Genomic DNA, 57,671 nt, shown 5'->3' on the forward strand with positions numbered 1-57,671 from the left:
CGTCGCGCTATACGGCAACGACCTGCCTGCGATGGGCTCGCTCGGCTGGGGCAGCGCCCTGGCCATGTCCGGAATCGTCTGGGGTTCGGTCGCCGCGGTCGCCGCCCAGGTGAGCTCCGGCGCGCGCATTGCCCGCGGGATCGCGTTCGGCGCGCTCGGCGCCGCGTTCGCGTTTCGTGCCGTCGGCGACGCCGGAAACGGGGTGCTCTCCTGGTTCTCGCCGGTTGGCTGGTGCCTGCAATTGCGCCCGTACGCGTCCGAACGCTGGTGGGTGCTGATCCCCCTGCTGGCGGTCGCGGTCGTCGGGACCGCGACGGCCTACGCGCTGCTGCGCACCCGCGATACCGGTTCCGGTCTGGTGGCCGAACGCCCCGGCCCACCGGCCGCTGACTCGGTCCTTGCCGGACCGCTCGGACTGGCCTGGCGGCTGCAACGCGGGACACTGCTGGCGTGGAGCATCGGCTTCACCCTGTACGGGCTGCTGATCGGCGGTGCCGTGAACAGCGTCGGCAACATGCTCGACGGCAGCCAGACCATCCGCGACCTCATCTCGCGGATGGGCGGTTCGGATATGCTGCAGAACTCCTTCGTCACCTACGCGATCACCATGCTCGCCGCCGCGGCCGCCGCGTACTCGATCTCGGCGACCTTGCGGCTGCACGAGGAGGAGACGAGTTCGCGCGCCGAGACCACGCTGTCCGGCTCGGTCGGCCGCACGCGATACGCGTTGAGCCACATCGGCTTCGCGCTGTTCGGCCCGGCGGCCGCGCTGCTCGTCGCGGGTGCGGCGATCGGCATCGTCTACGGTGCGGCGTCGGGCGATCTGGGTGAGAAGCTGCCGCAGGCGATCGGCGCCGCCGCCGTACAGGTGCCCGCGGTATGGGTCGTCACCGGAATCGCGGTGGCGCTCTACGGCCTCCTGCCGCGGTTCGCCCCGGTCGCCTGGGGCGTGCTCAGTGCCATGGTGGTGATCTTCTTCGTCGGCTCGCTCGACGGGCTGCCGCAAGGGATTGTCGACCTGGTGCCGTTCATCCATCCGCCCAAACTGCCCGGCTCGGAATTCCATGCCGCGCCGGTGCTCTGGCTGCTGGCGATCGCGGCAGCGCTGCTCGCGGTAGGCATCGCCGCCTTCCGCAGGCGCGACCTGCGCTGAACCGGCAAGGCGCGCGGCCCATGCCCAGTGTTGTGCGTGGGTCGCGCGCGGTATTCCGTGGGTGCCTTGGCCGCGGCGAATCAGCTGACGTCTGCGTCGAGGCCGAGCTTTTCGGCGAGCCGGGTGAGGTAGCCGTGTACTTCGTCTGCCGTGCGGTCGGGCGTGCCGAAAATGACCTCGGTGACCCCGTATTCGGCCCACTGCGCCAGCTGTTCGGCATTGTGGCGACCGGCCAGAGCGATGATCTCGGGTGCGCCCGCGCGGTCGTGCTCGCGCCAGACCCGGTGTAGCAGTTCGATCTTCGTGGGCAAACCGTCTTCGGTCGGGGTGGTGATCCAGCCGTCGGCATTTTTGGCCAGCCAAGTGAACGACTTTTCGGTGCCCGCGGCGCCGAGTAGCACCGGGATGTTCTTCTGCACCGGCTTCGGCCATGACCAACTGGCCCCGAAGTTCACGAACTCGCCGGTGAAACTGGCCTCCTCCTCGGTCCAAATGGCGCGGATCGCGTCCAAGTGCTCGCGCAGCACCGTCCTGCGCTTGCCCGCGGGCACGCCGTGGTGGGCGAGTTCATCGGTGTTCCAGCCGAATCCGACGCCGAGACTGACCCGGCCGCCGGACAGATGGTCCAGCGAGGCAATGGTCTTGGCCAGCGTGATCGGATGATGCTCGGCGGGCAACGCCACCGCTGTCGACAATCCGATTCGTTCCGTCACGGCGGCCGCGGTGGCCAGCGCCACCCACGGGTCGAGGGTGCGCAGATACCGGTCGTCCGGCAGGCTCGCGTCACCGGTCCGGGGATGCGCCGCCGCGCGGACCACCGGGATATGGGTGTGTTCCGGCACGTAGAACGTGTGGAAACCGGCATCCTCGGCGGCCTTCGCGGCCGCTGCGGGGGTAATGCCCCGATCGCTGGTGAACAAGACAATCCCGTACCGCACCGTACGCGCTCCCATCGCCGAAACTAGAACAAGTTCTACCATCTTTCCTTGGTCGGCACCAAGGTTTGGCGTGTACCGCCGGTCAGCGCCAACGCCACCCAGCACAGCGCGAGCACCATCGCGACGGCCGCGGCCGCGCCGCCGAGAATGTCGGTGGGCAGGTGGTAATCGAGGCCGATCATGCCGATCGCCGCCGCGCATTGCGCCAGCACAGCTACTACGAGCGCGATGATCCGAGCTCGCCGGGAATCGACCAGCACGATGAACGCGGTGGCGATCGCGATCAGATGCACGGTGTGACCGCTCGGATAGGCGAGGTAGTCGTGCAGCTGCCGGTTCCAGAGCGGTTTCCACAGCCAGGTATTGAGGCCGAGGGCGAGTTCGGGAACCACGAGCATGATCGCGGCGCGCCGCCACTCGCCCCGATAGCCGAACCATGCGCACGCGAACAGCAACAGCGGCAGCAGGATGTAGGCATTGCTGGGAATCACCAGCGCCTGATAGATGCCGGGGCTGGTGTCGAGGGTCGAGTGGATCGGTGCGGCAAGTGCGCGATCGAGCGCTGTCGGGCCGCCGTCGGCGGGAAAGGTCGCGGGCAGCAGGCCCGCGACAGCGCAGCCCAGCGCGATCCCGCCGAGCCGGAACGCGCTGCCGGGGATGACGTCTCGCCGTAGTCCGAACACCGGACGACGATAGTCACTGGCAGATTCTTGCTAGGCGACCACGGGTGTGTCGGACTAGGCTGTGGGAGAAGTCAATGGTCATTCCACCGCAATCTGCTCCGAAACCGCTCACCGTCGAAACCGCCGCTAGGCAGGTCAACTCGGAGATTTGCTGAACGCTCCGCGACGTCGTGCGGACTTGGTATGGTCGAGTCGATCGGTGAACATTTGGGTTCACCAATCGAAATCTCGGCTCGGTCGGCCTGAAAGCAATGTGGCTCGGGTGTATTTCTTGCGGTCGTCTGGGCCGAGGGAGTGACTGAGAGGTACCCCATGGTGGGCGATGATGCCCGGCCTACGCTGGCCGGAACCTATCGGCTTCCGACGATCGTCGGGCGGGCGGCAGAGCTCGCCGAGCTCGGCAGACTGCTCGTCGATCCTCGGGTCCGGCTGCTCACGCTCACCGGGACCGCAGGTGTCGGCAAGACCAGGCTAGCTCGAGAGGCGCTGTCGGACAGCGCATTCCACGGATGCCTCGATGCGATGATCGATCTCGGCGACTGCGCCGATCGGGCGGCCGCGTGGAACGCGGTGCTCGCCACCGCGAGTTACCGGCCGCTGGCCCCCGCGTACCCGCCGCTCGACCCCGCCGAGGCATTGGCGGTGCTGGCGTCCAGGATCGGCAGCTGCCGGGCAATCCTATTGCTGGACAACTGCGATCGCGTGGTCGCACAGATATCTACCGATGTGGCGTGGCTGTTGGAGCACTGTCCGCATCTGGTGGTCGTGGCGACCAGTCGGATCCCATTGAATCTGTACCGCGAATGTGTGCTGTGCGTGCGGCCGTTGCGCACCGACTGCGGCGGGGGAGACTATTACCCCGGCTCCTCACCCGCCGCACAGCTGTTGCTCGACAGCATCGACAGCCACTACCGAGGGTCGGCCGCGGTGGCCGACCGGCTGGTCCTCGACGAGATCGCCCGCGAACTCGGCGGCGTGCCACTGGCCATCGAGCTGGCGGCCGGTTCGATCACCAGGATCGGCCCCGCGCGCACCCTGCACCGCATCAAAGCAGGCGTCGATCTCGAGTCGCCGTGCTTCGTCGACGTGCCCGCCCGGCATCGGACGCTGCACGCTGCGGTCGAATGGGGCCTCGGCGACATCGACGCCGCCTTGCTCGACCTGCTGTTACGGCTTTCCTTGTGCGAGTCGGTGATCGATACCGACGTCGCCTGCCTGGTGACCGGGAGCACCGAGGAGGAGACCGCGACCGCCTTGGCCGAGCTGGTCCAGCGCAGCCTGCTCGACCACACGGCCAGCGGGACGCACGGGCACGGCTACCGGCTCTTCGCCACCGTGCGCGCCTACTGCCGCCAGGTGCTCGGTGCGGACCCGGTGCGCGCCAAAGCGATTCGCGCGGACCACGTGGACCGCCTCGCGCGGCTGGCCGAGCTCATCGGGCCCCGGTTCGACCAGCACGAGCATCGGGCGGCCGCGCTGGCCGCCGCGGGCAAGCGGATCGTGGACTTCCTTGCGGCAGTGCACTATTTGATCGACACAGGGCAGCCGGAACGGGCCGTCCGGCTGGCGGCCCATCTGGAATCGGCGTGGATCCAGCACGGCTACCAGTCCGAACTGGAGACGGTGCTGGCGAAGGCGCTGAAGATGAGCGACCGCGGCACACTGGCGCCCGGCGTGACGGCGCCGCTGTGTCTCGAGGTTCTCGGACTCTGGGCCGGACGGTCGGGGCGACTACGGCGAGCGGTCGACCTGTTGACGAGTTCGGCTGCCGCCTATCGCCGTTTCGACAAGCACGTCGACGCGGCCCGGGTCGCGGTGGTGCTCGCGGTGGCGCTGACCGCCGTCGGGGACCGTGCGGCCGCCAGAGCTGAGCTGCGCCTGGCCGCCCGTCATATCGACGAGCTCGGCGGGCCGTGGCCGGGCCGACTGCACGGCTCCGTCACGCTGCTCCAGATCCCGTATCCGCCGACGCGGGACGCCGACGTCTGGGCGCAGATGCGCGATCGGGTCCGGCAACTGGACAGCACGGCGCGGCTGATCGGTCTGAATACCTTGGCGCGCACGCAGATCGGGCCGCGGACCGCAGACCGCGCCCAGGCGCTCTACCGCGAGAATTTGGATGACGACGATCTGGGCACGCATGTGCTGCAGGCGATCATCGCGTTGGAGGGCTGCGCCATGGCCTACGATGCGGCCGGTGTCGAGTACGCCGAGCCGACGTTGACGCTGATGCTGGCGGCCCGGCAACTGCGGGCCGAGCACGGCATACCGCAACTGGGCCAAGGTGATCCGGCCGCCCGCGAAACAGAGCACAGAAACGCCCTCGGCGAAAACAAGTTTCGCGAAATCATGCGGGCGGCGGGGGAGATGACCCTGGCGGACGCGGTGGCCTACGCCTGCGCGGGCCCGATCTTGCCGAACCCCGACGACTCCCCGCTGGCCGCGCTGACCAACCGCCAGCGCGAGATCGCCAGATTGGTGGCCACCGGCATGACCAACCGGATGATCGCCACCCAGTTGGGAATCTCGGAGTGGACGGTCGTCAATCACGTCCGGCAGGTGATGCTCAAGCTGGACTGTCCATCCCGGTTGCATGTCGCGCTGCTGGTGGAACGCGACTCCCAACACGCCGGGGATGGTACGGGCAGGCCGGAACCCACGGTCGACGATCAGCCCGTGCTGCCGGGCGTCACGGTGGCACGCAAGGGGTAGCCGGATCAGGGGCCGTAGGTCAGGACGGCGCTGATGACGAACCACAGCACCCAGGCGAACGCGATGGTCATGCCGATCGCCAGTGTGATCCGCATGAACGCCCGGCCGAAATCCATGTCCCTGGTCTCCCGCGGATACAGCTTCCACGGGCTGTACCACGGTGCCTGGATCGCGTAGACCGGCTTTTGCGCCTCCCGCTCGGCCTGCGCCAACTCCTCCGCGTAGGCCTCGGCCTGCGCCTGGTTCGGGCCGCCGTGCCACAGCGTGATGTCGATCGGGCCGAGAAATCCCTCGTTGAGCAGTTCCTGCGGTGCGGGCAGGTAGGGCAGGATGCCGAGGCCGCGGAAGGCGATGGCGACGTCGTTAGCCGTCCACAGGTGCTTTTCCTGCTCGGCGAGCGCCTCGAAATAGTGCCGTAGCCGACCCGGGTCGTCGCCGAGGATGACATCGAAGCTGGGATCGGTCCACGCCTGCTGGATTTTCAGCTCGGCGCCGCGCAGCGGGACGACCAGCGCGAGCCCGTGCACCGCGCGCTGGCCGAGGCCGCGCGCGGCCAGCCAGTTCTGCAGCGCGAAGGTGTGCTCGCGGGACTTCTCCAGCGGGGTGCGCCGATCCCGGCCCTCCATCGCGGCGGGTTCGCCGTTGATGGTCCAGTGGCCGTTGAGCGGGATCTCCAGCAGCCCGTCCTGCCGGGCCACCAGCGCTTCGGCCTCGATCACCACGCAGCTGGTCGGCGTCCAGACCACCGCGTCGAACTGGTGCAGCCGATCCTTGTGGAACAGACTGCAGTTGATCGTGGCGACACCGTGCGGAGCGCCCGGATCCTTCCAGGTGCGCAACCAATCGATCAGCGCCCGCTCGGCATTGGTGCCTGCGGCGTTCTGCACTCGCACGAGCATTGGCGACCGCCCTTCACGTCGACACTCGACAGTGCACAGGATACGAGGTCGGCGGCCGGGTTCGCCGCGCTCATGGCAACGGTCGGCGTGTTGGTCGCCGGATCACTGCGGTTGTTCGGCGGCGATCTTGCCCGCCCGCACCGCCGCCACCAGTGCGGCATGGTCGGTTTCGGTGCGGTCGGCGTAGCGGACCGCGAAATTCGCGACCGCGTCGTCGAAACGCTCGTCGTCGTCGCCGAGATAGCCCGCGAGCAGTCGCGGATCGAGCGAGCGCGCGTGCGCGCGGGCCAGCAGCGCGCCGGCCAGTCTGCCGTAGTCGTCGAGGTCGGACGCGGACAGGGCCGCCGGATCGATGCTGCCCTTGAGATTGCGGAATTGGCGCACGATGAAAGGCAGTTCGGTGCCGTTGCCGGTCGGATCGACACTCGTCCAGCCGAGCAGGATGTCGGACTCCGACTGAACCAGCCTGGCGCCCTGCACGATTCGCTTGCCCTCGTGTTTGGGCGGCGGCACGGACAGGTACGGGGCGAGTGCGGACGGATTGGCCTGCTTGACCTGCAGCACCAGCGCTTCACCCGCGTTGCCGTGCAGCAGCGCGACATAGGTGTGCAGGCCGACGCTGCCGGTGCCGACGATGCGGAAGGCGATGTCGGACACCGCGAAACGGGCAATGAGGTTGCGCCGTGACTCGCGCAATGTGTCGGCGTAGCGCTCGAGACCATCGGTGATCGCCGTCGCGACCTGTTCGTCGACCGCGGTGAGAATCGGTGGGTCGCTGACGAATCGGTGCTTGCTGATACCGGTCTCGTGGTCGTCGAGATGCTCGGTCCACTTGGCCACCACCTTCGCGCTGGTGTTCTTGCGCGCCTTCTTCGCGGCCTTCTTGAAGTCGTCGATCAGGTCGTGTGCGGCGGCTTCGCTCAGCACCGATTCGTCGGGCAGCGCGCTCCACGATTCCAGGAAAGGACGCTCGGCCAGTTGGCGCACCGCGAGGCGATAGGCGCGGGCGGCGTCGTGGGCGGCCGTGCGGCAGTCATCCTCGCCCGCACCGCTTTCCCGGCCCGCGAGTACCAGGCTGGCCGCGAGCCGTTCCAGGTCCCATTCCCACGGCCCGAGGATGGTTTCATCGAAATCATTGATATCCATGATGATTTCGCCGCGCGGCGTGCCGTACAGACCGAAGTTCGCCGCGTGCGCGTCACCGCAGAGTTGTGCGACCAGCCCGGTGTCCGGTCCATCCGCCAGATCGGCGGCCATCAGTCCGGCCGCACCACGGTAGAAGGTGAACGGCGAGGTGATCATCCGCCCGATTCGCAGTGGCACCAGGTGGGGGAGTCTGCCCGCATTGCTCGCCGCGATGAATTCCAGTACGTCGGGCCGCCGCGAGCCCTCGGCGGCCCGATCACGGGCGTGGAGGGGGACCCGCTCCCGCAACGCCTGTCCACGCGCACGCACCTCCGCCGCGGGAACGTAGGAGCGGAGGTCGATACGACTGTCTGACACTGTGTCATTTTGCCGCGCCTCCGGCGCGGCGTGTTCGTGGCCCCTTGAAGGCGGTCTGCTCGGCATCTTTCCGTGATCGCGGCTCAGTTGGCGGGCACGGGCTTGTCGACGGGGGTGATCGGCAGACGCAGCGCGCCGGGTGCGGCGTCCGGCACCGCGGGCTGCTTCGGCGGTACCGGGGCGATGCGCCGGTACCCGGCCCCGAGCTCCGGACGCGGGTCCGGCTCGTTCTTGTTGGGCCAGAACGCCATCGCCCGCTCGGCCTGCGCGGTGATGGTGAGCGACGGGTTGACACCCAGATTCGCCGTCACCGCCGAGCCGTCCGCCACGTGCAGACCGGGATGGCCGTACACCCGCTGATACGGGTCCACTACACCGGTTTCCGGGCTGTCACCGATGACGCAGCCGCCGATGTAGTGCGCCGTCGCCGGGATGTTGAACACGTCCATCACCAGACCGTGCGTGTCCCCGTCGACCTTCTCGCCGAACCGGCGGCCGATGTCGTGCGCCATCGGGATCCAGGTCGGGTTCGGTTCGCCGGTGCCCTGCTTGGTCTTCAGCAGCCCGCGCCTGCGGAACGAGGTCAGCGAATTGTCCAGTGACTGCATGACCAGCAGGATCACCGACTTCTCCGAGGCGTGCCTGGCGTTGAGGCTGCGCAGGAAAACCAACGGATGCAGCAGGATCGCCAGCAGGAAGCGCAGGAACCGGAACGCGCCGCCGTCCACGATCGGCACCGACATCGGGAACAGCGCGTTCTGCCCCTTGCCGTAATGGCACACCTCGATGTGGGTGTCCTCGGCTGGATGGATCGAGGAGGTGATCGCGATGCCCTCGGCGAAATCGCGGCGCGAACGGCTCACCACATTGAGGATGGCCTCGGAGTTACTGCGGGTCAGCTCGCCGAGCCGCGGTGAGAGATGCGGAAGCACCGCGTCGTCGCGCATCTTGTGCAGCAGCTTCTGGGTGCCGAGCGCGGCGCCGGCGAACACCACCTGCTCGGCGGTGAAGGTCTTGCGCTCCTTGCGGATCCACCGGTCCGACCGTTCCGTCTCGACGGCATAACCGCCTTCGGGCAGCGGCCGCACCGCGGTGGCGGTGGTCAGCGGATGCACCTCGGCACCTGCCTGTTCGGCCAGGTAGAGATAGTTGGTGGGGGTGGAGTTCTTGGCGTTGTTCGGGCAGCCGGTAAAGCACCGCGCGCAGTGCACGCAGCCGCGCCTGCGCGGACCGACCCCGCCGAAGTAGGGGTCGTCGACCTCGGTGCCCGGATCGCTCTCGTTGAAGAACACCCCGACATCGGTCGGATGGAAGGTGTCGGCGACGCCGAGGTCCTCGGCGATCTCGCGGATCACCTCATCGGCGGGGGTCAGTCGCGGATTCGGCGCCACACCGAGCATCCGCTGTGCCTGGTCGTAGTACGGAGCCAGTTCGGCCCGCCAGTCGGTGATGTGCGCCCACTGCTTGTCGGTGTAGAAGTTCGACAGGGGCTCGTACAAAGTGTTCCCATAGATGAGCGACCCACCGCCGACGCCCGCGCCGGAGAACACCGCGCACTTGCCGAGCACGCTGATCCGCTGCGGTCCGGTCAAGCCCAGTCGCGGCGCCCAAATCGACTTGCGCACATTCCAATTGGTGCTGGGGATGTCCTCGGCATTCCACCGCCTGCCCGACTCGAGTACGCCGACCCGATACCCCTTCTCGGTCAACCGCAGGGCGCTCACGCTGCCCCCGAAACCGGAACCGATCACCACCACGTCGTAGTCGAAGCTGGGCATGACTTCCTCTCGTTCACCGGCCATCAGGCCCGCATCGCACCGATAGGTGAGATGATTTCATACTCATTCTGTCACTGCCGGGCTGTGGCGGAAACCATGCTTGCCCGCGGATATGGCCGAAACCGGCGTGCCCGGATGGCGTGGACCGGGGTCGGTGCGGTAAGCACGGGGCGTGACAACCGAATCGGGCACTACGGAACCGGAGGAGCGCGCCGCCACCGACGGCGCGACCGGCGGCGTCTTCGACGACCGCATCCTCACCGTCCCGAATGTCCTGAGTGTCGTGCGCCTGCTCGGTGTTCCACTGTTCCTGTGGCTGCTGCTGGTGGAGCACGCCGACGGCTGGGCCTTCGCACTGCTGGTCGCCAGCGGCGTGACCGATTTCCTCGACGGCAAGCTGGCGCGCCTGCTCGATCAGTCCTCCCGCCTCGGCGCCCTGCTCGATCCGTTCGTCGACCGGTTATACCTGGTGACGACCCTGGCGGCGTTCGTGATCCGCGGGCTAATCCCATGGTGGGTCGCGGTGATCCTGGTCGGCCGCGACCTGGTCCTCACCCTCACCCTCTCGGTCTACAAACGCCGCGATCTACCCCCGCCCGAGGTCATCTATCTGGGCAAAGCGGCCACCTTCGCGCTGATGTCCGCGCTGCCCTGGCTGCTGGCCGGAGAAATGAATTGGGCATTGGACGGTTTCGGACGAGCCTTCGGCGGGGCATTACTGGTCTGGGGCACCGCGGTGTATGTATGGACCGGCGTGCTCTACACCGGTAAAGCGATCGCCGTCGCACGTGCGATACCGGCTGTGCCACACCAGTCGACGTAGCCGAGGCGTCGGGTCGTACAACGGCTCGAGCCTCGCATAGAGTTGCGCTCACACGATCACGACGGAAAGGACGGACGGCCTGTGACCCAGACCCCCGAAGATCTGCGCTACACCGAAGAGCATGAGTGGGTGCGGCGGATCGGACCGACCCGGGTTCGGGTGGGCATCACCGATTATGCCCAGTCTCAACTCGGTGACGTTGTGTTCGTGCAGCTGCCCGAAACCGACAAGGACGTCGCCGTCGAGGACAGCATCGCCGAGGTCGAATCGACCAAGAGCGTGTCCGACATCTACGCGCCGATCAGCGCGAAAGTTGTTGCGGTGAACGAGGAATTGGTGCAGAAGCCGGAGACGCTGAACACCGATCCGTACGGCGAGGGATGGCTGTTCGAACTGGAGGTGGATGACGCCGCCGGCCTCGACGCCACACTGGGTGAACTGCTGGATGCGGCAGGTTATCAAGGAGTTATCGGGGGCTGACTCAGCCTTCCCGGTTCTACCTGCACGGGCACGCCCTGGCAGGGTACGGTCAATGCCAACAGATGCGCCGACAGTCATTGTCGGGAATCTAGGGACTCGACGGCAGGTCGTGGTGCCACAGGTATCACCTGCTTGCATGGATAATCAGGTTCGAGGAGGAGAGAAACGGTGAGCGAGAACAAAGACCCGGGTTACGGGGAGACCGCGGCCGAGACGACGTCGGTCTTCCGCGCGGATTTCCTGAACGAGGTCGACGCGTCGCGCTCCGGAGAGCCGACCGGCGAACAGCCGGTCCAAGGGGTCGAGGGTCTGCCCGTTGGTGCGGCCCTCCTGGTCGTCAAGCGCGGTCCGAATGCGGGCTCGCGGTTCCTGCTGGATCAGCCGACGACGTCGGCGGGCCGCCACCCCGACAGTGACATCTTTCTCGACGACGTCACCGTCAGCCGTCGGCATGCCGAGTTCCGTCAGGACGACGATTCGTTCCAGGTTGTCGATGTCGGCAGCCTGAACGGCACCTATGTGAATCGGGAGCCGGTGGACTCCTCGGAACTCCAGAACGGTGACGAGGTACAGATCGGTAAGTTCCGTCTCGTGTTCCTTACCGGACCGCGGGCCCAGGTGAACGAGCCGTCGGCTGGTGCAGGGAGCCTATGAGCACGCGGCGCTGGGTCTTTTCTCGACATGAGGGGCTCGGGGTCATGAAGGAGCTCAGTGTTTTGACGGACTCGGTGCGGTGACCGGCGCGGCGCAGTGGGCACGCGGAGGCATGTCGATCGGCTCCGTGCTCGACCTGCTGCGTCCAGACTTTCCGGACATCACCATCTCGAAGATCCGCTTCCTCGAAGCGGAGGGCCTGATCCGGCCGGAGCGCACGCCCTCGGGCTACCGCAGATTCTCCGTCGCCGACTGTGAACGGCTCCGGTTCGTACTGACCGCGCAACGCGATCAGTACCTGCCGCTGAAGGTGATCAAGGAACAACTCGAAGCGATCGACAGCGGTGCGGCGACGCTCGGCGTGCGGGAAGCCCGCGCCCGGGCGCACTCCGGCCGTGCCGGTGGCTCGGAGTCGGCGCCCGCGGCGTCCGACTCCGAGCACCACACCGCGGCTGGCGGGAACCGGAACGGTGCCGCGGCACCGAGGAGGCTCGGCGTGGTCCCCAGTGAGATTTCCCCGGACGATCTGCGATTCGATCACGAAATCCGGCTCACCCGCGCTGATCTGCTGGCCCAGGCCGACATCGACGAGGCGTTCCTCAACGACCTGATCCGGGCCAATCTGATCACCCCCGGTGCCGCCGGATTCTTCGACGGCGACGCGGTGACGCTGGCCAAGACCGCCAAGGCGATGGCCGAATTCGGTTTGGAGGCACGGCATCTGCGCGCGTTCAAGCTGGCCGCCGATCGAGAGGCCGCGCTGGTCGCGCAGATCGCCGCCCCCATCGCGAAGAGCCGCGACGCGGGCGCCCGCGCCAGGGCCGAAGAAACCGTGCGCGAACTCGCGGCGCTGTCGCTGACGTTGCACGCCTGCCTGGTGAAGTCGTCGGTACGGACGTCGCTGGGCGGCTGAACATCCCGCTGAACCGATGACACGGAATCGCTGTCATGTTTCGGTCGTCCAACACGCCGATTTCGGCTTGCACACCGATCGCTGCACCCGCGTGGGTTCGCCTAGACTCGTGGTACGGCGAGCTGGGCGGTGGTCGTGCCGGGCGGCCGGCGAGTATTTGGGAGGCAGTGCGATGAGTGAGCGAAGCGAGCGAATCATGTCACAGCGTGCATCGCGCGTGCCGGAGCCGAGCGGCAGCGAGGTGGAGGCATGAGGGAGCGAAGCGAGCGAATCATGTCACAGCGTGCATCGCGCATGACGGAGCCGAGCGTCAGCGAGGCGCAGTCATGAGTGAAATGCGTGTGATCGGCATTCGTGTCGAGCAGCCACAGAATCAGCCCGTGCTGTTGCTCCGCGAGGTGTCGGGGGATCGGTATCTGCCGATTTGGATCGGGCAGGCCGAGGCCACCGCGATCGTGCTGGAGCAGGAAGGGGTCACGCCGATCCGGCCGCTGACCCACGATCTGATCAAGATCCTGATCACCGAGCTCGGGCACACCCTCAAGGAAGTGCGCATCGTCGATCTGCAGGAGGGCACCTTCTACGCGGATCTGGTGTTCGAGAACGATCTGCACGTCTCGGCCCGGCCGTCCGATTCGGTAGCGATCGCATTGCGCGTCGGTTGCCCCATCTATGCCGAGGAACCGGTGCTCGAGGAAGCGGGGCTGGTCATGCCGGACGAGCGCGAGGACGAGGTGGAGAAGTTCAAGGAATTCTTGGAGTCGGTCTCGCCTGACGACTTCAAAGCCACCGACAGCTGATCCGGCCCATCCGCCGCCGCGTGGGCGGTAAACGAGGCTGAACTAGAGGTCGAGGGTTTAACCGCGCGTCGCGTTTGGCTCGATGATGGTGCTCCCTGGACAATCAAGGGGAGTAATCTCGATAGTTGGGCCACGTCCGTTTTGGCCAGGTCGTCAACACAGCAGTGGTCGAAACGGAGCCGGGTCATCGATGAGGCTAGCCGTCGGCGAAGCAAGGGAGTGGTCAGTGGCAGAGCAATCGCAGGATGTGGTACAGCCAGGCCTGTTCCCGGATGACTCGGTTCCCGACGATCTAGTCGGCTATCGGGTTCCCAGTGCATGTCAGGTAGCCGGGATCACCTACCGGCAGCTCGACTACTGGGCGCGCACCGGATTGGTGGTGCCCTCCATCCGTAGCGCCGCGGGCTCGGGGAGCCAGCGGCTGTACTCGTTCAAGGACATCTTGGTCCTGAAGATCGTCAAGCGGCTGCTCGACGCGGGCATCTCGCTACAGAACATTCGGATCGCGGTCGACCATCTACGCAGTCGCGGCGTGCAGGACCTCGCGGGCATCACGCTGTTCTCCGACGGCACCTCGGTGTACGAGTGCACCTCGGCCGAGGAGGTAGTCGATTTACTGCAGGGCGGGCAGGGCGTCTTCGGTATCGCGATCAGCGGCGCCATGCATGAACTCACCGGTGCGATCGCCAATTTCCCCGCGGAACGCGCGTCCGCGGTGACCGAACGGCCGGAGGACGAGCTGTCCTACCGGCGCAAGGCTCGGATGAGCCGCAAGACTGGTTAAACGTAGCCAACAGACTCAACACCCCACCTCCTCGGCAAAGCACAGGGTAGTGGGGTGTTGTGCTGTGTGGCAGCTGATTTTTCGCGAATAGGGAAGCCGCGCACGAGCTTCGGTTCAGCCTACTTGGAACGTGGGCTCGCCCTACCCGGAACGTCTCAAAAACATTGTATTAGGTAGATATGCGCATCTAACTATGTTCCCTGCTGAAACCCCCGCCGACCTCGCGTGACGAGGGCGACACAGCCGGGAGGGGACCAGTGGCGCGTTATGGCGTTCATCGGCTTAAACTGGGGGCGCGCCAACGCCGTGCGGGAGAGTCCCGGGTTCGACAGAGTCCGGGCGCCGAAGGAGCAGCACCTCCCCGTCAATCTCTCAGGCATCAGGGACCGTGCGGGCTTGGGCGCCTCTGGAAAGCGGTGGCTTCGAGCTGCCCGCCCATGGGGAAAGGGGCTCGGCCACGGTCGCGGCATCCGAATCTCTCAGGCGCCACGACAGAGGGGGAGGGCTGGTACCCGTCGACTGTAGGTCGACCCGCCCGACCCATGGGAGCTGCCGTGACTCGCTCATTTGCCGACCGCCACATCGGACCCGACCGGGGCGAACTCGCCCGGATCCTGGACGTCGTCGGCGTCGACTCGCTCGACGAGCTCGCCACGAAGGCGCTGCCGGCGAGCATCCTGGACGGCGGTGCCTACCCACCCCCGGGCGGCTCCGCCTCCCTTCCGTCCCCCGGTGGACTGTCCGGATTGCCGCCCGCGGCAACCGAACACGAGGTGCTGACCGAACTCGCCGGACTCGCCCACGCCAACACCGTGGCCACCTCGATGATCGGGCTCGGCTACTACGACACGTTGACCCCGCCGGTGCTGGTGCGCAACTTGCTGGAGAATCCGGCCTGGTACACCGCCTACACGCCGTACCAGCCGGAGATCAGCCAGGGCCGGCTGGAGGCGCTGCTCAACTTCCAGACCATGGTGTCGGAGTTGACCGGCATGGACGTGGCCAACGCGTCGATGCTCGACGAGGCCACCGCGGCCGCCGAGGCGATGACGCTGCTGCACCGGGCGAGCCGGTCGAAATCGGCCAGGCTGGTCATCGACATCGACCTGTTCCCGCAGACCAAAACCGTGCTGACCACCCGGGCCCAGCCGCTCGGGATCGAGCTCGTTCCCGCGGATCTGTCCGCAGGTGAGCTGCCCGAAGGTGAATTCTTCGGTGTGCTCGTGCAGACGCCGGGGGCGTCCGGCCGAGTAGTGGACTGGACATCGATGATCACCGCCGCGCACGACCGCGGCGCGTTGGTCGCGGTGGGCGCGGACCTGCTGGCGATGACGCTCATCGCCCCGCCGGGCGAGCAAGGCGCGGACGTGTGCTTCGGCACCACCCAGCGGTTCGGCGTGCCGCTCGGATTCGGCGGCCCGCACGCGGGGTATCTGGCAGTGCGCACCGCGTTCGCCAGGCAGCTGCCGGGCAGGCTGGTCGGGGTCTCGGTGGATGCCGACGGAGATATGGCCTACCGGCTCGCGCTGCAGACGCGTGAGCAGCACATCCGGCGGGAGAAGGCCACCTCCAATATTTGTACGGCGCAGGTGCTGCTGGCCATCGTCGCGGCGATGTACGCGAGCTACCACGGTGCGGATGGCCTGCGGGCGATCGCCCGTCGCGTGCACGGGCACGCGGCCGCCATTGCGGCCGGACTCGATGGTGCGGTCGTGCACGATGCCTTCTTCGACACCGTGCTCGCGCATGTGCCGGGTGGCGCGGAAGCCGTTGTCGCGAAGGCGAAAGCGCGCGGGATCAACCTGCGCCTGGTCGACGCCGACCATGTCGGCATCGCCTGCGACGAGGCGACCACCGAGGCGCATGTCGCCGCCGTGCTGGAATCCTTCGGTACCGCACTGTCTTCCGATAACGGTGAACCGGCGCCGGTCGCCGCGATCGAAACCCGGACCTCCGAGTTCCTCGACCATCCGGCATTCACCAAGTACCACACCGAGACCGCGATGCTGCGCTACCTGCGCGCGCTGTCCGACAAGGACATCGCCTTGGACCGCAGCATGATTCCGCTCGGTTCCTGCACCATGAAGCTCAACGCGACCGCGGAGATGGAGGCCATCACCTGGCCCGGCTTCGCTCGGGTGCACCCGTACGCACCGGTGGAGGACGCCCCCGGCCTGCTGCAGGTGATCACCGATCTGGAGCACTGGCTCTGCGACATCACCGGCTACGACTCGGTGAGCTTGCAGCCGAACGCGGGTAGTCAGGGCGAGTACGCGGGGCTCCTGGCGATTCGGCGCTACCACCTGGATCGTGGTGACACGCACCGCGATACCTGCCTGATCCCGTCGAGCGCGCACGGCACCAACGCGGCTTCCGCGGCGATGGTCGGGCTGCGCGTCGAGGTGGTCAAGTGCCGCGAGAACGGCGATATCGACTTGGACGATCTGCGCGCCAAGATCGCCGACCATGCCGACCGGCTGGCCTGCATCATGATCACCTACCCGTCCACGCACGGCGTCTTCGAGCACGAGGTCGCCGAACTGTGCGCACTGGTGCACGACGCGGGCGGGCAGGTGTACGTCGACGGCGCGAATCTGAATGCCCTTGTCGGGCTTGCTCGTCCGGGTCGGTTCGGTGGCGATGTCAGTCACCTGAACCTGCACAAGACCTTCTGCATCCCGCACGGCGGCGGCGGGCCGGGCGTCGGCCCGGTGGCGGTGCGGTCGCACCTGGCGCAGTACCTGCCCGGCGATCCGCTGGAGACCGACTCGCACGCGGTGTCGGCCGCCAAGTACGGCTCCGCTTCGATTCTGCCTATCACCTGGGCTTACATCCGGATGATGGGCGCGGACGGCCTGCGTAGCGCCACACTGACCGCCATCGCCTCGGCCAACTACATCGCGCGCAGGCTCGACGAGTACTTCCCGGTGCTCTACACCGGCGAGCACAGCATGGTCGCGCACGAGTGCATCCTGGATCTGCGGCAGATCACCAAGCAGACCGGCGTCACCGTCGATGATGTGGCAAAGCGGTTGGCGGACTATGGGTTCCACGCACCGACCATGAGCTTCCCGGTGGCAGGCACGTTGATGGTGGAGCCCACCGAGAGCGAAAACCTGGCCGAGCTGGACGATTTCATCGAGGCGATGATCGCCATCCGCAAGGAGATCGACCAGGTCGCCGCCGGTGTCTGGCCGGTCGAGGACAACCCGCTGCGCGGCGCACCGCACACCGCGGCCAGTCTGGTCGGCGAATGGGACCACCCGTACAGCCGCGAAACCGCCGTCTACCCACGGGGTCTCGGCCACGCGCGGGCCAAGGTGTGGCCGCCCGTTCGCCGCATCGACGGTGCCTACGGTGACCGGAACCTGGTGTGCTCGTGCCCGCCGCTGGAGGCCTACGCCGACTGACGGCGGTAGGGACTTGCCCGCACACCCACTGATGTGCCCAATACCGAAACGGTAGGCCGGGAAGTCAGTGGGTGTGCGGCTGTCAGGGTGTGGTCAGGGCCTGGACGACGGCGGAGCCGAATTTGATGTCGTCGGAGGTGGCGATACGGGTGTAGGTGCCGCCGGTCTGCTGGGAGATGCTCTGCAGGGTTTGGGTGCCGGTGCCGCCGATCACGATGATGTCCACCCGGACGGGGTGATCGCGGTCGATCGCGGCGGTCATCTCGCTGGCGAGTTTCGCGCCGGTGACCGTGGAATCGTCGTCGGGTCCGTCGGTGATGAGCAGGACCGAATTGGTGCGGCCCGGTTTGTATCCGGCGATCGCGTTCTTGTAGGCGGCGATCAGGGACGGGTAGGCCTGGTCGGGACGCAGGTCGCTGGCGCGGATGGCGTTGAGCGCGGTGCTGACCTTGGTCCGCTGCTCGTTCGTGAGCTGGGCGGTGGCGGCCTGCACCTGGTAAGGCGTTGTGCCATCCAGGTTTTTGCCGAACGTCCAGATGCCGAGGCCGAACTCCGGTGGCATCACGGTCATCGTCGAGTTCAGTGCGGCAAGGACATTCGCGAGCCGGGTCATCGAGCCGTCGGTGGTCGACATGGAGGCCGAGACGTCCACGAGGACGGTGGATTGCACGCCGAGCACCGGATCGGCGAGCGTGGCACGGACTTTGTCGAGCGCGGCCCGTGGCGGTGTGGGGGTGGTGGTAGCGGGCGGGGCGGTGAACCCGGCCGCGATGAACGCCTGTGCCTGTTCGGGGGCGCGCAGGAAGTCAGCGAAGAGTCCGCCGATCAGATTCTGCGTCTTGTCCACCCACGGTCCGGACATCAGCGCTGCCGGGTGGTCGGCGATCGGCGCGGTGCCGGCCGGGCGGAAGACGGTAAGTCCCGCTTGGGTTTTCACCTGCTGTTCGGTGGCGGCGACCGCGTGCACAGTGGCCGACTGCGGCGCTCCGGCGATGATGCCGAACGCCGCGGCGGTGTCCGGTGCGTCGGGTGCGTCGGCGGCGAGCCCCGAGATCGCCGAGATGGCCTGTCCGGATTGCGCGGCCTGCTCGCTGAGTGGTTCGGCACCCGACACGGCGGAGCCGACCGCGGCGGCCGCGGCCAGGGTGGCATCACCCGGTGGCAACGCCATCCGCAAGCCGCCCCAGCCGGACAGGCCGACATCGTCGAGCGAACCTTGTTGCAGGCGTGCCAGATCGGCCCAGCCGACTTTGGCTTGTTCGAGCGCGACGCGCAATTCGTCCGGCACCGCGAGCACGATCGGGCTGGCCGCGATCGGCGCGGGCGTGCCCTCGATCATCCCGGGCACCCGCATCGATTCGATCGAGCGGCTCGAATCGGGGATCCACAACACCGGCTGCGGGCCGAGGGTCTGGTCCCACGGCTTGTTGTTGGTGAAGGCCGCGACGATCGCGGCGGACGGTTGCGCGGTCACCACCACTTGGGCGCAGTGATCGCGCACCCGGGGTTTGGTCGCGTTGTACCGGTCGGCGGCGGCGCGGACCTGCGTGGCGATGTCCGGATCGGCGGTCACGTAGAGGGTCGCGGGGCCGGAGACGCACTCCGCCGCCGCCGCGCTGTCCTCGTCGGCCGCCCTGTCCCGTAGCTGAAACCACGCGACGACCCCCGCGACCAGCAGCAGGACGGCCACCACTGCGATAACCGGACCTTTGCTGACGCCCCGGGATCTGGTTCCGCTGCGATGTGTGCCCACGGTGCACAGTGTATGTACAGCGACGGGCAGGCGTACTTCCGCATCCACTCCGGGCCGTGCGCGGGTGTGCCGTGCGCGGCCCGCTCAGCCGGGCGCGCGGAAACGTCCGCCGTCGCGCCGAACGGGCACGACGGCGGTACTCACGGGCGGATCAGCTGCCCACGGTCGAACTCGTGGCCGCCCCAGACCCCGGACTGGCCGGTGCGGGCCGCGAAGTCGCCACAGGCCGCGCGGATCGGGCAGTCCGCGCAGACTTCGCGGGCGTAGGCGAAGTCCTGCGACGGGTACGGGAACCACGCCTCATGGTGCGGGTCACCACGGCAGGCGGCCCGATGCCACTCTCGGGAGTCCGAGAGCGGGAGCAGCTCGGCCAGGGTCAGCTCCACAACCGCGGTGGTCTCGGTGCGAACAGTCATCGCGATCCTCTCCTTTCTCGGATGATCAGGTAGTGGCGAGTGCTTCCAGCGCTTGGTCGGTGATCGACTCGGCGGCCTCGACCGTCAGCAGCACGACGGCCCGGTCGGCGGTTAGTGCAGCAGGTGCGGCGGCATGACGGAAGGGCATGGGAATCACCATGTTTCGAGAGAGTCGAGCGATGTTGCGGGGATACGGCGGTCAGTTACCGGCCGGGAGGTGGCCGACTTCGCGTGGGCCGCACAGCTGCCGATCGAACCCAGGGTTCTTGCTCGACAATCGTTGGGCCGCATGAATATTTGCCCGAATCGACCGCATCGAAATCATCGCCACCTCCTCCTCTCCGCAAGCTCGTGGGATCACCGCTACTCGGTGATCATCGTTGAAACCCATGGTGACATAACGGACCTACCGCTGTCGGGTCATTTATCCGGCAGCGGGCGATGACGAGCGTCAGGCGGTTTGCAGCTGGGCGGCGCCGAAGGACACGCGGAATCGTTCGCACCAGATCGAGACACTGGTCAGGGTGGTCAGGTCGGTGTCGGCGGCGATGGGGTAGTTCTGGCTGCCCTTGTTGCCTTTGAGGCTGCCGAGGTCGGTGTGCTTGCCGTCGTCGAAGACGAACCAGCCGTCCTTGCCTTCGATCACCGCGGCGTCGGTGAGCCAGACGTGGAGGTCGGGGCCGTCCGAGGTGTCGAGATTTTCCAGTCGGAGCACCCGGCTGCCGTCGGGCAGTTCGAGGATCAGCGCGGTGCCAGAGGTCGCGTGCTCGTGCGAGATGAGGGTGCCGCGGGCGATGGTGCGCGGCTGCGGTGCGGGATTACCGGGTGCCGCCGGGGCGGAGACCGACGGCGCGGCTTCGTTGACCGTGGTGTTCGTGAACAGCCGCCACGGCTGGAACAGCGCCAACCCCACCCCGAGCCCGATCACCAGCAGGACGGCCAGCGTCCAGGTGATGGGGGAACGCGCGATCTTGCGTGCGGACACCATGGCTTCTCCTCCCGGACCATCGCGCGACGACCGTTGAGTCCATTATGCGCAGCCAGGCGGGTCCGCCTGTAGTCCGCGCACGGCCGGAGCGCCGCGGTTTCGGCGATGCCGAGGCAACAGGGCGGCGAGATCCCCGAGACGACGCGATCGAGCTGCTCACCGCGGCTCTTCCCCGCTGCCTTGGACTGTCTGACCAGGTCCGAGAACAGCCAGGACCCCGAGGCGCCCATCGAGGTCCTGGCGCGCGTGCTACAGGTTGCCGACGATGTGTTCGAGGCGTTCGGCCACCAGCTCGCGTGCCTTTGCGCGAAGGGCTGGGCGATAACCGCTGGGGTACACGGGGTCGCCCGGCGTGTAGTCCTTCAGGACCTCCTTGGCGAGGGTGATCTTGTGGACCTCGGTGGGGCCGTCGGCGATCGCCATCACCTCGGCGTAGTTCATCATGTCCACGAAGGGCAGATCGGTGCTGACACCGATCGCGCCGTGCAGATGCAATGCGCGCTGGGCGATGTCGTGCATCACCTTCGGCATGGCCACCTTGATGGCGGCAATGTCCTTGCGCACCTTCAGATAGTCCTGTTCCTTGTCGATGCGCCACGCGGTGCGCAGCACCAGCAGGCGGAACTGCTCCATCTCGATCCAGCTGTCCGCGATGCGTTCCTGGGTCATCTGCAGCCCGGCCAGCGGGCCCTTGCGCATCGGCCGGGAGACGGCGCGTTCGGCCATCATGTCGAAGGCCTTGCGCACCAACGCGACCGTGCGCATGGCGTGGTGCACCCGGCCGCCGCCGAGGCGGGTCTGCGCCACGATGAAGCCCTGGCCCTCGGCGCCGAGCAGGTGGTCGGCGGGGACGCGGACATCGGTGAACCGCAGGTGGCCTTCGTGCTCGCTGAATCCGTGCACGTGGAAGTTCTTGACGATCTCCAGGCCGGGCGTCTCGGCGGGCACGATGAACATGGACATGCCTTGGTACGGGCTGACATCCGGGTCGGTGACCACCATGACGATGTGGAAGCTGGCGAACTGCGCGTTGGAGTTGAACCACTTCTCGCCATTGATCACCCAGTGGTCGCCGTCGCGCACGGCGCGCGTCTTGAACAGCGTCGGGTCCGAACCGCCGGTGGGCTCGGTCATCACATAGCAGGAGCCGATCTCGCCGGCCAGCAGCGGCTCCAGGTACTTCGCCTTCTGCTCGGCGGTGCCGTAGTGCGCCAGGATCTCGGCGTTGCCGGAATCCGGTGCCTGGCAGCCGAATACCGACGGCGCCCAGACCGAGGTGCCCAGCACCTCGTTGAGCAGCGCCAGCTTCATCTGCCCGTAGCCCTGGCCGCCGAGCTCGGGACCGAGGTGGCAGGCCCACAGCCCCTGTTCTTTGACCTGCTCCTTGAGCGGGCGCATGAGCGCCATCGCCTCTTTGTTGGTGCGGTCGTACGGGTTCGGGTACAGCAGGTCCAGCGGCTCCACCTCGGTGCGGACGAATTCCGCCGCCCAGTCCAGCTTCTTCTGGAAGTCCGGGTCGGTCTCGAAATCCCAAGCCATGATCAGCCTTTCGTGTGGTTGTCGGGGGTGGTTACCACGCCGTCGAGGAACGTGGTCGCGAGTATGTCGGCGATCTCGGCGGGGGAGTGCCCGCCGTGCGGTCGGTACCAGAAGGTCACCATGTTCAGCATGCCGAGCACGCTGTTGGTGACCACGTGGTCGTCGGTGCGCAGCAGTCCAGCGGCGTAACCCGCGTCGATCACCCGCTGCCAGCAGTGCTGCACCCGATCGCGCAGCTCCTGCAACTCCGCGCCGCGTTCACCGCTCAGCGCGGTGACGTCACGCAGCTGGATCGCGACCTCGCGGCGGTGGTCGATGATCAGGCCGACGTGGCTGTGGATCAGCTTGCGCAGCTTGGTGATCGGGTCATCGGCGCTGGCCGCGATGCGTTCGGCGTCGATGAGCATCAACTGGATGTAGTCGTGCAGGATCTGCCACAGCAGTTCCTCTTTGGAGCGGATGTGGTAGTACAGCGCGCCGCGCTGCACGTCGGCGCGGTCACCGATCTCGGCCACACCGGTGCCGTGGAATCCCTTTTCCGCGAACAGTTCCACCGCGGCACGCACGATCCGCTCCCGGGTATCGCCTGCCGTGGATTCGGCGGCGGGTGGGCGGCCGCGCCTGCGCGCGGGAGCGATGTCGGGCCCGACCGGCACCCGGCCACCACCGCTCATCGACCCGCCGCGCGATGTCATCGGGCCGGGTCCAGCACGACCTTGCTCACACCGTCCGCGCGTTCGGCGAACAGCCGGTAGGCGTTGGCGCCGTCGGACATCGGGAGCGGATGGGTGACAACGGCTTCCGGACGGAGCCGACCGGCCGCGGTCAGCTTCAGCAAGGTGGGCAGCTCGTATTGGATCGAGCACAGCCCGATATGGAATTCGAGCTCCTTGACCTGTGCCAGCGGCATGTGGAACGGATATGCCCGATTCTGGCTGACGCCGATGACGCTGACCCGACCGCGGTGCCCGACCGCGCTGATAGCCAACTTGATGGTGGCGTCGGCGCCGACCGCCTCGATCGCGACATCGGCACCGCCGCCGAGCATTTCGCGGATCGCGAGTTTCGGGTCGTCCGCTTCGACCGGTTCGGCGCCGAGTTCGGCGGCCTGCTTGCGCCGTTCGGGGATCAGGTCGACGCCGAGCACGCGCGCCGCACCCATCGCGAAGGCCGACTGGATCGCCATCAGCCCGACCGGTCCGAGCCCGATCACCACCACGGTCTCACCGGGGGCGATGCGCGCGCGGCGCGCGCCGTACCAGGCGGTCGGCGCGTTGTCGGTGAGCACGACGGCGGCCTCGTCGCTGACGCCCGCGGGCAGTCGCACCAGGTTTCCCTGGGCGTGCGGCACGGCCAGCAGTTGAGCTTGCCCGCCGGGCAGCGAGCCACCGAGCCCGTAGCAGGCATCGATGGCCAGCGGAGTGCGCTCGCACGCCGCGACGATGCCCACCCGGCACTTGGCGCAGCGGTCGCAGCCCGCCGACGCGGCGACCAGCACCCGGTCGCCGACCGCGAGGCCACGTACCTCGGAACCGAGCTCGACGATCGCACCGACAGCTTCGTGCCCGACGCTGTAGCCGATGTTGTCGGTGAAGCCGTGCCCACTGTAGATGTGCAGGTCGCTGCCGCAGATGCCGGTCGCGGTGACCTGGATGATCGCGCTGTCCGGTGCGGTCAGCGTCGGATCGGGCAGCTCGGAGTACGAGATCTGTCGCGGGCCTTGGTAAGTCAGTGCTTTCATCGCCAACCGCCGTCCAGTGCGAGGGTGGCGCCGGTACAGAAGGCAGCGGCGTCCGTAGCGAAGAATATTGCGGCGCCGACGATCTCGTTCGGTTCACCGACCCGGCCCTGGGCGTTGTGGGTGCTGATCTGCGCGCGCATCTCGTCGGTCCAGGCCTTGGAGATGTCGGTGGCGAATGCTCCGCACTGAATTGTGTTGACCCGTACCGTCGGTCCGAAGCTCTGCGCGAGACCCATGGTGAGCGAGTTCAATCCGGCCTTGGCCGCGGCGTACGGCACCGCGAACGGCGCGGGGCGGACCGCCTCGATCGAGGAGATGTTGATGATCGAGCCGCCGCCGTCGGCCGCCATACGGGTGCCGATGAGCGAGGAAAGCCGGAACGGCCCTTTGAGATTCACGCCGATCACCTTGTCGAACAAGGCTTCCGACACTTGATCGAGGCTCGGATAAAGCGGCGAGAGGCCCGCGTTGTTCACCAGCACATCGACCCGGCCGAACTCGGCGTACACGGTCTCCACGAGGGCGTCGCACTGTGCCCAGTCGCTGACATTGCATGCCACCGGCAGGGCGCGGCGGCCGTGGGTGGTCTCGACCTCGTCGGCCAGCGCCACGCAGCTGTCGAGTTTGCGGCTGGCGATCACGACGTTCGCGCCGGCCGCGGCGAATGCGAGCACCATTTCCTTGCCTAGTCCCCGGCTGCCGCCGGTGACCACGACGACCTTGTCCGTGAGCGACACACACTCTCCCGTTGATCAGAAAATGTTCCGATCAGTACATTAATTCGCCGCGGCGATACAATCAAGGGGTTGCTCGGCCGACCGCCGACACGCGCGACGCGCCGACTGATCGATCCCCTCACGATCGGCGCGCCGGTTTTTCCATCGGCGAGACGCCGCGTTTCGACCCGCTACCGGGTGGTATCACTACCCACGGGTAACATGGATGCGTCTTTTCCCACCCGGCTTTCTCAGAAGTGAGGCAGTAGATGACAGAGCGGATTCAGGTCGGCGGGCTTCAGGTGGCCAGCGTTCTCCATGAGTTCATCGAGAACGAGGCGCTCCCCGGAACCGGCGTAGATTCCGCCGCGTTCTGGGCCGGAGCCGAGCAGGTCATCAACGATCTCGCACCGCGCAACCGCGCCCTGCTCGCCGAACGCGACGAGATCCAGGGCAAGGTCGACGCCTGGCACGCCGAACACCCCGGCGCGAACTACGACAAGGCTGCCTACAAGAACTTCCTCAGCGAAATCGGCTACCTACGCCCAGAGCCCGCCGATTTCCAGATCGCCACCCAGAATGTGGACGAGGAGATCGCCACCACCGCGGGCCCGCAGCTGGTGGTGCCGGTGATGAACGCCCGCTTCGCGATCAACGCCGCGAACGCGCGCTGGGGCTCGCTCTACGACGCGCTCTACGGCACCGACGCCATCTCCGAGGCGAACGGCGCGGAAAAGGGCAAGAGCTACAACAAGATTCGTGGCGACAAGGTCATCGAGTGGGCCCGCAACTTCCTCGACGACGCCGCCACGCTGATCACCGGCTCGCACATCGGCTCGACCTCCTACAAGATCGTCGACGGTGAGCTCGAGGTGGGCCTGGAGGACGGCACCGAGATCGGCCTCGCCGATCCCTCGCAGCTCGTCGGCTACCTCGGTGATCCGGCGGCGCCGACCTCGGTGCTGCTGAAGCACAACGGTCTGCACATCGAGATCCAGATCGATCCCGACTCGCCGGTCGGCAGCACCGACACCGCGGGCGTCAAGGATGTGGTGCTGGAGTCCGCGATCACCACCATCATGGACTTCGAGGACTCGGTCGCCGCCGTGGACGCCGAGGACAAGGTGCTCTGCTACCACAACTGGCTCGGCCTGATGAAGGGCGATCTGAGCGAGCAGGTCAGCAAGGGCGACAAGACCTTCACCCGCACCATGAACCCGGACCGCGTCTTCACCGCGCTCGACGGCAGTGAGCTTGTGCTGCACGGTCGTTCGCTGATGTTCGTGCGTAACGTGGGCCACCTGATGACCAGCGACGCGATCATCGACAAGGACGGCAACGAGGTGCCGGAGGGCATCCTGGACGGCCTGGTCACCTCGCTCATCGCCACCCACTCGCTGCGCGGCGACGCTCAGCTGAAGAACAGCCGCACCGGCTCGGTGTACATCGTGAAGCCGAAGATGCACGGTCCGGACGAGGTCGCGTTCACCACCGAGCTGTTCGATCGCATCGAGGACGTGCTCGGCCTGCCGCGCAACACCCTCAAGGTCGGCATCATGGACGAGGAGCGCCGCACCACGGTGAACCTGAAGGCCTGCATCCAGGCCGCCGCCGACCGCGTCGTGTTCATCAACACCGGCTTCCTCGACCGCACCGGCGACGAGATCCACACCTCCATGGAGGCCGGGCCGATGGTCCGCAAGGCCGAGATGAAGGCTCAGCAGTGGATCAAGTCCTACGAAGACTGGAACGTCGACACCGGTCTGGCCACCGGCCTGCCCGGCAAGGCGCAGATCGGCAAGGGCATGTGGGCCATGCCCGACCTGATGGCCGACATGCTCGTGCAGAAGATCGGTCACCCGAAGGCGGGCGCCAACACCGCGTGGGTGCCGTCGCCGACCGCCGCCACCCTGCACGTGACCCACTACCACCAGGTCAATGTGCTGGAACGGCAGCAGGAGATCATCAAGGGTGGCCCGCGCGCCACCGTCGATCAGATCCTGGAGATCCCGCTCGCCGCGGCCCCGAACTGGTCGGCCGAGGAGAAGCAGCAGGAGCTGGACAACAACTCGCAGTCGATTCTCGGCTACGTGGTGCGCTGGATCGACCAGGGCGTCGGCTGCTCCAAGGTGCCCGACATCGAGGATGTCGCGCTCATGGAAGACCGTGCGACCCTGCGCATTTCGAGCCAGCTGATGGCGAACTGGCTGCGCCACGGCATCGTCACCGCCGACGAGGTGGTGGCCAGCCTGGAGCGGATGGCGCCCGTGGTGGACCGGCAGAACGCGGGCGACCCGAACTACCGGCCGCTGGCGCCGGACTTCGCGGGCAGCATCGCGTTCCAGGCGGCCAAGGAGCTGATCCTGGAGGGCACCAAGCAGCCCAACGGGTACACCGAGCCGATCCTGCATCGCCGTCGGCGGGAGGCCAAGGCGGCCTGCAAGTAGAGCGCTGTTCAGTGTTTGAAAAGTAGCATCTAGCAGCTCTTTTCGGCTCGAGGCCCCGCACCGGAGACACCCGGAGCGGGGCCTCTTCCATTACTGGAGATCAGCTCGAATACCGGTCTGTCACGCTCAAAACGGTCACAGACGGGAGTGTGTAAGTCATAGCCACCGCAGCTGCCTAACAGCGGATTTGAGCCAAGTGGTACGGACAGTAGGTCTCATCGCCGAATCGATGGGACGTCCCAGCAGTTGACCCTGCTGACCGATAGCAGACGGCGGTGTACCAGTTGTCGTTTCGTGCGTTGTGATACCAGGCAAGATTCGGAGTTCGCCGTCTCCCAGGCAGCCATGCGTTGTGTAGCGCTGAGTCCGCTCACAGGTTCCAGATAGCGCCACTGGACACGATGGCGTTGGTGAAACCGGGATCATCCCTACTGGGCGCCCAAGTGAATTGCACCCAACCGAACCTCCCCATCTGGGTGCGGATGCACAAGAATGTGCCACTTGGCATCTCGTTCAACGGCACTGTCCCGATGTCGTACTTGGCCGCCTCGCAGGCGGAGTAGCTCGGAGGCGAGGCTCCGGCAACAGGGACTCGCGCGAAGGAGACACCCTGCCAGCCGAGAGGCCAAGCTTTCCGTGTAGGGCGTAGTGGGCTTGGGGACCCATCGGTACGCTCTTCCAGTCCAAGAACGACATGCCCCACCATTGAGGGTCCTCGGCTTCGAAACGCGCGATGGCCGCGCGGACTGTCGACGGCGGGTCCACGGCCGCGGGCGGAGCCGAAGGCGCAGTGGATGTGGTGGCGGAGACGCTGGTCGACGGGGGGCCGATCGCACCCGTTGAGGGCGCACTGCGTGCGTTTTCCGGACTCGGCCGGAACTGTGGGAATCCAACAACCACCGCGATGATCACGCTCACGATGCCGGCGATAGCGCCGATCTTCTGCCAATCTCGGCGGTTGCCGCGGTTGCCGCGGTTGCCGCCGTTATTGCTGTTGCCGTCGTTATTGCTGTTGTTGATATTGATGTTGATGCCGCCGTCGGGAGGCTGTGCGGGTGTCGACATACGCTTTGGTCCCTTGTGGATAGTCGCGTCGTGCCTTCGGCGCTATTGGATTCCTGCCGCCCGCCCCAGTGCAGCACTGCTTGCCCAGGCATCCTGGGCGAGGGTCGTCAACGCTGTGGCAGGAAGCTACATCGGCCAAGCGCGGTAGAGCATAGCGAAGCAGCATGTTTCGAGCCCGCGAAGCGAGCCAAACCTTGGAATCCAAGCAGCCCCCGATCCTACCGACTGTCGAGCCCGATATGGCATCGATGCAACAGCCAAATACGCAGTTGACCGACTCGACTGGGTCGTTGCCACAGGCACACGGTCGACGGACCGCTGAAATGCCTTGCCGCCCTGATATACCGACCGCCTAGTACAGGTGCCGACACCTCCGAAGGAGCACGTTACGGCCGCAGCGACATTCGAACAGATCGTTGACACCAACAAGGATTTGCTGCTCAAACCTCTCAAGAGCGCGGTGCTGGTTGCGCCGATGAGTGTTGATGTGCCGATCAAGTTCACCACTGGCACGGACGCGAAATTCCAGTCGCTGTATGGCTATTCGTCGCTGGGGCTGATGGACAAGGGCGGGGGCCCGCAGTTCCGGCCGAACAGCAACTCTCGGAGACCGAAAGCTGGGGCTGGCTCGAGCTGACCCTGTCAGACATCGTCAAACGCGACATGAGCGTCGGGTTCACCGCCCAAGAGTTCAAACGTGCAGTACTGGAGCTTGTTTCGGGCCGAAGCCTGGCGGACGTACAGGCCGATGCGGTGACCAGGGAGCTGTCGTGGACCTGTCGCTGATCTGGGACAGCGGGGACATCAAAACCGTCCTCAACGCCGACTCCACCGAATACCGGTCAGACATCCCACCATCAACGCCCGCCAAGGCGGCATCTACGGCGTCGGGTTCCTCGCCAACACCGTCACCTCGTCGGTGACCCGCCGCCGCGGCAACGGCCCAGCCTGCGCGCCTTCCTCCGCGAAAACGGTCTTACGCCCGTTCCGGGACTTCGCTCCCTGACCCCGGGCGAGCCCATCAGGGTGCGCCAGCTCATGATCTAGCGTCGTGTCTGGCTGCCTCGGACACACAACAACTCAACACCCGCACCGATGTGCGAGCGTAGGATCGATCGCGTTCGAGCGGCAGATCTGAACGCTTGGAGAACGTCTGGATCTGTTGATGAGCGGTCACGGGTTGTCAGCCTTGCGGCTCGCAGCCGCCGGACCTCGGCGACCAGTGCCGGGATGTCATGTCGAGCGGCGGCGATCAAGTCCAGATCCGAAACCGAGGCTGGTCGGTCGCCGAGGGCGATAGCCCCGCACGATCGCGTATCGGCGCAAGTGGTACCGCACATACGCCTGCCCGAGTTGCGCGCTCGAGTCGTCAGGGCGACCACCGGCAGCTTCGACCGCGCCCCCGATAGCTCATGATCAGTTCGAGGCGCCTTCTCTGGGGGCCCGAGACTTGAGCGCGGCGCTCGTGGAAGTTCGTGAAGCTCAGCGACTTCGGCTGCGGCGAAGCAGATGGCAACAGGTGTGGTGCACGGTTCTGAAGTGTGATGGGTCAGGCAATGAGATTGTCAAAGCTGTCGTAGGGCAGATGCTTGACCCATCGTTCTCACCAGATGCTGTCGACGAGTTGATGCGCAGGCGGCTGCGGGAGCCGGATCGGACCACTCCGATCACCGCACGAGATGCCGACGAGCGTGCGTGATCTGTCCGCCAGGTCTCCGGCGCGGAGTGCTCGCTGCAATGAGTTCCGTTGTGGGGCAGCGGTTTCATTTGGTAGCGTCTGAGCGGCATGTGAATGGCAGTTGAGTCACTTTTTGGGGGAACGTTTGATCCGTCGGATGACTGTGGTCTGTCTATCTGCCTTCGCACTGGTAGGGGGGAGCGTGACGGTGGCCGACGCATCGCCTGTGGGTGTGACCGTTCTTCCCCGGCCGGGTGGTCAGTACGCGGTGGGTGAGACCGTTCTGCATCTGGTTGATGTGTCGAGGCAGGATCCGTTCTATGCCGACCGGCAGCGTGAGCTGATGGTTTCGGTGTTCTATCCGGCAACTGACGTCGGCAAATATCCGCGGGCGCACTACATATCGAAGACGCTGATCCCGGAGCTGGAGAAGCGGTTGGGTGTCGGACTGCCGGGTCTGTTGACCAACTCCTACACCGACGCACCCGCATTGGCGGGGGCGGCCTTCCCGGTGGTCCTCTACTCACCCGGGGCGGGAGATACCCGCGTGTATGGCACCGGCTTGGCCGAGGATCTGGCCAGTCGTGGCTATGTGGTAGTCACCGTCGACCCCACCTACGAGGCCACTGTGGAATTCCCCGGCGGCAGAATCGTCCGGCCCGCCCCCGCTCCTGACGGCTTCGACACCAAGATCCGGAAGAAATATATCGCGGCCCGGCTGTCCGATGTCCGGTTCGTTCTCGACTCGCTCACACGCCTGGCGCACGGTGAGAACCCGGACGCCGACCGTCGCACCCTGCCTGCAGGGCTCGACCGTGCCCTCGACCTCGAACACGTTGGCATGGTGGGACACTCCTCCGGCGGATACACCGCAGTCGAATCGATGCACGACGACCGTCGCATCGACGCCAGCGTCGATCTCGACGGCCAGATCGGTGTCGACGAAGACTTCGGGCGGGCGGCGACCGAGGGTGTCGACCGGCCGGTACTGGTGATGACCAGCCAGCAGATCGAGGAGGTCGGTGACGCCAACCCATCGTTGAACACGTTCTGGCAACACGGCACCGGCTGGAAACGTCACCTGACACTGAAAGATTCGGCGCACTACGACTACACCGACTACCCCTCGCTGGTGCCCACGATCGCGCGACCAGCCGCCAAGAGATACATCGGGCCCATCGCCGCGGACCGCGCGACAACCCTGGCCCGCAAGTACGTGGCGGCCATGTTCGACAAATTCCTGCGTAACCGCACCGACACCCCGATCGACCAGCAGCCGACAGATCCAGAGATCGTCGGCGTCCGCTGATAAGTCGTAGCCGATGCGTACCGGATCGGGAAGGCCCTGGCCCAACTCAAAGAAGTTGCAGCTGCACGGTACTTGGACGAAATGACCCGGCTGTGAGTGACGGTGCGCTGTCCGGTGCCGCGACGATCCATGGTCGCGGCGCCGGGCCACGCTCATTGACGTTTGTTCATGCGAACGAACAGTTCTCGGTTTGCGGCTCGATCTCTCATAGCATCCGAACTAGAAACGTACGCATCTTGCCTCCGCCCTCCGTCGGTGCAACACAGCGGCCACATGTGTCGAGGGTCGCCGGTTCGAGTCCGGCCGCCGCTACAGGGCAAACCCATTCCAGCGCCGTGAGTCTCGCCGTGCTGTCAACCCTGTCCGCTGTCCTGTTCGTTGTCGACTGGGGCGAGGTCGGTGTCGGCCTTGCGAAGATCGTCGGCGCACTGATCAAGGCCGCGATCTAGCCACCGAGCGAACGATGCCAAGCCGACCGCCTCGACAAACTGGGGTGCCGCCAAGCTCGCGGCCGACCCGATATGCGAACGTCCCTCATGCCGAGCCCTCGCCGACGAGGTTGACCACATCAAACCCGTTGGCGTGGGCGGGGATCGGTACGACTGGGCCAACATGGCGAGCCAGTGCGCCGCTTGTCATCTTGCCAAGACTTCGGCTGAGGCGCTGGCGGCCCGCCGGTCCAGCTGAATTACTAGAAGCCCTTCCCGATTGGCCAGATGAGCATGATTCCCCACCACGCAGTCACCGTGCCGATCATCACGCCGTAGCTGAGCCGCCGGTCGAACAAGTAGGCGACCAACGCGACTGCGACTCCAAATCACTATCAGGAACCACTGATCCACCTGACGCCGTCCACATGGGCCCAATACGCGAGGAAGCCGAGCGTGGCCATTGCGACAAGGGCGAGAAGGGACAGTGCGCTGGCTATCAAAGGCTCGCTGATCGCCAAAATGGTTGGAAGCACAAAGGTAAGTGTGCCTCAGTGCCGCACCGGCAGTATGGATTTGATGACGTGGGGCTGGCCGATGTGGTAGCGATGTCGGCATGTACCCCGAGTCGGGTGAAGTTCTGCACTTTTCCGAAGATCCCACGATTGCACGATTCGTTCCCCATGTCGCACCAACCGCCCGGCAGGCCGATGCATACGTGTGGGCGGTGGACCGTGCACGAACGCCCGACTACTGGTTTCCGCGTAACTGTCCCCGCGCGATGGCATGGGTCGTTCCGAGCTCAACCCCCGCTGATCGCGACAGAATCATCGGCGCGGGAAGCGGAGATCGCGTGCATGCCATCGAGTACCGGTGGCTGGATGCGTTGCGTACCGTCAAACTGTTTGCCTACCGCCTTCCCGCGGGTTCGTTCCGACCGTTCGGCACTCCGGTGCCCCACGCCCATGTCGCGACCGTGCCCGTCGAGCCGCTGGGGCCGCCGGAGGAGGTCGGTGATCTCCTCGACCTTCATGAGCAAGCCGGAATTCAGCTACGGGTACTGCCGACACTGTGGGAGTTCTGGGATGCCGTAACGTCGAGTTCCCTTGGCTTCAGCGGCATTCGGTTGCGCGGCGGACGACCACGCAGTTAATCGGATGAGATACCGGTATCGGTCTGCAGATGCGCGGTGTCGTTGAACGAGATGAGCCGCCAGTAGCGTTGTGTCTCATCGAACTCCCACTCGTTCAGCGATGCGAAGGGGGGATCGAGCCGTGCGCGGTCGGCCAACGGCGGTACAGCGAACAGTCCGAAGAAGAACCAGTGTCGAGGACGGGTTTGCTACATCTGGGTCCTGGGTCCGAAGATGGCTTCGTGGACGCTACACAGATCGCCAGTGCCCTCGATGAGGTGTTCGACCAGGCGATCGTGTATCACGGCTTCGCCGACTACATGCGTGACTACGACATATTCATCTACGCGACCGCCGATCCTCGGACCGGAATCCAGCCTGAGTACGTGCGGTACCGCTTCAAGTATTGCGTCCGCGTAACGGCAGCGACGGCGCTACCCGTCGATGTCTGGGCGCGCTCCCTCGACGAACGGCTCATCGACTACGAAACCGGTTGCGACCGGGACGGTTACGTCTGGGGCGTGTGCTGGCAAGTTCTGTACCCCGGTGCGGCGCTTCGACTCGACTCCGAAGAAGCCGCAACATGGTCGGCGCAACTGCGCCTGCCCTTCTACGAGGCGAAGATCGAGACCAACGGTCACAATCTTTCCCTTATCTTCGCCGACCTCGAGGTCGAGTCCGTCACGGCGGGAACGGTGCCATTCGTTGTACCGGCAAAGGGCGGGCCGGATTTCAAGATCCCCCGCTGACTCGCGCGACGGGTGCACAAATCGGCAAGAGCGGATGTTCTGCGCCGCAGTGGATCTCGTCGTGCGGAACGCTCGCTCCGCGGCATAGAAACACGTTTGGTGCGTCGGTTTCCTGGACGTGGGGAACGTCCTCCTGATGCGCTTGTCGGGCTTGGTGTCCCATCGCAAAGAGCAGGAGGACGTTCCATGAGTAACGGTAGCGGTGTGTCCCGGGGTGATCGCAACCGCAACATGCGTCTGAGCAGGCTGCGGGCGTTGGTCCCGCCCGAAAACGCGATCATCGGGATCGATCTGGCCGACCGCAAACAGATGGTCGTGATCTGTGACCACGACTCGAAGGTGCTTGCCCGCAAGACGTTCCGGTGCCGGGCCTGGGATATGGGTGCTGCTTTGGACTGGGTCGCAGAACGTGCCGGGGCAGCGGGGTTCAGCGGGGTGACGGTGGCGTGTGAACCGACCGGGCATCGGTGGCGAGTGCTGCGACAGCTGGCCGCCGACCGGAACATGCTGTTCGTGTGTGTGCAGCCAGCGATGACCTCCTGGTCACGCCGTGCCGAGGACCTCACCACCGACAAAACCGACGACAAAGACGCGGTGCTGATCGCGCGATTGACCGCGCAATTGCGCTGCTATGCACCCGAACCGGTCGATGAAACCTGGGGTCGGCTGCGGCATCTGGGCGCCCGCCGCGAACGACTGCTCGTCGAGGTGGTCGCGCAAGTCCAGCAGATCCGTGCCCTGCTCGAATGCGTGTGGCCGGCCGCGCTCGAGGCCGCCGCGCAGCCGTTCAAATCCCGGACTTGGATGGCAGCACTGCGAGTGATCTGCGGCCGCGACGGCGGCGACTTCGCCCGCACCCGCCGGTTGGGCCGAGACCGGCTCGAGCGACTGGTCCGTGGCGAGGTCACCCGCGCAGGTGCGAAGCGACCGTGTTTTCGGATCACCGGGAAACTCTTTGCCGCACTCGATGATCCGGCCGGAGTGCTCGCTCACCGTCGCGGTGCGCTGGAACGGGTGCAGCTGCTGCTCGAGGACTGGGCCGAGGCCAAGCGGCGCCTGGCAGACACCGAAACCCGCATGGTTGGCGTGCTCGACGAGCTCCGGCTCACCGGGCTGGTCACCTCGATCGCCGGACTCTCCGCGGTCGGGGCTGCGGCGATCCTGGCCGAAACCGGCGACCCCGCACGCTTTCCCACCGCCCGGGCAGTAGTCAAACACGCTGGTCTTGCACCCCGGGAGAAGAAATCCGGTGCCTTCACCGGCCGCGCCAGACTCACCGGAGCCGGGCGTCCCGGCTTGCGGTTGGCGGCCTGGAGAGGCGTGTGGGGCACCCAACGCGCCAACCCCGTCTATGCCGCCCGCTACCGGCATCTGACCACCCGGGAGACGAACCCGCTTGCTCCTACCCAGGCTCAGGCCGTGATCGCCGCGGCGATCCTGCGCCAGCTCCACGCCGTGGTCACCACCCGACAACCCTGGAACCCGCACATCGCTACCCACGGCACCACCACAACGGAGGCCACCATGATCTCGACCGCCGCCTGAGCAGGCGGATCGTCGAGCGGTCGGTCGGGGCGAGCCCCACGCGGCATCGAGACACCCACCGGTGATCTCGTCGCAAATCATGGGCAGCCCCGCCCTGTCGTCACACAACCCGATTACACGCTGCCGGGTCACAACCCCATTACCGCTATGCCGGGACGACGACAGACCACGGGGCACCGACCGAACCACTTGACACAAACGCCTTACGCTGATTTGCGGATGTTCACCGACGCGCCGACCCCAACGCTTGACCGTCCATGGGCCATCGCAAGCCCGTCGGTCTGGCGTGGGCACGATAGTCGTCGTCGATCCTGGCGGTCAGAGTGCACTGGCCGCCGGGATCGACGCTCACTGCGGAGGTCAGCCTGCTGCGAGTGAGGCGCCATGCTCCCGTATATAGTCGTACACCGCCTGCTCGGGAACCTTGAGCGACCGGCCCTCACGTATGGCGGGTAGGTCACCTTTGTGCACCAATCTGTACACGATCATCTTCGAAACCCTCATGATCGCAGCAGCTTCCGCGATGGTCAGGAGTACGTCCTCGTTCGACGACCGCCGCGATTCGGTGGCACCGATTGCGTTGGCGGTGCTGACCACGGCATTGACATTGCGAAGCGCGGTATCCGATGGCATGGCATTGCTCCTGTTGTCGTGACCGAAGTGCTCGAATGTGCGATTGCGGCCTAGCTGTTGAGGGTCCCCATCAGCGCCGTGAATTCGGCCAGTGACAGCTTCCCGTCACCGTCGCGATCAGCCGCGGTCATCAATTCGGCTGCGCTGTCGGGCGGGTATCCGAATTGAGCAGCCAACTTCTCCATCTCATCGAGCGAGAGATACCCGCTTCCGTCGAGGTCGAACGCATGGAACGCCTGCGTGTACTCATCCGTGCCCTCGGAAACCTCCTGTGCGCGAGCCGCATCGAACTCGGCCCTGGAGATGCGGTTGTCGCCGTCGGAGTCCGCTGCCCCGACGAACGCCGCGGCGTCCTCGGCGGTGATCTCGAGACCGGCGTTGCTCACCGCTCGGACGATATCGTCCGCCGACACCAGCCCGTCACCGTCTCCGTCAAACAGTGTGAATGCATCGAAAGCACTTGCAGAATTGGTCATTTGGCACCATCCAGTATCAGAATCCGGCAATCAAAACCTCGGCGGCACCCGGCAGGGAAGTGCGGGGTCGGCTCCCCCGACCCGAGGCACACCACTGGTGTCGCCGCGAAGCGCGGGCGGCGCTAGGTGTCGGACGACCCCGCTGGCTATGGGGACTCCGCGCAGAACTTCCTGTAGTCCGCCTCGCTCATCAGAGCATGGAACTCGGCACGGTCGCCCAGTCGGATCGTGCAGAACCAGCCTTCGGCTTCCGGAGCCTCATTGATCAGTTCCGGCTCTTCGCTGAGGCGGGTGTTTACCTCGATGATCTCGCCGCCGACCGGGGCGAAAATGTCCCTCGAGGCCATTTCGGACTCCACAGAGCCGATGGCTTCGGCCTGTCGCACCTGCGGCATCCGTGCCGGTTCGCCCTCGCCATAGAATTCGACATGGACGATGGAACCGAGCTGTTCCTCGATATATCCGGTGAGGCCAACTGTCACTACGCCGTTCGCGAGTTCGGCCCACGAGTGATCTGCAGTGAATCGCCGTTCCGACACAGCCAATTCCTTCCTGGTAAGGCTTGCTAAGTGGTGCCGTAGGGGCTTGCCAGGGAACCCAGGCATGCGGCGGCAGGCGGGAATCCAGCCCCATCCACGGGTCGTGCGCTGTTAGTCAGCTCTGGATTGTTTCGGCGATCTCCACGCCCGCCCCGCAGAGTTCGCTCAAGGCCCGATCGATGGTGGCGGGCGTGACACCGGCAGACAGGTCCAGCAGCACCCGGGCGCCGAACCCGGCGGTGCGCGCATCTATAGCGGTTGCGCGAACACAGTGATCGGTGGCGATGCCACAGACGTCGACAGTGTCTATTCCCTTGGCGCGCAACCAGTCCGCGAGAGTCGTGCCGTCGGCGGCGGCACCCTCGAACCCGGAGTAGGCCGCGGAGTAGGCGCCCTTGAAGAAGACCTCCTCGATCGCCGCGGTGTCGAGGTTCGGGTGGAACTCCCCGCCCGGGGTTCCGGCCCGGCAGTGCGGCGGCCACGTGTCGACGAAATCCGGATTGTCGGAGAAGTGCGCACCGGGATCGATGTGGTAGTCGCGGGTCGCGGTTATCGCGGCGTAGTTGCCGCCGCGCAGGTACTTACTGATCCTTTCGGCCACCACGGCCCCGCCGGCGACGGCCACCGCACCCCCCTCGCAGAAGTCGTTCTGCACGTCGACGATGATAAGAGCCCTGCTCATGATTATTCCTATTCCTGCGGGTTGACCACCGCGTCCGGGCCCGGGTTGACGAGGGACTCACGGCCGTCGCTGAATCGCACCAGATACGGCGGCTGCCCGTCCGGACCACGAACTTCGATGATTTCGCCGAGTCGCTCACGCGGACTTGTAGCAGAGGCGTCACCGAGGAAGATCCGGTCGCCTACCGTTGCGTACATCAGTCGCTCCTGTCTGTCGATGAAACACTGCTCGAACTGGTAGTTGGACTATTGAGTGGTGGCCTGCGTTGGTTTCGACCGGCTCAACGGCTTACCATCCCAGCGGTAGTCCTGGTGGTTGCCGGAACCAGATAGGCGTTGATCGCTTCGAACATCGACACCGCGGAGAAGCCTTTCCATCTGCCGTTCCACTCTTCCACCGGCCGCGCCCAGCTGGAGAACTTCACCCCGACCGTATTGGTGGCCCGGTTGATGTAGACGAGCTGGCCGTGGACGCCGATGCAGATCACCACATCACGATTGCCCGTGGGGGACCAGAACATGCTGCGGAACTTGCCACCGGGCATGTCGAGCTCGTCATAGTTGGGGCCGCGCTCGAAGGCGTGCACGGAGCCGTTTTCGAAGATGTCGTTCACCCAGCCCTGCGACACCACTTGCAGGTTGTCGTTGTGGATCGGTTTACCGCCCCGGCAGATCATCGCCCCGAATCGGGACAGGTCACGAAGAGTGGCGCAGATGCCACCGTCGTACGCCGCGGTGCCTTCGCCGTCGACGGTGACGTAGGCATCGTGCTCGGCCCCGAGCTTCGACCAGAGCAGCTCCGAGGTCAGCTCCGCGAACGACTTGACTACGTTGTGGTTCTGTTGGTAGGCGGCTTCGCAAACCAAGCCGAGCACGGCGGTCTCGCAGCTGCGGTACTCGAAGCGCTCACCATGATTGCCGCCCTTGGCGGTCAGGCTGTAGAGAAACTGCTCGAGCGTTTCTGGTGGGTTACTGGGCGGCCCCCACTCGGCTGCTGCCTCCATCCTGCGTACCTCGGATTTGGGGTCCAGGTAATCCTCGGAGAATTTGATGTCACTGACCATGTCGAGCACGTGCCGGACGGTGGCGCCGACGTAGCCGGAATTCCTCAGGGCCGGTACGTACTGGGTCACCTCCCGATCGGGATCGAGCGTCCTTTTGCCGTTGATCGTCTCGCCCACCAGGGCCCCGGCGACGGTCGCGGTCAGCGTCTTGGTCACCGACATCAGCAGGTGTTTCGTAGTCTCCGACATCCCGGGATACTGCTCGATGACTACCTCGTTGTTGTGCAGCACAATCCAGCCGTCGGTATCGGTGGCGTCGATGATGTCCTGAACCGTGTAGAGGTTTTTGTTGTCGTACAGCTTCACCTTGATCGTTAGGATCTCGGCAGGATCGACCGAAGCCGGATTCAGCGGCGCGACTGCGTTGTCACCGTGGATCCGAGGGATCGGCACCGTTCTGAGAATTCGATTCACGTTCTGAAACGACCAGCTCCCCACCGATTTCTGCCAGTTCTCATTGGTGACCTCCATGCAGGGCGCAGGGGAAGGAACGGGGGGAACAGACGTCGAGCCGGACATTGGATCTCCCTTCGAATATGCAGAACTTTGAACATCAGGGCAGTGACAGAGCCCTCGCGAAACGGTTGCTCATTGCAGTAGAAGCGAGCGCGCGGCGACTGTGACCGGCGCGGTGGCGGATCTCGACCAGATGTGGCTGATTTTCCTGCGACCAACAGGCCGAGGACTATCTGCCGCGCACGGGACCGCCAGCCGTGCATACGAATTCGTTGTGACAGCGGAAACTCGGCCCGGTACCGGCATCCACACCGCGCAGTTCGCACGGGCTGTGGAAGCGGCCGAAAGCGGCTGTCCCGCTTATACTCTCGCCCGAGTACCAGCGGGCGTATCAGCGACCAATGGTGCGAACTCGTCCTCGAGGTGTAGTGGGGACTGCGGACGCAGGAGCAGGCGGCCCTGCCTTGCTGCCTGGGCGCATCCCCGGAGCCGGATCCATCACGTAACGAACGCCACCTGCAACTCGTTGGCGCGCAGGGGAGTTGTCGGCTGTGCGGTCATGATCGATCACCTCCTGCTGGGTCGTGGACCGACACTCGACGACCACAAAGGCGGTTGTCGGAAGCTGGAGTTTCGATGATGAAGCTGTAGCGGATTACCTTGGCTACCAATACCATTCTCTCACCATGCCTGCTCCTGCGCCACGGATTCGCCGAAAACCGACATGGGGACTGTTCGGGCACGGTTCGCCGTTCCTCAGTTCGGCTCTCTCCGCGTGCCTCCTTCGCACATCCGCCGCACGGGCCGAAGTGTGCACGCCGGTGGATGAAGCCTGCAGCTGTTCGAGTTCAGCGCAGTGCGCGAGCAGTTCGGCGTTTCGGTCTGCGGTTTGTCGTAATTGCTGGCCGCCTCCGCGAGGCCTCAGCGGCATTGACGCGAGCTGGAACAGCTCGTCGACGTCGGTACGTTGGGGGGCCAGGCGCCCTTGGGAGATACTGCCTCGACAGCGAACTGGGAGACACCGAGTCGGCCGGTGAACCGCAACCGCTTGCCGCCGAGCAGCCGTTCCATGGCGACGCGCATCGCGGCGGAACGGCTGTGTGGCCGCGTAGATTCCGACGATGATCGAACTGAGCGACGTCGACGTGCCGCGGTCGGCCAGCGGTCGACCGGACTGGCAGAATCCGGAATGGCTTGCAGCGGTGGACGAGTGGATTTCAAAGTCGTGCGCTGACGCGGGCTTGTCCCGGATCGGCGCGGCCCAGGCCAGATGTCGGATGTGGTCGGTGGTGGCCCGAGTCCCGGTGACCGGCGGACAGGTGTGGTTCAAGGCGAATCCACCCGGATCTGGCTTCGAACCGGCCCTGGCACAGGCGCTGAGCCGATGGAATCCACAAGACGTACCACCGGTTTTGGCCATCGACACCGATCGGCGTTGGGCGCTGACCGCGGATGGGGGCGCCCAGCTGGACGCTGTGTTCACCACCGACCCCGATACCCGGCACTGGCACATGCCGATCCAGCGCTACGCACGTTTGCAGATCAGCCTCGCCGGGCGACTGCCCGATCTAGCCGCACTAGGCGTGCCCGACCTGCGACCCGAAACACTCGCCGACACCGCCGCGGCGATGTTCGCCGACCCGGGGCTGCTCGACGGCGTCGCAACACCCCCAGGGCCGACCGAGAAGGAGTTTCTCGCTGCCCGCGAGCGGTTGCCTGCGCTGCGCGCGCACTGCGCCGAACTCGCGGCGCTCGGCATCCCGAACTCGCTCGACCACGCCGACTTACATCCGGGCAACGTCCTGGGCTGGGGCTGCGGCGCGCGGCTGTTCGACTGGGGCGACGCGGTGCTGGGTCACCCTTTCGGCAGCCTGCTGGTTGTTCTGCGCAAGGCGCTCGAGGTCTGCGCCGTCCCGCGGGGCGGTCCGGAAATCCGATCGCTACGCGACACATATCTCCAACCGTGGCTCGCGCAGGGTGTTTCGCCGGACGCGGCGAAGCGCGGGATGGAGTTCGCCCTGAGCGCTGCCGCCCTGGCACGGGCCTGCGCGGCGACGCGGATGTTTCCCTGCTACAGCGACAATCTGTGGCCGCGGGCGCGCGCCGCGCTGTGGCTGTCCCGCGTCGGTGCCACAGACCCACTCACCATCGGGCTGGACCGCGCTACCGTCCCCTGGCGGGTCAGCAACTGACACTCCACAGCAGGCGGCACAGCCCCAGACAGCACATACCCGCCACAGCAAGAATGTGGCGACTGCACGATATTCGGCATGTGCGCGTTGGGAAGCTATGGCGGCCAACCATTCTGGATCCCTGCTGACCAACGCGCGCCCAGCGGCAGAAGAGGATGCTCGCTGTTGTCGCTACTTGCGTTGAAATGCTTTGAGAACTCTACGACGTCGTCGGCGGTATGGTTCGGGGCATGACGGCGGTTCAGTTTCCGCGCCTAGCGGAGGTATTCCCAGATCTTGTTACCGAGATCGTTGATCTGCTGACACCCGAGGACGAACATCTCGCTCGAACAGTCCCCAACCTGAGGTTCTATGGTCGATGCACCTGCACGCCCACCTGTCCGGTCCTGTTGACCGCGCCGTTCGGATCGTCGAGCCAGTGGGTAGTGATGTTGGAATCCGACGGCGAATACGTCATGTTGCTGAATATCGATCCGGCAGGTCCATCGGTGTCGGGGATCGAAGTGCTCGACGGTCGCGATCTGGTCCTGCCACCCGCTTGACCGGCACTCGGCTGGACGCGCTCAATTCGGCTTACCGTGCATTCGCAGACACCCTCGGTCTGTCGATGTAGCCGGGCTGGTCGGCTACCGGTATCGCGGTGAGGACTACTACGAGGTCGGCAGGGAGAAGATCCGCGAGTACGCGAGCTGTTCAGGATTCCCATCCAGCGCATTGAGCGAGAGGGCTGAGTGCGCCCGCCCACCGGCCAACGACTCAGCACGAACACAGCCCCGCTCTCACCGACGAGTTCTGTCCATCGAATGGCGGACACCGCTGGTCGGTTGCATCCCAATAGAATTGGGCATGAGGGAGATGGTGACCGATCGCTGGATCGATTTCTTCACTGCGATCGCGTCCGTAGCAGGCGCGATATTTGCGTTGTTCTTCGTGGCTATCCAGGTTCGAGAGCCTCGATGGCGCGGCAGTCCTATTCGGACTTTCGCTACTGCAAGGACTGGACTGGTTACAGCTCGCCGGAACTACGATTATCTCGGGGGCCGTCTTCACCTGGGTGTTCCTGTTGGGCTGGGCCGACGACGAGGGCGCTCTACGTTGGCTGGGTTGGCTCTGCGCCTGGCTGGTGATGTCGGGCATCACCGAGGCATGGGTCCTCATGACTGCCGCCGCTCCTGCGAAATTCGAAGAAGTCAAACTGCACCACGCCGATGGAACAGAGACAGAAAAGTTCAAGGTCGCGATAACCAGAGAGACGACCTACCAAGGATTTACGAGACCTGAAACGTACGAGATGAGAGCTCCTCAGGAACGTGTGCTCGAGCCGCTCGACAAAGTTGGATTCGGACCCCACCGCTTCTCTTGGAAGAGACATCCAACGAGACTAGACCGCCGCTACTACCGCTACTACTTGCTGACCAAGGAGTAAGCCATCGAAGAGTCATTTTGCACCTGAACGAAATACGTCAGTCGCGTTTCAAGTTTGAACGCACGCGGACCGATTACCCTACGAGCCGCCAGCCAATCGAGTCGAATTCGGTTGTCGTGGCCAGGTTCTTGCAGGCAGAGCCGCAGGTGCCGTGGGCGCATGTAGTTGGCCAGCGCCGAGCGCCGGATGTAGGCGAGGGTTGTGTCTCCCGGTGCTGGGCGCGGTCGGATAGGCAGCGGTCGTGTCGGCGGTGTGGCGGGTTCGGAGGCGGTCACCGGATTTCGGTGCGGCTGGGTTCGTATTGGGCTGCGTGGCCGCCGACGGAAGCCCGGACAGCATCGTGAATAGCACGGTTGTGGCCGCGATGACCGCGGCTGGCCGCCTCGATCGCATATTCGCGATCGGCGGTAGCGCCGGGGGCGCGATGGCAGACCGGGCGCGGTCGCCGCCGAAATGGCTGCGCCCCCGACGGATGATTGAACGGATATGCATGGTTTTCTTCCGGAAATGTTGGTGCCGTCACTGGCCATGTGGTTGTCGTTGTCGTTGAGAACCGAACCGTCGCCGAGCTGGGCGCGGTCCGGTGCACTATTCGGGTGGAAGGCCCAGGAATGTGCGGGCTGCCGTGCGGCGGGCTGTTGGTTGGAAGGCTGCGTGGCGGCTGGCGGCGAAGACGTCGTGCAGGCAGCGGGTGAGGATGTGCGGGTTGCGGATGGTGGTGGTTCCGCCGCAGCGGTGGGTGAAGGTCACGATTTCCAGTGCTGCGTCGACGGCTTCGCTTACGGCCAGTGCCGTTTGGGCCTGTACCTCGGGTGGGACAGATCCGGTGAGTGCGTGCTGCCACAGGATGTCGGTGCGTTCGAGGAGGTAGGCGCGGGCCGCGCCGAGGCGGGTCAGCATTGCTGCGGTGCGGTCTTGGAAGACCGGGTCGTGGGCGAGGGGATGTTGTTGGCCGAAGGGGACTTTGGTGGCGGCCAGGAGGGCGAGTTCGTCGAGGGCGCGTTTGGCTATGCCGAGGGGGACTGCGGCGAGCATGGAGCCCAGGGAGAAGAACGGGATTGCTGCGATCGGGTCGTTGGACCAGCGGGGGCCGCCGAAGAGTGTTGTCGATCGGAGAGCGGGGACGGTGATCTTGTCGGCTGATACGTCGTGGCTTCCGGTTGCTCGCAGGCCGATGACGTCCCAGTTTCGGATGATGCGGGCTTGGTGCGCTGGGAAGAAGGCGACGCGGGCGGTGGGGGCGCTGCCGTCGTCGGGGGTGATCAGAATGCCTCCGAGGAACCAGTTCGCTGCTACGGCGCCGCTGGCGAAGGGCCATCGGCCGGACAATTCGTAGGTGTCGCCGACCCGGCGGGCTCGGCCGATGGGTGGGAAACCGCCTGCGATCAGGAGGTTTTCGGGATCGGCTGCGATGACTCGCGCCTCGGATTCGTCGACGCCGGACAGCAAGGACGCACCGGCGTTCGCGACCGCGGTGCACCAGCCGGTGGAGCCGTCGGCGGTCGAGAGGCGTTCGATGATGGAGACGGTCAGGGGTAGCGGTGTTGCCAGGCCGCCCAATTCCGACGGTAGGCAGAGGCGGTAGAGGCCTGCGGTCCGGGATGCCTGGACCACTTGCTCCGGTAGTTCGTCTCGGTCAGGGGGGTGGTCTGCCAGCGCCCCGGCGAGGGTGGCGATGTCGGTGGCGGCGGTCAGTGTCGGGTGGTCGAGCTGCGGCGATGTCATCGTACTCATTTAGCTATCCCCTTAAGATAGTCAATATATCTGTAGGATGACTGACTGTGGAGGACGCTGTCAAGGGATCCCGGACCTATCGATCGCCGAAACGTGAGGTGCAGGCCGCGGCCACGCGGGCGGAGATTGTCGCGGCCGCGCATCGGCTGTTCGTTTCCGAGGGGTATGTGCGGACGACGCTGGCCGATGTCGCGGCGGCGGCCGGGGTTGCGGTACCGACTGTCAAGCTGGCGTTCGGCACCAAGCGGTCGCTACTGATGGCGGCGTGGGATCGGGCCGTCAAGAGCGGGTCGGATCCGCGACCGGTCGCGGAGCAGGAGTGGTTTTTGGAGATCCTTGCCGCACCCGACGCGCACGAGCATCTGCGGCTGCAAGCCGTTTACTCACGCAGGGTCAAAGCCAGAATCGCGCCACTTGTCGAGGTTATTCGGGCGGCCGCCGCCGCGGACCCGGAGATCGACGCGCTGTGGACGACGATGCAGGACGAGTTCCGTGACAATCAGCACCGGACGATCCAGGCCCTGCAACGCAAAGGCCGCTTACGCCAAGGGCTTACCGAGCAGACCGCGACCGATCTGCTGTACACGCTGAATCACACGACCGTGTACAGCATGCTCGTGACGCAGCTGGGTTGGACCGGCGAGCAGTACGACCGGTGGCTGGCAGGCACTCTGATCGAACAGCTGCTCGAGCCGAAAGCCGCTCCCGGCGAAGCGGGTTGATTTCCCGTCTGGAGTGCAGAGGCCGCGTGGTCGGCGGCCGGATTCCGATGCCACGGTGTGTCTTCCGGCGGTGCGGTCGTTCTGTGCGGCCAGACCGGCTGCGGCGCAGAGCGGCGCGGTCCGTTGCCGCCGCGAGGGCGGCGTGGATCCGCAACGAGCGGCGTCGGCGACACGAGAACCCCGGCGCCTCCGGGTCATTGGCGCACACGGTGAGGAAGCCGACGGTCTGGTCCGGAAGCGGTCCGCCATTTATCCGCACAAGGCCGTACGGACCGCCACAGCAGGGATTGCCGAGGATGGAATAGCATCGACCGGTTGCTGCGGCTGCTCAGCGATTCCTGGGCCGGTCCAGGCGCCACAGACGTCGCACCGGCGGCGCGCGATGTTGGACGCGACCGCGGTGGGTGTTGCTGCACTGGGCGAAGACCGGAAGTCCTTCATGTCATTGACGGATGCGAAGTCGGCAACGATGCACCCTGAAGCCGGGCGAAGCGTCCACCCACGGATCACTACGACCCCAGTTGACCTGAATGACTTGCTACCACACCGGTTTCACCGAAACACGACATTCGGCTGATTTCCTAACGGCCTCTGATCGAGTAATTTCGTGCACGTCGTGGACGCACACGTGCCCCCATTTCTGCCGGTGGCGTTGCGCATTACCAGCTGTCAGGCTGGACTGCGGGGCTCGAGACAGCCTCGATCCACTGAGACTCGAGGCTCTGACGAATCACCACCGAAATTGATCATCAGTCATGCTGAGGACACCTTTCGGAGGCAGGGGGGATCAGTGTTCAACGCAATAGAATGTACGGTCAACTGGGGATTTCTCGGTGCCGGCGGTATCGCCCGTACGTCACTGGCACCGGCCGTACACAGCGCACCCAATGCTTGCCTGCACGCGGTCGCCGCTCGCGATCGTGATCGCGCCGAACTACTACGCCCGCACCACATCCGCACGAACTATGACGCCCTCGTCGAAGATCCCGATGTCGAGGTCGTGTACGTAGCGCTGCACAACAGCAGCCACCTCACGTGGACGTTGCGGGCGCTGGACGCGGGCAAGCATGTGGTGTGCGAGAAGCCGCTCGGTCTACACGCCGACGAAGTCGAGCAAATGATCACAGCGGCTCGTGCGGCGGATCGGCTTCTGGTCGAGGCCTGCTGGAATCGGTGGCACCCGCGCAACCGGGTCCTGGAACGAGTCCTCGAAAACAACGAACTAGGTGAAGTTCGCTCGGCTTGCGCCTCTTTCCTCGGGATACTGCCACCTGTCGGTGGTTACCGGGACGATCCCGCCTTGGGCGGAGGCGCTCTCTACGACGTCGGCTGTTATGCCATTGCCGCCGTTCTGCTGGCTTTCGACTGGCAGCAGCCAACCTCGGTCACGGCATGCAGCCGGTTGACTCCTACGGGGGCCGATGCGCTCACCACCGCCGAGCTGACCTTCCCTGGTGGCACCGCGACGATCCGCGCCGGCCTGACCGGCGAGTTGACCGAACAGTTCGTGGTGCGCGGCGAGAACGCGACCGTCGGGCTGGAGCAACCTGCCTTCACCGCGGGTGCCGCACCATGCTGTCTGTTGACACCCAGCGGGCGTATCGAGTTTCCGGCGATCAACCCGTATGCGGTGATGGTCGAACAGGTTTCGGCGGCGGTTCGCGGCGAGGACGCCTACCTCGTCAGCCCGGACCAGTCGCTGGCCGTAGCCCGGGTGCTCGACAGCATCCGCACCGCCGCCGCGTAACCCCCTGTGCGCCGGTCGACCCGGCCATCCGACTTCCTGGAGAAAACATGCACGCCTACACCATGGTGGCACCAGGTGTAATCGAACCCTGTGAGCTGCCCATGCCGACCTGCGGCGACGATGAAGTCCTGCTGCGCACCGAGGCGGTCACAATCTGCTCGACCGATGTTTCCTACTACCGCGCGCACCTGACACCACCCGGATGGCCGATCGTGCCCGGCCACGAGTATGTCGGTCGCGCAGTACAGGTCGGCAATCGAGTACGCGGCGTCGATCTCGGCGACAGACTCGTCTACTGGGGGCAGTCCGACTTCGGTGGCCTTGCCGACTACCGCACAATCCGGCCGCTGCTGCCCAACCAGAACGGCGAAACCTCGTGGTACACCGAACGCAACTTTTACGACGCCGACCAAGCGGCGGCAGTGGTCGTACCCGACTCCCTGCCATCCAGGATCGCGACCCTGGTCGAGCCACTGACTTCGGTACTGCGGTGCCTGCTGGTCAACCCGCCCAGGCCCGGTGATGTCTGTGTGGTACTCGGCTGTGGACCCAGCGCACTGCTAGCCGTTCAGGTGCTGCATCGACTGTTGGGTGCGAGTCGGATCGTGGTGCTGGACAAGGATCCACGGCGAATCAGAATGGCCAATCGGATGGGCGCCGAATTCGGTTTCAACATGTCCTGCCAAACCGGTGAAGTCGCCGAATTCGTCCGTCGGCACCATGACCAGTTCGCGGACTACGTGCTGGATGCGCTGCCGCACGTGGCGGCGGTCGGGCCGACCGAAGACGTGCGGCAATTGGCCATGGGTCTGCTCCGTCCCGGCGGAACATACGTCCTCTATGGTGCGACCGCGGTTCCTCAGATGATCAACACCTGGTTGGTGCTCGCCAAGGGATTGCGGTTGCAGGCCACGCCATTCGATGTGCGGTTGTTTTCCATGAGTCGGTCCGCGCACGTGGCACGGACCGCGCTGGCGCTGGTCAACGATGGCTTGGTCGAAGTCGATTCGCTGATCACCAGGACCGTTCTGTCCACCGACGCCACCGATGTGGCAAGCGCGTTCGCACACTATGGCACCGACGGCGGCTTGAAGACCTCGGTGCTGTTCGACCCCCAACTGATGGCCGGTGAACTGAGGCTGACGGAAGTCATACCGGCATCAGCCGACAATGCTTCATGGAGCTGACATGAGCACACCCACTGCGGATGTCGCGGCGCTGGCCCGGGCGGCCGCCATATCGGTGCTGCAAGACAACCGGAGGAAAGGGCAGTCGTCCGAGTTGGCTCTGGACTACGACTACACCTGTCCGTCTCCGGACAGCTACCCGTTCCAGTGGTACTGGGACAGTTGCTTCCACGCGATCGCGCTCACCCATCTGGATCCTCAGCGTGCCCGTGCAGAGATCATCTCACTATTGCGCGGCGCGGATCTCGGCGGTTTCGTGCCACACATGCTGCTATGGCAGGACGATTTGCGTCGGCGAGCAGTTGATGATTTCCGAATCGCGCTGTGGGGCACGTGGAGAACACCGACGATGGCACCACCGGTGCTGGCGCGTGCGGTACACCGGATACACGAAGTTGCCACGGCGACAACTGAACACAAGCAATGGCTGGCCTCGGTCTTGCCCGCGGTCACCAAGCAGTTCGACTGGCTGGCCGAACGACGAGCCGGCCCCGACGGGCTGCTGATGATCTTTCAGCCCGACGAGTCCGGTCTCGACAGCAGCCCCAAATACGATGCCGCGCTGGGGTTGTCGCCGACATCGCCGCACGTCGGCGCGGATTGGCATCAGGCCATGCGCGAGCTGATCGGCGGTTACCCTACGGTGCGGACTCCAGAGCAGAACCTCCTCGGACACCGCCGCTTCGTATGGATCGACGTCCTGGTCAACACCATCTACGCCGATGGACTACGTTGCCTGGCCGAACTCAGCGGCCATCACGGGCAGCGCTTCGCACGACGAGCCGATCAGGTACTGCGGTCGCTGCTGGACCGATGCTGGGATGAGCGACGGGGCATATTCTGGGACATCGACGCCCTGACCGGCGAACCAGCGAAGGCGCTAACGGCCACCAGCCTGTTCCCACTGGTGCTGCCAGACCTGCCCACACCGGTGGCCACCCGGCTGACGGCACACCTACTGGACGAGGACGAATTCTGGCTCCCCTACCCGGTACCCAGTGTCGCGGCCAACGAACCGTCCTTCGACGCCGACTTCACCACCGGGGCGATCTTCCGAGGCTCCAGCTGGGTCAATCTGAACTGGTACTTGCACCGCGGCCTGCACGCGCATGGCATGCACGATATCGCTGCCGAGCTGGCGCTGCGGACGGCACAGATGACCGCGAAATCCGGAATGCGCGAGTGCTACGGCCCGTTGAAGGCAACCGGACACGGTGCACGAATGTTCGGCTGGAGCTCGCTGGTACTCGACATGATCGCGACATGACGGCATTGCACCGGGACCAGAGCACTGTGCTGTGCTATGCCGCACTAGGCACATTTGCCTACTGCCTCTACGCACTCGGCCCACTGCTCGCACTCCTACGGACCGAGCTCGAATTCTCTTACGCCATCTTGAGCCTGCACACACTGGCGTGGGCCACAGGCACGGTAGTCACCGGCCTGGTCTACCACCGGCTTGCCGCCATGATGGGGCGCCGACGGCTGTTCTGGCTGTCTGCGTTGGGCATGGTTGCGGGCGCGTCGATGTTCGTCGCCGGGCACATGGTCGCGGTGACCGTGCTCGCCGCAGCTGTACTGGGCACGGCGGGTTCGCTGGTCCAAACCGCTACCTTCGCGATCTTGGCCGATCACCATGGGATCCACCGGGACCAGGCTCTCGTCGAGGCGAACACCATCGCCAGCGCGGCTGCCGTGCTCGCACCGCTGGTGCTGGGCTGGCTCGCACACGGGCCGCTGGGCTGGCGAGCGGCGATGCTGGTCCCGGTGCTTGCGCTGGCGGTGCTGCGGCTACTGCTCGGCAGTCAACAGTTGTCCGGGCAAGCCAAGGTCGGTTCCGGCACCGGCGTCACGGGGAAACTACCGCGGCTATGCATGGTCCGCTGTGTCCTGGTCAGCGTCGTTGTAGGGCTGGAGTTTTGCGTGGTCTTCTACGGGGCGCAACTATTGCCGACCACCACTGGGATAAGCACGGTCGAGGCTGCCACCGCGATGGCGCTGTTCTACGTCGGAGAGCTGGTCGGCCGGGTTGTCGGTAGCGGACTCACTCGTCGGCCAGGCCGCACAGTGCCCATGCTGACCTGCTCACTGGCACTCACCGCCGTTGGCGTGCTAGGAATTTGGCTTGTTGGCACCCCCTGGGTGGCGCTGGCAGCTCTGGCCGTGGCCGGTCTCGGCGTGGCCAACCTGTTTCCGCTGTCGCTGGCACTCGCGGTCGCGGCTTCGGGCGGTCAGACCGATCGCGCCGCAGCACGCAGCCAACTGCTGGTCGGCCTGGCCATCGGGCTGGCGCCACTCGGCCTCGGCGCGCTCGCCGACGGATGGGGTGTCTGGCGCGGCTTCTCCGTCACCATCTTGATGATGTGTATTGCCGCCGCCCTGCTCGCTGGCAGCCACCGGCCGACACCGACCAGCCCGACCGCCATCACAAACGCGGAGTAGCGAACATTCCCTCGCCCCATTGACGACCGGCCCACACTGCCGGCCAGTCGGTTGCCGCAGCCCAGCGTCCGCTTCTTTCGAAGGGAGGCGCATCGTCGGATATGTTTGTGAGCCAGTTCTTTTCGAACCCGTCCGGCTGTTTGTCGGCGTCGCACCAGCGAACGCGGCTCGCTCCGGTCGACACCATCTACCGCGGCACCCCCGACCAGGCACGCGAGGTTCTGCGAGGACTGTCGGCGGCGCTGACCCTCGTACCCGTCACCGACGCCCGCGGCACACCCGGCTATGGCCGGCGCGACGGCCAGAATTCTCGGCGACTTGCGCGGATTCGGCAAGCGGCGGCGCCGGATCAAAGAACGCATCGATGACCGCATCCGGGTGCGCCAGCCGCTGCTCCAGGCCCTGGTCGAGTACGTCGAGAACCGCTACGAGCACGCCCGCGACCTGCTCGAGGCCGCTGCGGCGCCCGGATCGACACGGTTCGGTTTCGACGGCATCGACTACGAGCTGGTCGCCGGGCGGCGATGGCGCGCGCTGAGGAAATCGGGGCGCGGCACTATCCGGCTCCGCGTGAGCCCGGCCGCGGCGATCATCGAGGCGACCCAGGACGAGGACTACTGCTTTTGGCGCTGGGCAGCGGTCCGCTGAGAGAACGTGTTTCCCGCCCGGGCCGACAATCCAATCAGCCGCGGAAGCCTGCCACCCGGTTGACGCGACACGTGCCTGCCTCACTGGATGTTCGCGTTGAGAACGCGCGTCATGCGGCATGAGTGGGTGTTCGCAGACACCATCACCGATGGATCACACACTTGGTATTGCTTGTCGTCGCAATCCCACAGGTAGGCAAGCGCTGACGGCCTCGGCAGATGTGGGTGTTCCGGAGACGCTGGTGGCCAACCGATCAGCGGCCGCGCGGACCGTGTGGTGCGGTATCGCCGAAGGGGCGGGATCGCGAGGGCTCGGGGGGTCGGTCAGAGTTGGGCGGCGAGGGTGGTGCCGGTGAGGTGTTCGGCTTGGGTCCACAGGCGTGCCGCGACGGTCTTGTCCTGTGCTCGACGCGGAGGTCGGGCCGGTTTCGGGGGGCCGATCATGATCCAGCGGGGGCCGTAGTAGCCGCCGGGGGTGGCGTCGGGGCTGGTTGCCGCATACAGCAACGGTTCCGCGCCTTGCTCCGGGCCCTGGGAGGGCACGAGTTTGGCGGCCAGCGCGCTCAGGCCCGGACGGGCGCCGCCCAGGGTCGGCCCCGAGGCCATCAGGTTGGTGCGGGTGGTGCCGGGGTGCGCGCCGACCGAGAGCAGCGGCCAATGGTGTTGGGCTGCGATGTCTGCCAGATGCAAGGTCATCATCAGGTCGGCCAGTTTGGATTGGGCGTATGCCTTGGTGGGGCTGTAGTGGCGGGTGGACTGCAGGTCGTCTAAGTCGATCCGGCCGGTGGCGGCGCCGAGGCTGCTCATGGTGGCCACTCGTGGCGCGGGGGCCGAGAGCAGCAGCGGTAGCAGCTTCACCGTGAGCGCGAACGGGCCCAGGAAGTTGCTGCCCAATTGAAGCTCGAATCCGTCTGCTGTTTCGAACCGGCTGGGCACGTTCGCCACTCCGGCGTTGTTGAGCAGCAGGTCCAGCGGCGTGCCCTCGGCGATCAGGTCGTCGGCGAACTCGCGGACCGAAGCCAGGTCGGCCAGGTCGAGCCGGCGGACCTCGACCTGAGCGCCGGGGTGTGCGGTGCGGATCTCCGCTCGCGCTTGCTCGCCTTTGTCCGGGTTGCGCACAGCGAGCACTACGTGTGCTCCGGCTGCAGCCAGGCGTTTCGCGGCCTCTTTGCCGGTGCCGCTGTTCGCGCCCGTCACGACGGCGAGCTTTCCGCGTTGATCAGGTACTTGGTACATCACTACCTCCTAAAAGACTGCCGGTCTTTAATGACGTTGACTGTAGCAGACCGGTGGTCTCTTGTTAAGAGACCGCCGGTAGTTAAGATGTGGGGGTGGAGTTTCAGCGTGCACGCAGCGAAGAGCAGCGGCTCGAACGGCGTCGGCAGGTCTTGGTGACCGCGGCCGCGATGCTGACCGAGATGCCGGTCGCCCAGCTCAGCCTCAACGAGCTCAGCCGCCGGATCGGGCTGGCCAAATCCAACGTGCTGCGTTATTTCGAGTCACGCGAGGCAGTCCTGCTCGAGCTATTGCAGGCCCGGATGCAGGACTGGGTCGCCGACCTGGAGCACTCGGCCGAACCGGACGCGGGCACACCGCGCCAACGCGGGGACCGGCTGGCCGAGATCGTGGCCGTGTCGATGGCGCAGCGACCAGTGTTGTGTGAGCTGCTCGCCGCCCAAGCCGCGGTGCTCGAGCACAACATCTCCACCGAGGTCGCGATCCAGTACAAACACGCTATGCGCCGGTCCGTGCAAGCCCTGACCCGGCTGGTCCAGTGCCATCTACCCGAACTCGCCACCGGCGACGCGGACCTGCTGGTGGAAACCATCCTGCTGGTGGCCATGGGAGCGTGGCCATGGAGCCAGCCATCGGAAGCGATGCGGGCCGCCTACGCCGCCGACCCCGAACTCGCCGCGATGGGACTCGACTTCACCGAAGTGCTACGCCGGACCGTGGCGACCACAATCTCCGGACTCCTCGCCCGCCAGCAGGATCCAATCCGCGACGCAATCGGCATGAGTGGGTGTTGCGGTGGCATCTGAACTCCGTCCCTCCTCCCATCCGTTAGTGCCTTCGCACCGAATGACTGGCGTTGAGCCGAGCGGTTTCATCAGAATCCCTCCCGCGCGGCGTTCTCGGGGGTTCTCTCAACCGATTGGAGTGTGTGTGCGAAAGATCCCTCTTGTGGTCGCGATCGTGGCCGCCGCGAGTATGGCGGGGACGGTGCTTGCTGGTCCTGCATCCGCAGGCGACGAAACGTTGGTCAAATGCGCTAAGAAAGCCAGCTACGCCGAGTTCCAGGATTGTGTAAAGAACGAAGCGGGTGTGGCCGAGAAGAATCGTGCCGCCACCGCGAAGGCGGAGAAAGACTGTGCGGCAAAGGGCGGAGAATGGATCGTGTCCGAGAACGTGTGCGACACCAGTGGTGGCCCGTAGCACCAGGTGAGAGCTGGTGGGCAGATCTGCAACGGGCCGACTGACCGACCGACACCGCCCCGCGCGTCCCCGGATCGCAGTGAACCGAACAAATCCGGGACAGTTCGCCTGGTCGTCGAGGCAGACCGTCAGGTCGTCGACGAACCGGGCGAGCGTGGGGTCGATGATAACCAGGGCTGTGCTCTCTCGCTTCTCTCCCGAATTAGGTTCTGCTCCAATAACATCCGGCAATGCTGCCTACGCGCATTCCGCGGAGGTAGGTGCCGTGCCGTTTCGGTTGATGTCGGCCCTCAGCGACCGGGAGCTCGGCGCGCACGACGCCCTCGAACACGTCGCGTTCCAGGGGGCCTCGATCCTGGTGGTGACTGGGCAGACGGCCTCTAGTGCTGCGTGCAGGTCGCGGTTGCGGTTGCGGTGTGCGGACGCACGCGCACGCCTGTGATACCGGATAACCCACCTCCGGACGGAACTGTCCTTCCCTGAGAGTCCCAGGTGGGCAGTTGACCGGGGGATTGTCGTCGGCGCTCGGGTCGGTGGGACGCTGATCCGCTACCCTGGGCGCTGCACTGGAGATAGTCGGATGTGAGGAAGATTTATGGGAAGCGTTGTCCTCGACGTTGTCGCGTTGCTCGCCAATCGTGCGGCGATGTTCTGGAATTGGATGGCCACCGGCTCGTCCGGGTTTCCGCCGCTGTGATGTCGCGATGAACGGTTAGTCTGCGAACGCCCTGGTCTTCGGCCGGGGCGTTCGTGTATTCCGGCAACTCTGGTCGTCGGGCTGCGGCTCCTGATCGCCGCCGGGTTAGGGGATTTGGCTGTCCGCACCCGCGGGCACCCGTATGTTGATCACGTGAAAACCGCCGGATCCGCGCGCCGTACCCCAGGTTGGTTCGTACTCTGGATGGGGCTCTTGACAGCCCTGCTCGTGCTGTGTTGCCTAGTCCTGTTCTGGCAGTTGGCGGCCGAAGGGGCGCTGCCTATCAAGGTGATCCTGTGGCTAGCCATCGGGGTGCTTGGTGTGGTCGCTCTGCTGTTCGGTCTACTCGGAGTGGTCCGCTACCGCGCCTTCTTCTACAGCATCGTTGCGCCGCTCGTCATTGTCGTGTTCGGTGCGCTGGTCTGGTATGACGTTCCGGAATCGACCGGATGGAAACTGTCCCGGGACATCCTTCAAGATCAAGCGGTCGACTGCGTGAACCCCGGCCACCGCACCCGGCTCGGCGTGTACACCATCACGTTCATCACCCGCCGGGACGGGGGGTGTTTGTTCTATACCCAAGGGGAAGAGTCGAATTCGAAGGGGTTTGCGTACTTTCCGGACGCTGCGCCACCGTATATCGGGACGCCCGCTGCGGGGATCGGGTATGAACCGTTTCATGGGAATTGGTATCGGTTCAGCGAAGAGTCTTGAGCGGCACTGTGATTCTCCCCGGTTGGGTATTGGAGTCGGGCTGTCAGCGGTCGCAGGGTGCGAAGCGCTGGCCATGTGTCCGACGGCTGGCTAGACGGTAGGAACATGTGGCGCCCATTCGAGGCGAATCATGTTCGTCACCAGCACAACCATCGCTCCGTGAGGAATTGCCAGATCATCCGTGCCCGTCGTCGGCGGTGCCGGAGCGCGCATGTCCGAAGCTCCGGCAATAGTTGTGAACGCGGGCCCGGCGTCGTTGGGGACGTGTCGAGGGCGATTCCTCGCATGGTTGCGCGGGTGACCTAGGGTGATTCGATTGTGGTGGTCAGGCCGGGTTCGGGCGGGGCTCGATCCACAGAGCTTCTGCGAGGGCGCATGGCTTGCCGTCGGGAGTGGCTAATGCGACGCCGACGGTGTGTTTGCGTCCCTCCTGGCTGATGGGCCAAGCGTAGGAAATGTACGGGCGGTCGGGCCAGATGGGGGCTAGTTGGGTGGCGGTCAGGGCGGCGGTGACGGAGCCGTGGCGCATTTTGCGGAGGGCGATGGCGGCCCAGCCGCCGGGGCAGTCGAGGGCGGACCAGACTACTTCGGGCGGCAGTTGGCCGTTGGGGGCGGCCAGGGCGGGGTCCGGGGTCCAGGCTGCGATGACGCGGTCTCGTTCGGGGACGGCCCACGTGAACAGGCGCAGGCCGCGCCCGGGTGGACAGGCGGATCCGCAACCGTAGCAGTCTGTTTCGCGGCGTATGGCGGCTTGGGCCTCGGTGATGGCGAGGGCATCGCGCCAGGATGGGGCGGGCGGCGGGGCGATGGTTACGACCGAGGGGGAAGCTTCCACCAAGACGGTGCCGTCGGTATCGGTCAGTGCGCAACCGCCGGATTCGGTGGGGCGCACCGCTATCGGGGTGTCGACCGCGACCTTGCGCCGAAAGTCGACCCGCAACTCCGCGGCGGCCGATTGCGCGGCAAGGAGACCCGCCACATACCCGCCGAAAGCCACTCCCGGGTAACCGTGCACGTGCTCGGGCACAGTAAAAGTGTCCGTCCGAATCATATGGCGCTCAATTCCTCCCAGCCCGAAGCCGCTCCCAACCGACCATACCGACGTCGCGGTTCGGTCGAACCGTCCGGTCCGTCACCTGCGGCCATCGATCGAACGCAGCGGTGGGCTGAACGGCTGGACTGTCGGTGTCGACTGCGGTGGGCGTCGGTCGACCCGGACTGTTTCGGAGCGGATGTGGGCGGTCCTGGTCGATTGGCTAGGCGATCAGTCTGCCGCCGTCGACGGTGATGATTTCGCCGGTTACCCAGGAGCTGGTGGGTTCGGCGAGGCGGGTGATCCAGGGGACGACGTCGGCGACTTCGCCTACTCGGCCGGTGGGGGCCTTGTCGGCGTAGGCGGAGCGCCAGTCGGCGGCTTCCTCCGGGGGAACGCCTCCGGTGGCGAGAATTGGGGTGGTTACGTTTCCGGGGGCGACGCCGTTCACGCGAATGCCCTTGGGGCCGAGCTCTACTGCCCAGCTGCGGATGAGGCTGTCTACTGCCGCTTTGGTCGCCGAGTACACCGATTGGGCCGGTGCGGCCAGACGGGCGGAGATGCTGGAGACGACGACGATGTTGCTGCCGGGGCTGCGGAGCAGCGGTAACAACTTGGCAGTCAACAGAATTGGGCCGAATACGTTGACCTCGAACAGTTGACGGACGGCTGCGGGATCGAGATCGTCGAGGGGTGTGGTGCTGAAGATGCCCGCGTTATGTACCAGCACATCGATCCCACCACCGCGCGCCTGGACAGCTGCTGCGATCGCATCGGCACCGGCTTCGGTCGTGACATCGGCGACCACCGGCACCACCGCCGGATGCAGAGCCGCGACCTCATCGAGAAGCTCGCCGCGGCGCTCGGTGATCGTCACGCTGGCCGCCCCCTGTTCGGCGAACGCCAGTGCCGCAGCCCGGCCGATCCCGGTCCCGCCTCCGGTGACGACAACATGCTGCTCCGCAAACGTCTTCTCGGACAATGCCGTGCCTCTCTGCCAGGGTCGACCATCGTTTCGACCTTCGCTGTCGGCAACACGCTGCGTCGGGACTGCATTCCGAAGAGGACATTCGTGCAGGTTGCGGGATATCCTGCGGTGTACTTGCTCGGGATTGCGTGCCTAGAGCCATCTCCGGGTGTCTGTCGAGGGGGTTGCGGGCTTAGAGACATCCGGGGGTGTGCTGTCCGAGGGTTGTGTGCTTAGAGCCATCTCGGGGTGTGCTGTCCCGTCAGGGTGTGCTGTTCCTTGGAATGCCCGGATTAGTGCGGGGCGCGTGAGGTGGGGTTCCCGGCTTTCTCTTCCGCGCCTTGGGAGCATCGGGTCAGGTTCCGGCGTGGTCGACTGGCTGTGGTGCTGTTTTCGAGCGGGTTTTTCCGGTGGTGCGGATGGTTGGAGGGTGGGGGTTCATGATCAACGGGTCATGGTGGCGGCGAACTCCGAGAAGGCGCACCGCGGTGTCCCGTTGATCATGAAGGATGCCGTGGGAGGTGGCAGGTTCATGATCAACGGGACGTGGTGGTGGCAAAGTGCGAGTGCGCCCACCGTGATGTCCCGTCGATCATGAAGTGGGCGTGCTATCGGTGCGGTTGCACTGGTTCTCGGGATGCGCACCCCTCTACGGCGTCCAGCGGAGGGTGCGGATGTGGAGATAGTGTTCGGTTCGATCCGGTGATCGAGTGGTGCAGCGACCATGATCATCGGCACATGGTGGCGGCAAAGCCCCCGAGAAGGCGCACCGTCATGTGCGGTAAGCATGAACCTCGCGGTCGGGGGTGAGGTGGTCATGATCGACGGGACGTGGTGGTGGC

Annotated in this window: 50 protein-coding genes, 1 pseudogene and 1 riboswitch (1 of these 52 running past the window's edge); of the genes and pseudogenes, 28 read left to right on the top strand and 23 right to left on the bottom strand. The window is 65.6% G+C overall.

From position 1 onward, the window contains the following. On the top strand, positions 1-1,153 hold the 3' portion of the coding sequence (locus tag ACFK0J_RS19130) for an ABC transporter permease (protein WP_378742183.1). Its footprint begins 482 nt before the window's first position; the window shows 1,153 of its 1,635 coding nt (coding positions 483-1,635); its start codon lies off the left edge, out of view; the stop codon is at positions 1,151-1,153. Positions 1,154-1,233: 80 nt separating this feature from the next. Here the strand turns inward: ACFK0J_RS19130 and ACFK0J_RS19135 are convergent, their stop codons facing one another. Both ACFK0J_RS19135 and ACFK0J_RS19140 read right to left on the bottom strand, forming a co-directional pair. Then, complete coding sequence (locus ACFK0J_RS19135; RefSeq protein WP_378742909.1) at positions 1,234-2,091, bottom strand: TIGR03619 family F420-dependent LLM class oxidoreductase; 858 nt, start codon at positions 2,089-2,091, stop codon at positions 1,234-1,236. A gap of 35 nt (positions 2,092-2,126) precedes the next feature. Further along, on the bottom strand, positions 2,127-2,774 hold the full coding sequence (locus ACFK0J_RS19140) for a phosphatase PAP2 family protein (protein WP_378742185.1): 648 nt from the start codon (positions 2,772-2,774) through the stop codon (positions 2,127-2,129). A 312-nt stretch (positions 2,775-3,086) separates the two neighbouring features. On the opposite strand from ACFK0J_RS19140, the gene ACFK0J_RS19145 reads away from it, so the two are divergent. Beyond that, on the top strand, positions 3,087-5,486 hold the full coding sequence (locus tag ACFK0J_RS19145; RefSeq protein WP_378742188.1) for an ATP-binding protein: 2,400 nt from the start codon (positions 3,087-3,089) through the stop codon (positions 5,484-5,486). Between the two features lie 5 nt (positions 5,487-5,491). Here the strand turns inward: ACFK0J_RS19145 and ACFK0J_RS19150 are convergent, their stop codons facing one another. The 3 genes from ACFK0J_RS19150 to ACFK0J_RS19160 all read right to left on the bottom strand — a co-directional run bounded on the left by ACFK0J_RS19150 (position 5,492) and on the right by ACFK0J_RS19160 (position 9,666). After that, complete coding sequence (locus ACFK0J_RS19150) at positions 5,492-6,373, bottom strand: nuclease-related domain-containing protein (protein ID WP_378742190.1); 882 nt, start codon at positions 6,371-6,373, stop codon at positions 5,492-5,494. Between the two features lie 114 nt (positions 6,374-6,487). Beyond that, positions 6,488-7,888 (bottom strand): DUF2252 domain-containing protein, encoded by a 1,401-nt coding sequence (locus ACFK0J_RS19155; RefSeq protein ID WP_378742192.1) that lies wholly within the window; start codon positions 7,886-7,888, stop codon positions 6,488-6,490. 83 nt (positions 7,889-7,971) lie between these two features. Beyond that, a complete protein-coding gene (locus ACFK0J_RS19160) occupies positions 7,972-9,666 on the bottom strand; it encodes a GMC oxidoreductase (RefSeq protein ID WP_378742194.1) in 1,695 nt (564 codons plus the stop codon). A 253-nt stretch (positions 9,667-9,919) separates the two neighbouring features. On the opposite strand from ACFK0J_RS19160, the gene ACFK0J_RS19165 reads away from it, so the two are divergent. The 7 genes from ACFK0J_RS19165 (at position 9,920) to gcvP (ending at position 17,530) form a co-directional block, all read left to right on the top strand. Next, positions 9,920-10,489, top strand: a complete 570-nt coding sequence (locus ACFK0J_RS19165; RefSeq protein ID WP_378742911.1) for a CDP-alcohol phosphatidyltransferase family protein — start codon at positions 9,920-9,922, stop codon at positions 10,487-10,489. An 81-nt stretch (positions 10,490-10,570) separates the two neighbouring features. Beyond that, positions 10,571-10,969 carry a glycine cleavage system protein GcvH gene (gene gcvH / locus ACFK0J_RS19170; RefSeq protein WP_378742196.1) on the top strand — a complete coding sequence of 133 codons (399 nt, stop codon included), beginning with the start codon at positions 10,571-10,573 and terminating at the stop codon, positions 10,967-10,969. Between the two features lie 168 nt (positions 10,970-11,137). Beyond that, the gene (locus tag ACFK0J_RS19175) at positions 11,138-11,623 is read left to right on the top strand and encodes an FHA domain-containing protein (RefSeq protein WP_040734653.1); all 486 of its coding nucleotides are present in this window, start codon (positions 11,138-11,140) and stop codon (positions 11,621-11,623) included. A 112-nt stretch (positions 11,624-11,735) separates the two neighbouring features. After that, positions 11,736-12,536, top strand: coding sequence for a MerR family transcriptional regulator (locus tag ACFK0J_RS19180; protein ID WP_378742198.1), 801 nt, complete (start codon positions 11,736-11,738; stop codon positions 12,534-12,536). 326 nt (positions 12,537-12,862) lie between these two features. After that, the gene (locus ACFK0J_RS19185) at positions 12,863-13,336 is read left to right on the top strand and encodes a bifunctional nuclease family protein (RefSeq protein ID WP_218477863.1); all 474 of its coding nucleotides are present in this window, start codon (positions 12,863-12,865) and stop codon (positions 13,334-13,336) included. A gap of 190 nt (positions 13,337-13,526) precedes the next feature. After that, positions 13,527-14,120: a MerR family transcriptional regulator gene (locus ACFK0J_RS19190; RefSeq protein WP_107656386.1), complete on the top strand. Its 594-nt coding sequence runs from the start codon at positions 13,527-13,529 to the stop codon at positions 14,118-14,120. A gap of 299 nt (positions 14,121-14,419) precedes the next feature. After that, positions 14,420-14,519: riboswitch (glycine riboswitch) on the top strand. A gap of 143 nt (positions 14,520-14,662) precedes the next feature. Beyond that, complete coding sequence (gcvP, locus tag ACFK0J_RS19195; protein WP_378742201.1) at positions 14,663-17,530, top strand: aminomethyl-transferring glycine dehydrogenase; 2,868 nt, start codon at positions 14,663-14,665, stop codon at positions 17,528-17,530. A gap of 82 nt (positions 17,531-17,612) precedes the next feature. Here gcvP and ACFK0J_RS19200 read toward each other — a convergent pair whose 3' ends face one another. The 8 genes from ACFK0J_RS19200 to ACFK0J_RS19235 form a co-directional block, all read right to left on the bottom strand. Then, on the bottom strand, positions 17,613-19,283 hold the full coding sequence (locus ACFK0J_RS19200) for a VWA domain-containing protein (protein WP_378742203.1): 1,671 nt from the start codon (positions 19,281-19,283) through the stop codon (positions 17,613-17,615). Between the two features lie 140 nt (positions 19,284-19,423). Then, entirely contained in the window at positions 19,424-19,699 is a 276-nt protein-coding gene (locus ACFK0J_RS19205) for a WhiB family transcriptional regulator (protein ID WP_378742206.1), read from the bottom strand. A 25-nt stretch (positions 19,700-19,724) separates the two neighbouring features. Further along, positions 19,725-19,847 (bottom strand): hypothetical protein, encoded by a 123-nt coding sequence (locus ACFK0J_RS19210; protein ID WP_378742209.1) that lies wholly within the window; start codon positions 19,845-19,847, stop codon positions 19,725-19,727. 303 nt (positions 19,848-20,150) lie between these two features. After that, positions 20,151-20,687: a DM13 domain-containing protein gene (locus ACFK0J_RS19215; protein ID WP_378742211.1), complete on the bottom strand. Its 537-nt coding sequence runs from the start codon at positions 20,685-20,687 to the stop codon at positions 20,151-20,153. Positions 20,688-20,936: 249 nt separating this feature from the next. Beyond that, positions 20,937-22,226: an acyl-CoA dehydrogenase family protein gene (locus ACFK0J_RS19220; RefSeq protein WP_378742213.1), complete on the bottom strand. Its 1,290-nt coding sequence runs from the start codon at positions 22,224-22,226 to the stop codon at positions 20,937-20,939. A gap of 2 nt (positions 22,227-22,228) precedes the next feature. Next, positions 22,229-22,900: a TetR/AcrR family transcriptional regulator gene (locus ACFK0J_RS19225; protein WP_378742913.1), complete on the bottom strand. Its 672-nt coding sequence runs from the start codon at positions 22,898-22,900 to the stop codon at positions 22,229-22,231. A gap of 17 nt (positions 22,901-22,917) precedes the next feature. Continuing rightward, positions 22,918-23,967 carry a zinc-binding dehydrogenase gene (locus ACFK0J_RS19230; protein WP_378742215.1) on the bottom strand — a complete coding sequence of 350 codons (1,050 nt, stop codon included), beginning with the start codon at positions 23,965-23,967 and terminating at the stop codon, positions 22,918-22,920. Next, a complete protein-coding gene (locus tag ACFK0J_RS19235) occupies positions 23,964-24,704 on the bottom strand; it encodes an SDR family NAD(P)-dependent oxidoreductase (RefSeq protein WP_378742217.1) in 741 nt (246 codons plus the stop codon). The genes ACFK0J_RS19230 and ACFK0J_RS19235 overlap by 4 nt, the downstream gene beginning before the upstream one ends. Positions 24,705-24,952: 248 nt before the next feature. Between ACFK0J_RS19235 and ACFK0J_RS19240 the strand changes: the two genes are divergently transcribed. From ACFK0J_RS19240 to ACFK0J_RS19270, 7 genes are all read left to right on the top strand, one after another. Beyond that, the gene (locus ACFK0J_RS19240; RefSeq protein ID WP_378742219.1) at positions 24,953-27,130 is read left to right on the top strand and encodes a malate synthase G; all 2,178 of its coding nucleotides are present in this window, start codon (positions 24,953-24,955) and stop codon (positions 27,128-27,130) included. A gap of 1,426 nt (positions 27,131-28,556) precedes the next feature. Continuing rightward, a complete protein-coding gene (locus tag ACFK0J_RS19245) occupies positions 28,557-28,832 on the top strand; it encodes a hypothetical protein (RefSeq protein WP_378742221.1) in 276 nt (91 codons plus the stop codon). Positions 28,833-30,105: 1,273 nt separating this feature from the next. Beyond that, positions 30,106-31,182, top strand: coding sequence for an alpha/beta hydrolase family protein (locus ACFK0J_RS19250; protein ID WP_378742223.1), 1,077 nt, complete (start codon positions 30,106-30,108; stop codon positions 31,180-31,182). Positions 31,183-31,701: 519 nt separating this feature from the next. Next, positions 31,702-31,869: an HNH endonuclease gene (locus ACFK0J_RS19255; protein ID WP_378742915.1), complete on the top strand. Its 168-nt coding sequence runs from the start codon at positions 31,702-31,704 to the stop codon at positions 31,867-31,869. 357 nt (positions 31,870-32,226) lie between these two features. Further along, positions 32,227-32,763 (top strand): DUF6886 family protein, encoded by a 537-nt coding sequence (locus tag ACFK0J_RS19260; protein ID WP_378742225.1) that lies wholly within the window; start codon positions 32,227-32,229, stop codon positions 32,761-32,763. 221 nt (positions 32,764-32,984) lie between these two features. Further along, positions 32,985-33,491 (top strand): hypothetical protein, encoded by a 507-nt coding sequence (locus ACFK0J_RS19265; protein WP_378742227.1) that lies wholly within the window; start codon positions 32,985-32,987, stop codon positions 33,489-33,491. A 186-nt stretch (positions 33,492-33,677) separates the two neighbouring features. Beyond that, positions 33,678-35,036 carry an IS110 family transposase gene (locus ACFK0J_RS19270; protein WP_378733261.1) on the top strand — a complete coding sequence of 453 codons (1,359 nt, stop codon included), beginning with the start codon at positions 33,678-33,680 and terminating at the stop codon, positions 35,034-35,036. A gap of 360 nt (positions 35,037-35,396) precedes the next feature. Here the strand turns inward: ACFK0J_RS19270 and ACFK0J_RS19275 are convergent, their stop codons facing one another. The 6 genes from ACFK0J_RS19275 to ACFK0J_RS19300 form a co-directional block, all read right to left on the bottom strand. Then, positions 35,397-35,612, bottom strand: a complete 216-nt coding sequence (locus ACFK0J_RS19275; RefSeq protein WP_378742917.1) for a helix-turn-helix domain-containing protein — start codon at positions 35,610-35,612, stop codon at positions 35,397-35,399. A 107-nt stretch (positions 35,613-35,719) separates the two neighbouring features. After that, on the bottom strand, positions 35,720-36,145 hold the full coding sequence (locus ACFK0J_RS19280) for an EF-hand domain-containing protein (RefSeq protein ID WP_378742919.1): 426 nt from the start codon (positions 36,143-36,145) through the stop codon (positions 35,720-35,722). A gap of 146 nt (positions 36,146-36,291) precedes the next feature. Further along, positions 36,292-36,684 carry a glycine cleavage system protein H gene (locus ACFK0J_RS19285; protein ID WP_378742229.1) on the bottom strand — a complete coding sequence of 131 codons (393 nt, stop codon included), beginning with the start codon at positions 36,682-36,684 and terminating at the stop codon, positions 36,292-36,294. Between the two features lie 115 nt (positions 36,685-36,799). Beyond that, on the bottom strand, positions 36,800-37,366 hold the full coding sequence (locus ACFK0J_RS19290) for an isochorismatase family protein (RefSeq protein ID WP_378742231.1): 567 nt from the start codon (positions 37,364-37,366) through the stop codon (positions 36,800-36,802). Positions 37,367-37,374: 8 nt separating this feature from the next. Continuing rightward, complete coding sequence (locus ACFK0J_RS19295) at positions 37,375-37,563, bottom strand: DUF1918 domain-containing protein (RefSeq protein ID WP_378742233.1); 189 nt, start codon at positions 37,561-37,563, stop codon at positions 37,375-37,377. Positions 37,564-37,646: 83 nt separating this feature from the next. Then, positions 37,647-38,948: a serine hydrolase domain-containing protein gene (locus tag ACFK0J_RS19300; RefSeq protein ID WP_378742235.1), complete on the bottom strand. Its 1,302-nt coding sequence runs from the start codon at positions 38,946-38,948 to the stop codon at positions 37,647-37,649. A 1,058-nt stretch (positions 38,949-40,006) separates the two neighbouring features. Here ACFK0J_RS19300 and ACFK0J_RS19305 point away from each other — a divergent pair. The 3 genes and pseudogenes from ACFK0J_RS19305 to ACFK0J_RS19315 form a co-directional block, all read left to right on the top strand. Further along, complete coding sequence (locus tag ACFK0J_RS19305) at positions 40,007-41,077, top strand: hypothetical protein (RefSeq protein WP_378742237.1); 1,071 nt, start codon at positions 40,007-40,009, stop codon at positions 41,075-41,077. A gap of 230 nt (positions 41,078-41,307) precedes the next feature. After that, on the top strand, positions 41,308-41,619 hold the full coding sequence (locus tag ACFK0J_RS19310) for a hypothetical protein (RefSeq protein WP_378742239.1): 312 nt from the start codon (positions 41,308-41,310) through the stop codon (positions 41,617-41,619). A gap of 40 nt (positions 41,620-41,659) precedes the next feature. Beyond that, positions 41,660-41,792 (top strand): annotated as a pseudogene (locus tag ACFK0J_RS19315) (MaoC family dehydratase N-terminal domain-containing protein); the annotation flags it as partial. A gap of 1,299 nt (positions 41,793-43,091) precedes the next feature. On the opposite strand, the gene ACFK0J_RS19320 reads toward ACFK0J_RS19315, so the two are convergent. Beyond that, positions 43,092-44,237 carry an acyl-CoA dehydrogenase family protein gene (locus tag ACFK0J_RS19320; RefSeq protein WP_378742241.1) on the bottom strand — a complete coding sequence of 382 codons (1,146 nt, stop codon included), beginning with the start codon at positions 44,235-44,237 and terminating at the stop codon, positions 43,092-43,094. 47 nt (positions 44,238-44,284) lie between these two features. Here ACFK0J_RS19320 and ACFK0J_RS19325 point away from each other — a divergent pair, with 47 nt between their 5' ends. The 6 genes from ACFK0J_RS19325 to ACFK0J_RS19350 all read left to right on the top strand — a co-directional run bounded on the left by ACFK0J_RS19325 (position 44,285) and on the right by ACFK0J_RS19350 (position 50,983). Next, complete coding sequence (locus tag ACFK0J_RS19325; protein ID WP_378742243.1) at positions 44,285-44,959, top strand: TetR/AcrR family transcriptional regulator; 675 nt, start codon at positions 44,285-44,287, stop codon at positions 44,957-44,959. A 790-nt stretch (positions 44,960-45,749) separates the two neighbouring features. Beyond that, on the top strand, positions 45,750-46,706 hold the full coding sequence (locus ACFK0J_RS19330) for a Gfo/Idh/MocA family protein (protein WP_378742245.1): 957 nt from the start codon (positions 45,750-45,752) through the stop codon (positions 46,704-46,706). A gap of 47 nt (positions 46,707-46,753) precedes the next feature. Further along, a complete protein-coding gene (locus ACFK0J_RS19335) occupies positions 46,754-47,893 on the top strand; it encodes a zinc-binding dehydrogenase (protein ID WP_378742247.1) in 1,140 nt (379 codons plus the stop codon). Between the two features lies 1 nt (position 47,894). Next, on the top strand, positions 47,895-49,160 hold the full coding sequence (locus ACFK0J_RS19340) for an amylo-alpha-1,6-glucosidase (RefSeq protein WP_378742250.1): 1,266 nt from the start codon (positions 47,895-47,897) through the stop codon (positions 49,158-49,160). After that, positions 49,157-50,335, top strand: coding sequence for an MFS transporter (locus ACFK0J_RS19345; protein WP_378742252.1), 1,179 nt, complete (start codon positions 49,157-49,159; stop codon positions 50,333-50,335). Before ACFK0J_RS19340 ends, ACFK0J_RS19345 begins: the two co-directional genes overlap by 4 nt. 285 nt (positions 50,336-50,620) lie before the next feature. After that, positions 50,621-50,983, top strand: coding sequence for a hypothetical protein (locus ACFK0J_RS19350; RefSeq protein WP_378742254.1), 363 nt, complete (start codon positions 50,621-50,623; stop codon positions 50,981-50,983). 323 nt (positions 50,984-51,306) lie between these two features. Here ACFK0J_RS19350 and ACFK0J_RS19355 read toward each other — a convergent pair whose 3' ends face one another. Then, positions 51,307-52,218, bottom strand: a complete 912-nt coding sequence (locus tag ACFK0J_RS19355; protein WP_378742256.1) for an SDR family oxidoreductase — start codon at positions 52,216-52,218, stop codon at positions 51,307-51,309. A gap of 95 nt (positions 52,219-52,313) precedes the next feature. Here ACFK0J_RS19355 and ACFK0J_RS19360 point away from each other — a divergent pair, with 95 nt between their 5' ends. The 3 genes from ACFK0J_RS19360 (at position 52,314) to ACFK0J_RS19370 (ending at position 54,829) form a co-directional block, all read left to right on the top strand. Next, positions 52,314-53,024, top strand: coding sequence for a TetR family transcriptional regulator (locus ACFK0J_RS19360; protein ID WP_378742258.1), 711 nt, complete (start codon positions 52,314-52,316; stop codon positions 53,022-53,024). 142 nt (positions 53,025-53,166) lie between these two features. After that, positions 53,167-53,418, top strand: coding sequence for a hypothetical protein (locus tag ACFK0J_RS19365; RefSeq protein ID WP_378742261.1), 252 nt, complete (start codon positions 53,167-53,169; stop codon positions 53,416-53,418). 850 nt (positions 53,419-54,268) lie between these two features. Further along, the gene (locus tag ACFK0J_RS19370; protein ID WP_378742263.1) at positions 54,269-54,829 is read left to right on the top strand and encodes a hypothetical protein; all 561 of its coding nucleotides are present in this window, start codon (positions 54,269-54,271) and stop codon (positions 54,827-54,829) included. A 325-nt stretch (positions 54,830-55,154) separates the two neighbouring features. Here ACFK0J_RS19370 and ACFK0J_RS19375 read toward each other — a convergent pair whose 3' ends face one another. Then, complete coding sequence (locus ACFK0J_RS19375) at positions 55,155-55,880, bottom strand: hypothetical protein (RefSeq protein WP_378742265.1); 726 nt, start codon at positions 55,878-55,880, stop codon at positions 55,155-55,157. A gap of 205 nt (positions 55,881-56,085) precedes the next feature. Continuing rightward, positions 56,086-56,844 carry an SDR family NAD(P)-dependent oxidoreductase gene (locus ACFK0J_RS19380; protein ID WP_378742268.1) on the bottom strand — a complete coding sequence of 253 codons (759 nt, stop codon included), beginning with the start codon at positions 56,842-56,844 and terminating at the stop codon, positions 56,086-56,088. Positions 56,845-57,671 lie beyond the last annotated feature (827 nt).

The sequence above is a fragment of the Nocardia brasiliensis genome (genome assembly GCF_042691675.1).
GTDB classification, from domain to species: Bacteria; Actinomycetota; Actinomycetes; order Mycobacteriales; family Mycobacteriaceae; genus Nocardia; species Nocardia brasiliensis_D.

Excerpts from the sequence above, each read along its gene's own strand:
- ACFK0J_RS19145 (WP_378742188.1), top strand. The coding sequence starts at position 3,087 with ATGGTGGGCGATGATGCCCGGCCTACGCTGGCCGGAACCTATCGGCTT.
- ACFK0J_RS19160 (WP_378742194.1), bottom strand. The coding sequence starts at position 9,666 with ATGCCCAGCTTCGACTACGACGTGGTGGTGATCGGTTCCGGTTTCGGG.
- ACFK0J_RS19180 (WP_378742198.1), top strand. The coding sequence starts at position 11,736 with ATGTCGATCGGCTCCGTGCTCGACCTGCTGCGTCCAGACTTTCCGGAC.
- ACFK0J_RS19185 (WP_218477863.1), top strand. The coding sequence starts at position 12,863 with ATGAGTGAAATGCGTGTGATCGGCATTCGTGTCGAGCAGCCACAGAAT.
- ACFK0J_RS19190 (WP_107656386.1), top strand. The coding sequence starts at position 13,527 with ATGAGGCTAGCCGTCGGCGAAGCAAGGGAGTGGTCAGTGGCAGAGCAA.
- gcvP (WP_378742201.1), top strand. The coding sequence starts at position 14,663 with ATGGGAGCTGCCGTGACTCGCTCATTTGCCGACCGCCACATCGGACCC.
- ACFK0J_RS19205 (WP_378742206.1), bottom strand. The coding sequence starts at position 19,699 with ATGACTGTTCGCACCGAGACCACCGCGGTTGTGGAGCTGACCCTGGCC.
- ACFK0J_RS19210 (WP_378742209.1), bottom strand. The coding sequence starts at position 19,847 with ATGCCCTTCCGTCATGCCGCCGCACCTGCTGCACTAACCGCCGACCGG.
- ACFK0J_RS19215 (WP_378742211.1), bottom strand. The coding sequence starts at position 20,687 with ATGGTGTCCGCACGCAAGATCGCGCGTTCCCCCATCACCTGGACGCTG.
- ACFK0J_RS19220 (WP_378742213.1), bottom strand. The coding sequence starts at position 22,226 with ATGGCTTGGGATTTCGAGACCGACCCGGACTTCCAGAAGAAGCTGGAC.
- ACFK0J_RS19225 (WP_378742913.1), bottom strand. The coding sequence starts at position 22,900 with ATGAGCGGTGGTGGCCGGGTGCCGGTCGGGCCCGACATCGCTCCCGCG.
- ACFK0J_RS19230 (WP_378742215.1), bottom strand. The coding sequence starts at position 23,967 with ATGAAAGCACTGACTTACCAAGGCCCGCGACAGATCTCGTACTCCGAG.
- ACFK0J_RS19240 (WP_378742219.1), top strand. The coding sequence starts at position 24,953 with ATGACAGAGCGGATTCAGGTCGGCGGGCTTCAGGTGGCCAGCGTTCTC.
- ACFK0J_RS19260 (WP_378742225.1), top strand. The coding sequence starts at position 32,227 with ATGTACCCCGAGTCGGGTGAAGTTCTGCACTTTTCCGAAGATCCCACG.
- ACFK0J_RS19270 (WP_378733261.1), top strand. The coding sequence starts at position 33,678 with ATGAGTAACGGTAGCGGTGTGTCCCGGGGTGATCGCAACCGCAACATG.
- ACFK0J_RS19280 (WP_378742919.1), bottom strand. The coding sequence starts at position 36,145 with ATGACCAATTCTGCAAGTGCTTTCGATGCATTCACACTGTTTGACGGA.
- ACFK0J_RS19290 (WP_378742231.1), bottom strand. The coding sequence starts at position 37,366 with ATGAGCAGGGCTCTTATCATCGTCGACGTGCAGAACGACTTCTGCGAG.
- ACFK0J_RS19295 (WP_378742233.1), bottom strand. The coding sequence starts at position 37,563 with ATGTACGCAACGGTAGGCGACCGGATCTTCCTCGGTGACGCCTCTGCT.
- ACFK0J_RS19300 (WP_378742235.1), bottom strand. The coding sequence starts at position 38,948 with ATGTCCGGCTCGACGTCTGTTCCCCCCGTTCCTTCCCCTGCGCCCTGC.
- ACFK0J_RS19305 (WP_378742237.1), top strand. The coding sequence starts at position 40,007 with ATGATCGAACTGAGCGACGTCGACGTGCCGCGGTCGGCCAGCGGTCGA.
- ACFK0J_RS19310 (WP_378742239.1), top strand. The coding sequence starts at position 41,308 with ATGACGGCGGTTCAGTTTCCGCGCCTAGCGGAGGTATTCCCAGATCTT.
- ACFK0J_RS19320 (WP_378742241.1), bottom strand. The coding sequence starts at position 44,237 with ATGAGTACGATGACATCGCCGCAGCTCGACCACCCGACACTGACCGCC.
- ACFK0J_RS19335 (WP_378742247.1), top strand. The coding sequence starts at position 46,754 with ATGCACGCCTACACCATGGTGGCACCAGGTGTAATCGAACCCTGTGAG.
- ACFK0J_RS19340 (WP_378742250.1), top strand. The coding sequence starts at position 47,895 with ATGAGCACACCCACTGCGGATGTCGCGGCGCTGGCCCGGGCGGCCGCC.
- ACFK0J_RS19345 (WP_378742252.1), top strand. The coding sequence starts at position 49,157 with ATGACGGCATTGCACCGGGACCAGAGCACTGTGCTGTGCTATGCCGCA.
- ACFK0J_RS19350 (WP_378742254.1), top strand. The coding sequence starts at position 50,621 with ATGGCCGGCGCGACGGCCAGAATTCTCGGCGACTTGCGCGGATTCGGC.
- ACFK0J_RS19355 (WP_378742256.1), bottom strand. The coding sequence starts at position 52,218 with ATGTACCAAGTACCTGATCAACGCGGAAAGCTCGCCGTCGTGACGGGC.
- ACFK0J_RS19375 (WP_378742265.1), bottom strand. The coding sequence starts at position 55,880 with ATGATTCGGACGGACACTTTTACTGTGCCCGAGCACGTGCACGGTTAC.